Raw genomic sequence first — 57,671 nt, forward strand, 5'->3', positions numbered from 1 at the left:
GGCCTTCACTCGATGTTCAGCATGGCTGCTATTGGCACGCTCTATATGTACCTGAGAAACAGTTCATCCAAGTCCCACAATTTGGCCATGCTGGCTTCGATGATACCGATTTCATTCTTCGCCAATATCATTCGAGTCGGCCTGCTTGTCCTTATTACCTATTACTTGGGTGATGAAGCCGGGCAAGGGATATTGCATGGTGCAGCGGGTATGGCACTGATGCTGTTTTCGTTGGCTTGCCTATTTGGAATAGATTCCTTGTTCGGCCGCCATGTAAAGCCAAAGGCCAGTCCGTCGGTAGATGTCGCCCCAGATCACCTGATACACCGTGTCTGAACAGTTCAGAGCACTGATTTTCATCTTGGCGATGATGTTGCCCATGCTTGCCATGGTGCGGATAGTCTTGGGTGATCGGGTGATCCCGATGGTCGACCTCGACCGGAGACTCAAGGCTTGGGTTGGGATATTGCTGTCGGCCTTCTTGGCACGAAATTTTTGGCTTTACCTTATCGTGTCCGGCGCCCTCATGGCATGGGTGATAAGTAAAGATAAGAATCCCATGGCGGTTTTCCTGAGTTTGTTTTTTGTCGTTCCTCCCACGACAACCTTCATTCCGGGCTTCGGGCCGATCAGCTACATCATTGAAATTAACCACTTGAGACTGGCTTCTCTCATCATTTTGGGTTGGGCGTATCTCAGGATGCGCCGTGATAAATCCATCGAACCTTTCGGTGCTTACGTTCTAGATTGGTTGGCATTCGCATACCTGGCATTGCAGGTGATTTTGTTTCTCCGATCTGACCCTACCGTGACGACCATCCTGCGGACGTCGGTAGAACTTTTTATTGACGGATTTTTGCCTTATTTTGTGGCCAGCAGGGCAGCCCGAAATATTCCGGCCTTGCGCGACATGCTGGCGTCATTTTTGTTCGCCATCGTCATGCTGGCACCCATCACTATTTTCGAGTTCGGCAAAAACTGGCTGCTTTACACCAGCATCAACGAAGCGCTGGGTCTCGGATGGGATGTCATGCCGTACATCATGAGAAACGGCAATGTGAGGCCGTATGCCACGGCGGGCAATAGTTTGATTCTCGGCTTCATCTTGGCGGTCGGTGTGGGTCTCTACCCGGCCGTCAAATCCATGATGACCCCGCGCAATTGGTATCTCTCTTACGCGTTGCTCATCGGAGGTCTCTGCGCGTCCTTGGCTCGAGGCGCCTATGTGGGGGCCACGGTGGCCATCCTTGTTGCGGCCGGAACAGGGCGCGGCGCAGGAACGCGGTTGTCGAAGTTGTCTTTGGGGGCCGCGTTCGCCGTCGTGGCGATCGCACTTTCCCCATTTGCCGATCAGGTCGCCTCGTATCTGCCATTCATCGGCAACGTCGATACAGACAATGTTACCTACCGCACCCGACTGTTCGAGGTGTCAATGCAGGTCATCGCGATGAATCCGCTGTTTGGATCGAGCAACTTCATGCTTGATCCGTTGATGGAGCAGATGCGTCAAGGGCAGGGGATTATTGATATTGTCAACTCATATCTGGGGATTGCATTAGGTACCGGGTATGTGGGGTTGGCTGTCTACATTTCCATATATTTGGTTGCCATGGCCAAGACATGGATGGGAATACGTCGATCGGCCTTGATATCTCCTGAGCTTGAGGGCATCGGGCGAGCGCTGCTGGGAACCACGGTCGGCATCATGATCATCATCGCCACGGCGAGTTGCTTCTTGTCGATGCCATTCATCATCTGGATCATCATGGGCTTGTCTCTCCGATACTCGCAGCTCACGACCAATTTAGGCGCTGTGAGATATGGTCAACCGGCTGCCGCTCACCAGCCTGAGCGACCACGTCAGCGCACTCCAGGGGCGGCATAAAAAAATGAGCGAAGCAAACACAATACAAGCGACAGCCCCCGGGGGGGTATCACTGAGCCGACGCCTGTCGGGCGCTGCTGCATGGGTGGTATTTGGTGCCGGTGCAGCCCATATCATCAGGCTCGGCGGTAATTTGATCGTCACAAGGTTATTGGCACCTGAAATGTTCGGCCTCGTTGCCGTAGCAGGTTTGGTTCCAATGATCCTTTCCATGCTTTCCGATATCGGATTCAGAGAAAACGTCTGCCGCAGTCCGAAGGGCGATGATCAAGAGTTCTTGAACACGCTCTGGGCGGTTCAGATTTCGCGCGGCGCTGCGCTTTGGGGCGGTTGCCTTGTCATCTCCGCAATTCTTTACGGTATCGGCTTGACGGGCTGGCTGTCTCCGCAATCTACCTACGGCGATCCAAAATTGCCGTGGGTCATTGCGGTAAGTTCTATGAGCATCGTGATCTCGAGCTTCCACTCGACAAAAGTGTTCTCAGAGAACCGGCATTTCAGAATCAAGCAACTACTCAGGATTGAGCTGCTGACCCAAGTCATCGGTTTGGTGGTAATGATCGCCATTGCCTGGGTCACTGGATCAATCTGGTCCATCTTGATCAGCGGTCTGGTGACCTCGATTGTCTATGTCCTGTTCAGCCATTTCTGGTTGCCCGGGGAGAACAACCGGTTGGCTTGGTCAAAAGACGACGTCACCGAAATCATGACCTTCGGCAAATGGTTGGTTTGGTCTTCTGCCTTTACCGTATTGGCCAGCAATGGAGATCGGATTCTTTTGGGCGCCTTTGTTTCCGCGCAGATTCTAGGTTTCTACACCATCGCGGCAAATCTGGCCGGTGCCGTGGATCTCTTGGTTGGACAGATATTCAGCCGCGTCGTGATGCCAGGGTTCAGCGAGGTCGCGAGAACCAACCCGGAGCGCTTGGCAGGGGCATATCACAAGATACGTGCTCGATTTGACCCACTCATGCTCGCGTTGTCCGGATTTCTCTTCGCGGCCGGGCATGTAGCGATCAACATCATGTACGACACCCGCTACAAGGCGGCTGGCGCTATTCTCGAGATATTAGCGCTGGGTTTGATCATCTCTCGATATGCACTCGCGCAATCCGTTTATCTGGCAACCAATCGGCCCCAATATCTCGTTTGGCTCAATGTAACGAGATTCATCAGCATTTATGCTTTGGTTCCCGTGGGGTTTTATTTCTTCGGGCTTACCGGGGCATTGTTCGCCATTGCATTCCGAGAAGTGGTCACGGTGCCCATGATTCTTTACTTTAACTCCAAGTATAAAATCAATAATTGGATGCTTGAACTCAAGGTGCTAATGGCTTGGCCAGTTGGCTATGGTGTTGGGTTGGCTGGGGTGTGGGTATACACCATGATTCGATGAAAAATTGCCGATTTTCCAAATTCATGCCTTACCTCGCTGAGATCAATCTGGCGGCCACGCTGCCATGACGAAGGTTTGTGTTGTGGCATCGGATGATCCGAGCAATATCAAATTGTGGTCGGGCACGCCTTATCACATGGTTCAGGCATTGGCAGGCGAGTTTGAAAATCTGGTCGTCATAAAAAAGCCGTACTCAGAGTTTTTCATTGCTGCACGCTCATTGTTTGGGCGGGTTGCTTCAAAGTTGTCCTTGAAGAACATCTGGTTCGAATATATCCCTGGCGTGGCGTGGTGGGGCGCCCGGTCGACGGTCAAGCAAATCCGAGAGATCAATCCCGATGTCGTCGTCGTCATTGCCTATTGCCCACTGAGTGGCGTACTTAGCAAATACTTCCCGACGATTCACATTTCGGACGCGACCTTCTGCCTCATGGACGGTTATTACGAAAGCTTCACCCGACTGCCCGCGGTTTGTAAGGCAAATGGGGAGGCGCTGGAGCGAACGGCCGTCACAGCGTCGAAGTTGTCACTTTTGTCATCCGCATGGGCCGCAGATTCAGCCATTTCGCATTACGGCGGAACCGCAGATCAAGTGCACTTCATTCCTTGGGGCTGCAACTTTCTGACGGACCCGAATGAAGGCGAAGCCATCGACCTTTTCGACTCCAAAACATGCCATCTGTTGTTCATCGGAATGGACTGGGAAAGAAAGGGCGGTTCGTTGGCCGTAGCCACGGTCGAAGTTCTCAGAGCGCGAGGGTTTGACGCGAAGCTCCACGTTGTAGGAACTGCTCCGGCAGACGCTGTTTCGTCAGAGGGTATTGAGTACCACGGCGTGCTCAGCAAAGCCAACGAAGCTCAGCGCACGGAGTTGAGAGAGATCATGCTGCGCTCGGCGTTCCTTTTTCTCCCGACTCGCCAGGATTGCACACCCATGGTTTTCTCGGAGGGCAATGCCTTCGGCATGCCCGGAATCACCACCGACACGGGCGGTGTGTCCAGCGTGGTTGTCGAGGGGGTGAACGGGCATCTCTTGCCGCTGACTGCCGGCCCCAAGGAGTACGCTGACTTGATCGAGGCCGCCTGGGTCGATCAGGGCAAATACATTGCCCTGCGAAAGAGTTCCCGCCGTCAGTACGAACAGGTCCTCAACTGGAAGACCTGGGCTCGTCAAAGCGCGACGTTGATACGCGCGGCGCTGCGCACTTGATGTCAGTAGCCCGCTTGACATGAAATATCTGGCGCAACTGTCCGAGGGACGAGACAACAACTTCAATCTGTTGCGCTTCATCGCCGCCACGATGGTGATCTGGAGCCACAGCTTTCCGTTGGCCTTGGGGCCAGGCGACAACGAACCTCTGAGAAGCAGTCTAGGGGTGACATTCGGCTCGATAGCGGTCGACATCTTCTTCGTCTCGAGCGGCTATCTGATTGCTGCGAGCTTGGTATCGTCGAAGAATATCTTTCGATTTGCTTGGGCGAGGTTCTTGAGGATCTACCCCGGGCTGATCGTCGCGACCGTCGTGACGGTGGTCTTCATTGGCTTGTTCATTTCAACCGAGGACACCTCGCGGTATTTCCTGGATCGATCGACCTGGAAATTCCTGATCAAGAACAGCGCATTGCTGCTTGGCATTGAGTACAGCCTGCCTGGCACTTTCACTCACACCCCTGCGGCTTACGCGGTGAACGGGTCGCTCTGGACTCTGCCCAAAGAGCTCCTGATGTACGCGATCTTTGCGGGGGTTTGGCTGATTGCGGGCCTGTTTTGTGAGCTCGTTGCCTGGAACCGCAAACTTGTCTTCAAGGCGCTTGTTTCAGTCACGTTGGCAGGCGAGCTCCTGCTTTACTTTTTTGGGCTGAAGGAGTTCATCGAAGACTCAAACACTCGCCTGCTGACGGCCTTCTCTTTTGGCGCGTTCATCAGCTTGTTTCGAGACCGGCTGCCAGCCAACCCGGGTTTGGTCATCTTGCTGGCAGCTGCGATCCTCGGCTCTTCCTTAGACAGGACATCGTTCTTCGTCGTCTRCACGCTTCTCTTTCCCTACCTCGTTATTTGCTGTGCTCTGCTGCCGATTTGGCGCCTCAAGCAATTTAATCGCGTCGGTGACTATTCCTACGGCTTGTATGTATACGCATTCCCGGTGCAGCAGATCATCATGTTCTTCATGAAGAGCGTTGGGCCAGAGGCACTGTTTGGTATTGCATTCGTCGTGACCTTGATTCTGGCCGTCATATCCTGGCACGCCATAGAGAAACCAGTGCTGTCTCTGAAGGGCATGAAATTTGGACGTGATGTCGTGCCCGAGAACCCGAAAGACCCTCTTCCTAACCAAACCTGACGGTATGGCAATTTTCGAAAATATTCGAGCAGACTTGAAAGCATATGACGGGAACTGGGGCGCGCAAGGATTCTGGGCGATGGTCGTCTATCGGTTCGGACGTTGGCGCTATACCGTCAGGTTTGCTCCGCTGAGGAAGTTCTTCTCTCTGATTTTCAGAATTCTGTTCAAGCTGACCCATATCTTGACGGGCATCGAACTGCCATGCGAGGTGGTCATCGGAAAGAATTTTGTTATCGACCACTTTGGCGGAATCGTGATCAATGGGCAGGCGAAGTTTGGAGACGACTGCCGGATCCGCAGTGGTGTCGTCGTTGGTTTGAGCCGGGTGTCCGAGCCATGTGCACCGGTCATTGGCAACAATGTCGATATCGGAACTGGGGCGAAAATATTGGGGCCGATCACCATCGGCAACAACGTTCTCATTGGCGCCAACGCAGTAGTTATCCGTGACGTGCCGGACAATTCCGTCGCCGTGGGCGTACCAGCGGTTATCAAGCCTCGGAAGGACATGTGATGCACCCGCTGGACTATTTCGACAAGGTCTACGTCATCAACCTCGCTTCACGGGTGGACCGGCGCGCAGAGATGGCCGAGCAGTTTCAAACCATCGGGCGCGAGTTGAATCAACGGAATATCCAGCTGTTCGAGGCGAGCAGGCCCGAGAACGCGGGAGACTTCCCGTCGATCGGCGCTCGCGGCTGCTTCATGAGCCATCTGCGCATTCTTCAGGATGCGTCCGCCAAGGGCCATGCGCGCATCTTGATCGTGGAGGACGACCTCAACTTCGCGTCCGACTTTGTGGCTGACGCGAGCCGGGTCATCGAGGTGCTCGCCAAGACGGACTGGGCCATGTTCTACGGGGGCTATGAGGCACTGACGGCGTCGTCCCCTGTCGTCAGAAATGGTCTTGCTCGTCTCGATTCTGCAGATTCGCTCAGAACAACCCATTTCGTTGCCTTTCAGCAGCCTGCGATCGAAGAAGCGTCTGCTTACTTGTCTGCAATGCTAGTAAGGCCGGCGGGAGATGCTGCCGGCGGCCCCATGCATGTGGACGGAGCGTACGGGTGGTATCGGCAAGCTCATCCAAGCCGCGAGACCTGGGTTGCCATCCCTGAGTTGGGTCACCAACGCTCGTCGCGGACGGACATTCACGACTTGCGCTGGTTTGACCGGTGGTGGCTCGTCAGAGACGCCGTGGCTGCCGTGAGGCGCCGCCGCAACGCGCATTGAATCGGTTGCCGGGGCAGTTACAGGCGGATGCAAGAGGTGGAAACCCCGCGAATCAAGGCTGTCGGGCGCCGCTCTTAAGCGGGAGGATACGCAGCTATACACGCTCGTCTGGTGCGTCCTGGTTGGGATGCTGTTCGACGCGTCCAACCAGAGAGCAAGTAAATCGACCATGACGCTGCGCGTTGCCTATCTGATCAATCAATACCCAAAGGTGAGTCACAGTTTCATTCGCCGAGAAATCCTCGCACTGGAGCAACTGGGTGTGGAGGTGCAACGCTTTGCCTTGCGTGGGTGGGCGGACGACTTGGTTGACCCTGCCGATGTCGCCGAGCGCGAACGCACGCGCTATGTGCTCCAGCGCGGCGTGAAGTTTCTGATGTGGGCACTGGCTCGGCAACTGTTTACTGCGCCAATTCGTTTCGGGCGTGCGTTGTCCCTGGCAATTCGCATGGCTGCTCGTTCAGAGAAGTCTTTGCCGTACCACCTCATCTACCTGGCGGAAGCCTGCGCCTTGATGGGTTGGCTGAATCGCAAGTCCGCCGAGCACGTGCACGCGCATTTCGGAACCAACCCGGCTGAAGTGGCCACGCTGTTGCATGCGCTGGGTGGCCCACCGTTCAGCTTCACGGTCCATGGCCCGGAAGAGTTCGACAAACCCGAGGCCATTGCCCTGGGCGAAAAAATACGACGGTCGGCATTCGTCGTGGCGATCAGCTCATACGGAAGAAGCCAGCTTTATCGTTGGTCCCGTTCCCAGGACTGGGCCCGCATCAAGATCGTCCACTGCGGTCTCGATGCAGCCTTCCACAGCGGCGCCTTGCCCTCCATCACTCAAGAGCCGCGACTGGTGTGTGTCGGCCGCCTTTGCGAGCAGAAAGGCCAGTTGCTCCTCGTTCATGCGGCGAATCTGCTGGTTCGCGAAGGCATCCCTCTTCAGCTGGTGCTGGCCGGCGACGGCGAGATGCGGGAAGAGATTGAAGCCCTGATCGCGCAGCTGGGGCTGAGTGCTCATGTGCGCATTACCGGTTGGGTCGATGCCGCTTCGGTGCGCAGTGAAATCCTGGCCGCCCGCGCGCTCGTGCTCCCAAGCTTTGCTGAAGGTCTGCCCGTTGTCCTGATGGAGGCGCTGGCATTGGCCCGTCCGGTGCTCAGCACCTACGTCGCCGGCATTCCGGAACTGGTTCGCTCTGGCGAGGCCGGCTGGTTGTTTCCCGCCGGTGACGTGGAATCGTTGGCATCCTCCATGAGGGAATGTCTGGCTGCTCAGCCGGCAGATCTCGACAAAATGGGAGCCGCCGGGCGAAGTCGTGTGCTGGAGCGTCATAGCGTCGACATCGAAGCGGCCAAACTGATGGAGCACTTTCGGGCTGCCCGTCAGAACCACCAAGAGGTGCCTGCGTGATGTCCTTGTTGTATGGTCTTCTGACGATTGCTGCGCTGCTCGTGTCCCTGCCGGCTGCTGTGCTGGTCGTTCAGCTTCTGCTGTCGCTGGTTCGCCCGAAGCTGCCGTCCACGCAGCCCAATTCCTCAACCCGCATCGCTGTGCTCGTGCCGGCGCATGACGAGGCCTCGGGCATTGCGCACACCATCCAGTCCATCAAGAAGCAGTTGCCCGAGGGATCTCGGCTCGTGGTGGTGGCCGACAACTGCAGCGATCACACGGCGATGCTGGCGCGGCAAGCCGGTGCCGAGGTCATTGAACGCTTTGATGCCGTGCTGCGTGGCAAAGGCTACGCGCTCGATTTCGGTCTGCGCTGGCTGTCTGCCGATCCGCCGGATGTTTTGATCGTGCTCGACGCCGACTGCGAAATTCATGCAGACGGCATTCCTCGCCTGGCCGAGCGCTGCATTTCCAGCGGCCGCCCCATCCAGTCGCTTTACCTGATGCGCTCAGCCGGTGCCTCAAGCTTGCGCATGCGCATCGCCGAGTTCGCGTGGCTGGTCAAGAACCACCTGCGCCCCCTGGGTTCGGCGCGCATCGGCGCGCCGTGCCAGCTCACCGGTACCGGCATGGCCTTTCCTTGGCGCCTGATCGCTTCGGTGTCTCTGGCCAACGGGCATCTGGTGGAAGACATGAAGCTGGGGGTGGATCTGGCGATGCAAGGTACGCCACCTCAGTTCGCTCCCGATGTGCTCGTGACCAGCAGCTTCCCGACGACGGCCCAAGGTGTCGCGAGCCAGCGCCAACGCTGGGAGCACGGCCACCTTGCGATGCTTGGGCGTGAACTCCCTCGCCTGATTGGCGCAGCGCTGATCAGGCGCAGTCCGATCGCATTCGCGTTGGCTGCTGATTTGCTGGTGCCACCCCTGGCTTTGCTCGTTCTGTTGCTGGTGCTCGTCTTTGCGCTGGGCCTCGTGGGGCTGCTGGCGGCTGGTTGGACGGTGCCAGTTGCGATTGCTGGAACGAGCCTCGCGCTCTTGTGTGTGGCGACCCTTCTGGCTTGGTCCAAGCACGGCCGGTCGGTGCTGACGCTCTCCGATCTGCTCAGCGTGCCGAGCTACGTGCTGTGGAAGATTCCCCTCTACCTCCGGTTCGTCTTCAACCGCCAGATCGACTGGATCAGGACGCAACGTGATGGTGAATGACTTTCTTGAGGCCGCCGAAGTGCCGCTGCTTGAAGCGCGAGAGCCGGTGCCGGTGCCGGTGCCCGCCAGCCTCCGCCTGACGAAGCCTGGCACGCCGCACGCCGTCGACTTCGGGCGCAACATTCATTGCGTTCTGGGCCTGACCTTCGATGCTCTGTCGCTCGACGAAGCCGTGGCGCAAGTGCACCACGCCGCGCACACCGGCACGCCTTGCTTCGTGTCGACGCCCAATGTCAATTTCTTGATCGCAGCGCAGACCGATGCGCCGTTTCGCGCCTCGGTGCTCCACAGCGATCTGAGCGTCGCCGATGGCATGCCCATCGTCTGGATCGCCCGCCTGCTGGGTGTTCCGATTCGGGAGCGTGTTGCCGGTGCCGATCTGTTCGATCGCTTGCGGGTCGACGCACGTCAGCCGCTGGGCGTCTACTTCTTCGGTGGGCCGGACGGCGTGGCTGAGAGCGCCAGCCGGCAGTTGAACGTCACGCCCGGCGGGCTCCGAGGCGTCGGCGGAGAGTCCCCCGGCGCAGGCACGGTAACGGATCTGTGCAAGCCCGAGAGCCTGGCTCGCATCAACGCATCGGGAGCACAACTCCTGGCCGTGGCCCTGGGCGCGAAGAAGGGCCAGGCCTGGATCGAGCTCAACCGCGCGAGCCTCAGCGTCCCCGTCATCAGCCATCTGGGTGCCGTCGTCAATTTCGTCGAAGGGCGGCTGGCGCGTGCGCCGGTCTGGGCACGGCGCCTCGGCATCGAATGGTGCTGGCGCATTCTGGGAGAGCGCAGCCTCTGGCGTCGCTACTGGAACGACGGACGTTCGCTTGCTGCGCTGGCGTTCACGCGCTTGGTCTCTACGCTGTGGCTCATGCGGGTCGTGATGCCTTTGCGCCGCTTTGGGTCGCCGGGCGACGTGTCGATCTCGGATGCGGCGACGCATTTCAAGGTGACCGTCAAGGGCGCATGGCGCTCAGACGCTGCGTTGCCATTGCGCTTGGCCCTCAGCCGTGCCGCGGACAGCGACAAGGCGGTCGAGGTCATCTTTGAGCCGGAAGCTAGCATTGACCTGGGTGTGGTGGGTCTGTTGCTTCTGCTGGAAGAGTTCTGTTCTCAGCGTGCGATTCAGGTCACCATCGTCCCAGGCGATGCGACCATGCGGCGCCTGTTTGAACTGTGCGATCTGAGATCTCTTGCGCAGCCCGTGCTCGTCGCTCGATGAGCGTGCCTACCTTTTGACAACCGGCAGACCCTGCGCCTGGCATCCGCCACTGAACCCATGAATGAGCAGCCCCTTCGCGTCCTGATCGTCGCCGAACACGCCAGTGCACGTTTTGGCGGCGAGGCTTCACTGCCGCTGCACTACTACCGCGTGCTTCGTGCTCGCGGCGTGCCCGTGTGGCTCATCACCCATGCACGTGTGCGGGACGAGTTGCAGAAGGCCTATCCGGACGACAACGCGCGCATCTTCTACATCGAAGACACCTGGCTTCACCTCACCCTATGGCGCATCAGCCACTGGATTCCGGCCCGGCTCGACTACATCACCACAGGCTACGTGATGCGCATCGTCACGCAGCTTTCGCAGCGGCGAATCGCCAGAGATGCGATCTCGCGCTTCGGGGTCACGGTGGTTCACCAGCCGATGCCGGTCTCTCCGAAGGAGCCATCTCTGCTGCATGGTTTGGGCGTGCCAGTCGTCATCGGCCCGATGAACGGTGGCATGAACTATCCGGCGGCTTTTCGCAGGCAACAGTCTTCCTTGCTGAACGGCGTGGTGCGAGTCGGCCGTGCGGCAGCCAGTGCGATGAACTGGCTGATGCCAGGCAAGCGGCGCGCGGCCGCCTTGCTGGTCGCCAATCAGCGTACGCGCGACGCGTTGCCCCCGGGCACCTGTTCCAACGTGATCACCCTGGTCGAGAACGGCGTTGACCTTTCTCTGTGGAAGCAGGCCGCCGAGCACAAGTCCGAAGACCGAGACGTCGCTCGCTTCGTGTTCCTCGGGAGGCTGGTGGACTGGAAAGCGGTCGATTTGCTGCTGACAGCATTTGCCACTGCCCGCACGCGCGCACGCATGTCACTGTTGGTGATCGGTGATGGCGCGGTGGCTCCATCGCTCAAGAGCCTGTCGAATGAACTGGACCTCACGGCTCAGGCAGAGAGTGACGAGTCGAAGGTCTTCTTCGCCGGTTGGATGCCGCAGGCGGAATGTGCGCGCAAGCTGAGGGATCAGCACTGCCTGGTTCTCCCGAGCTTGATGGAGTGCGGCGGTGCGGTGGTTCTGGAGGCAATGTCTCTGGGCCTGCCGGTCATCGCTACAGCATGGGGCGGGCCCACCGACTATCTGGACGCGAGTTGTGGTGTGCTGGTCGAGCCCCAGTCGCGAGATGCCTTGGTCAACGGCTTGGCCGACGCGATGGTGCGTCTGGCCGAATCGCCTGAGCTGCGCGCAGCCATGGGGCAGGCGGGCCGAGACAAGGTCGTCCGCGAGTTCGACTGGGAGACCAAGGTCGATCGCATGGTCGAGGTCTATCGCAGCGTCATGCCGAGAGAGGTTGGGGCAGCGACGCGCGAAATGGCCAGGTCATGAAGGCAGACCTGCCAGCATCGATGGCACGGGAGGGTGGTGCCTCGGGGTACGCGGCTGTCGACTCGATCTCCGCCGAGACGCCTGATTGGTCGCGAGAGCAGAAGGGCTGGACCGAGTGGGCGCCGTCGCGGGCGTTGCTTGCCAGCATTCGCAGTTACCAGCGCCACGCAGTTGCAGGTCGCCCATGGAGCGGCATCTTTCGCCGGCTCGCGGTGTTGCGACACCGCTGGTGGAGCGTGGTGACCGGTGCCGACATTCCGTTGAACTGCCGCATCGATGGCGGTCTGCTGCTGCCGCATCCCAACGGCATCGTGATTCACCCTGAGGCGCACATCGGTCCCAACTGCCTGCTCTTCCAGCAGGTCACGATCGGGATGGGCAATGGCGGCGTGCCGCGCATCGGCGGGCATGTGGATGTCGGCGCCGGCGCCAAGATCGTGGGGGGTGTGAAGGTCGGCAATCACGCCAAGATCGGCGCCAACGCGGTCGTGGTCTGTGACGTGCCCGAGGGGGCCACGGCAGTCGGCGTACCCGCTCGAATCATCGGCGTGTGACCGTTTTCGCGCTTCGCACAATTTGAATCATTGAAACGAAAAAGCATGTCTGCAACCACTGAAACACCATCGCAGCGCCGGGTTTTTTGCGTGCTCAGCGCGCGTTCGTTGCCCTATGCCGAGAAGGCCATCGAGAGCCTTTTCGCCCGTGTCGCCGAACCGATCTCGTTGGTGCTCATCACCGATGGTGAGCAAGACAAGGTGGAGATCGTCGCTGCGGTGAGCGCGTTGACCGTCCCTTCGCAGCACAGCTGGTCCGTGCACTCACAAGCCGAAGCCGACGAACGGGCCGAACAGCAGTTCGCCGCCTATCCGAACCTGCGGCAATTTCGCATGGGGCACCCGTGCTGGCGCAAGCTCACCGACCCGCTCCTCTTCTGCGACCGCGGCGAAGAGATGATCATTCTCGACCCCGATCTCTACTTCCCGAATGTCTTCACCTTCGAAGCCACGCCCTCGAAAGGCGTGCTGCTGATGTGGCAGCCGCCCAGCTGCTTGTTGCCCGATGACGTCGTGATGAAGGCATATCGCACGCCCATCAAGCTCGCGCACCACGTCGATATCGGCGTTGCCCAGCTGCGAAACAGCCTCGACCTCGCCTGGTTCGACTGGCTGGTCGGTAGCCTCGGCGGCAAGGACATCCCGCGGGCCATGCATGTGGAAGCCATCGTCTGGGCCGCGATTGCCATGCGCGACGGCGGCGGCTACTTCGACCCTGCACACTGGTACTGCTGGCGCTACCGGCAATGGAAGCGTGTCGCCTTGAAGCTGGGCGTACCGGGCCTGAGCCTGCTCAGGGCCGAAGACCTGAGCAAGGTCAAGTGCTTCCACGCCAGCGGAATTGCCAAGTGGTGGGTCAAGGAAGCCTGTGAGCGGAACTTGTTCCCCGCACCGCGCTCAGTCACCGAGAGTTCCGCCGCAAAGCCGTTTGAAGAACTGACCTTGGGCGAGTATGAATCCGACCAGCGTATCAAGCGCATTGCCCGAAAACTCGGTTACTACTCTCTCATGAAGGCCAGTGGTTGAGAGTGGCTGACGGGCGTATGCTGCGAAATTGAGCACTTCGGAGCTCAGTCAAAGCTTAGACCCGTTATGTCCACCATCTCTGACCATTTCGCCCAGACCCCAGCTGTTTTGCGGGGTACCTCCCTGCTTGTCGTACTGCTGATGGCGTCCGCCCTGATGCGGCAAGACATGCCCGGCGACTCGCCGATGGCACACGCAGGCAGCGAGACGACGGCTGACCCGGAACTCCAGCGAGCGGCAGAACGTGGGTCTCTGTGCAGCAATACCAACCCCACGGGTGTTGGACTGCGCGGCGAGTACTTCGCGAAAGAGAAGTTTCAGGGGGCGCCGTTGCTGGTGCGCACGGACCCCGGCATTGACTTCGACTCCAACTTCGACTGGCGCGCTAGCCCGGGCGTCTCACAGGCGCCCAAGTCGGTGAGATGGACCGGCTGGGTACGACCCCCGGTGACGGGGCGCTACCAGTTCCACATCCAGGGCGAAGGCACGACCGTGACGGTCGCGCGCAAAGTGTTCACGGGTTCGAATCCTGGTGATGGCTACGTCGAACTCCATGCCGGGCGTTACGCACCAGTGGTGATCGAGATGAGCCCGGTTCCAGCCGGAGCCGCCGAACGCATTCGCTTCGAATGGACGACGCCCTACGGCGCCCGCTTTGTGGTGCCCCACGCCTTGCTCTTCACGCCGAACGAGAGCGTGGTCGCCGCCCGCCAGTAATGCGCTGACAGCCGCTGGCCCATACGGCTGAACGCGGAACATGTCCGGATAACAGCCAGAGCAGAGATTTTTGAAGCCGTGGTACGCCCCTTGCGGTATACATGCGGCGAGGTTGCGCACGCAACCTTCTGTCCTCAGCTTGGCTTGGGCCACCCAACATGATCGACAAGAAGCGCGCGATTCAAAAGATCTCTCTTTCACTGCTTCTCTTGTTCGCCGTATTTCTGTACGTCCTGGCCTCTTTGAAACCCCCGCCTCCCGAGTACTACGCCGAAGGCACACGCATTGATTTCTTTGGGGCCGATCTCTGGCGCGTCACGGAAAACATCAACGACACCGCCATCAAGCACTACAGAGATCGTGTGCACCCGCTGTTTTCGCTTGCAGCCACAACGCCGACCGTCTTACTGAAGCAGGTGTTCGGCTGCGACAACAACGCTTGTGGCCTGAAGATCTATCAGGCCCTGTTCGGAACCCTGGGGCTGTTCTTCTTCATCCTGATACTCCATGAGGTGAGCCCCCGGCCAGTGGCCGTGGTGCTGCCGACGGTGCTCCTCTTTTGCTCCTCGGCCACCTGGAAGATGTGGAGCCACCTGCCGGAGACTTCGCTCTACGCCTTCTTCTCGATCAACTTGGCGATCTACCTGTTCCTGCGGTTTGAATCGCAGGAAGGGCGCATCGCATCGGGCGTTGCCTCGTTCTCCGGAACGATCACGAACGGCGGCCTGGGTCTGCTGCTGCAGTTCTTTGCGTTGAAAGGCGACCGCAAGAAGCTTGTTGGATGTATGGCTGCCACTCTGGGCGTACTAGCGGTTCTTGCCCTCGTCCAGAGAAACATCTACCCGACGTCGATCCCGTTCTTTGACTTGGCAGAAGCCGGCGAAGAGGCCAGGTACATCAACAGGGACGTCTCCGAGTTGCCGTGGCGAACGTTGGATTTCGCGTTGTCTCCGCTGGCCTTGCCTTGGACCACTCCTTCAGGAGACTCGTTCAGTTCGATCGCGATGTTGAAGACATTTTTCGCAAACTTCGGCGCGCAGACACGTCGCGCGCTGCTCGGGCTTTTCACACTCGTCGTCTTGTTCTGCTTCGTCGTCGTTCAATGCCGAAAGGCGTTTGTCGATGCCTGGAGAAATCTAGACCTCTCTGCTCCGGCAGCGAAGCAGGTCGTCGTGGTGAGATCCCTCGTCATCTTCATCGCAGCTCAGTACGTCTTGCACTTGATCTACGGCGACATGCCGTTCCTGTACGCGATGCATTTCCTCCCGGGAGTCATCATCGTTCTGACGTACTTCGCAGCGAAGCAGCTTCCTCGGCTGTACCCCGTCTTGGTCACACTGGCTGTTGTGGCGACTCAGGAAATGAACGCAGGGCTGTATAGCTTCTTGTTCCCGCGCTAGTCGACTGCTGGCATACGCGAGGACCAGTTGGATCAACTGGTCCTCGCGATCGCCGGGACGCTAACTGAAGACAAGTGTGGAGCGATGGAGTCCAGCGCTCGCACCATTGTGGCCATGCTGCATTGCAGTAGCGATTGAAGGCCCCCCGATTCGAGCGTGACACGCCTATGGCGAACCCCGTGATCACAGGGGTGTGCCTCAAGACGACTTACAGAACAATTCACATCCAGAAACGCTTTTAAAAAATTGGGTTGCTTGGTGCTGGGCGAGGGCAGGGAGGTTTTGCTCCCCATCGATGTCAGCACGCGGTGACACTGCCAAGGGTCCCGTGATGGTTGCTTCGATCAATTCTGCGTGGACGGTTTGGAGTCGCAAGCATGCGATCGCCCCGGCTGTCTTGTTGCTGGCTTTGCTGGCCTCGTGCGGAGGGGGTGATGACACCACCGATGCAGCGAGCCCAAGCGACAGCGGTCGCGAGCATGCCGCTGCGCTACCTAACCCCACGGTTTTCGTTCCCCCTACGCCGATACCTGCGGACGCCTCGTCCAAGGGCATGTGGTCGCCTGTCTACAACTGGCCATTGGTTGCAGTGCATGCGACCTTGCTGCCCGACGGTCGCGTGCTGACCTTCGGCAGCAGTACGACAGGGCAACAAGGCGCCAATGCCATCTACGACGTGTGGGACAGCACGCTGGCGCCTGATGCGGGCCACCTGACGCTTCCCAACGGCACCGGCACCGACATCTTCTGCAGCTCCAACTTGTTGTTTGCGCCCCTGTCTGCGCAGTCGACGCCAAGCGTGTTCATTGCCGGCGGTGATAACTGGAACGGCACGTCGACGACGAATACGGCCAACCCGAACAGCAACATCTTCGACGTCACGACGCGGACGCTGACACGTCAGACCAACATGCAGAGTCCGCGTTGGTATTCGACGTCGACCACGCTGCTAAACGGAGAGATCTACATCCAGGGCGGCAGTGGCGGCAACCAGCGCCCTGAAGTCCGTGGGCTCAACGGCACTTTCCGTTTGCTCTCGGGCGCGAACACCGCGGGCATGGATGCGAACTACCCGCGCAACTACGTGGCGCCCGATGGCCGGATCTTCGGCTACGACTCGAATGGTTGGATGTACTACGTCGATCCGACCGGAACGGGCAGTTTCAGCCTTGCAGGTCAGTTGAATTCGTCATATGCCTCGTGGACGGGCAGTTCGGCGATGTTCCGCCCGGGGCGCATTCTTCACCTCAGTGGCAGCTCGAGCAACGCAGCCGTGATCGACATCACAAGTGGCGCGCCGGTGCTCACGCCGACGCAGTCGTTGTCGTCACAGCGGGCCTGGGTCAATGCCACCATCCTGGCCAATGGCCAGGTGCTCGCCACCAGCGGTAGCCGGGTGGCCAACACGCTGACCGGTGTGAACACGAAAGCGGAAATCTGGGACCCGGTCACCGGCCAATGGATGGTGGGTCCGGCTGCAGTCAAGCCACGCCTGTATCACTCCAACGCCTTGCTGTTGCCGGATGCGAGCGTGCTGGTGAGCGGAGGCGGTGCGACGGTCACGGTCGGTACCGGCCCTGCGGACAACTTGAACGCGGAGATCTACTACCCGCCGTATCTCTTCACCGCCTCGGGCCAACGTGCGCCCAGGCCTGTCGTCACCGCTGTCCCGGACTGGGCCGACATCGGCAAGGTGATCGCGGTAAGCGTGGCAAACGCCACCAGCGTGAGCCGCGTCGCCCTGGTCAAGACAGGTGCGTCGACCCACAGCTACAACATGGATCAACGCTTCGTCGATCTGACCTTTGTTGCCAATGGCCTGCAACTGTCCGTGCAGATGCCGTCGCGCGCAAGCGATGCGACCCCGGGCTACTACCAGCTCTTCGTGTTTGACCAGGCAGGCGTGCCCTCCGTGGCGCGCGTCGTTCGCATCGGCCCGGCGGCGACGGCCAACCCAGCCACCACGCCGACGCTGATCAACCCCGGCGCCCAGACCACCGAGCGCGGATCAGCTGTCAACATGGCGCTGACGGCGACCGATCCCAACGGCGACACCTTGGCCTTCAACGCCAGCGGCCTGCCCACCGGTCTCGCCATCAACAGCGCGACCGGGCAAATCAGCGGCACGCCAACCATTGCCGGCACCTACGACGTGGTGATCACGGTCAGTGACGGTGTCAATGTGGCCAGCGCCACCTTCTCCTGGGTCGTCACGTTCAGCAATGCCGTGGTGCTCGATCCCCTGCCGGCGGTCACGCCTGTGCAGACGGGTTTGTCGAGCAGTTTCACCGCAACCACGCACGGTGGCACCAACGTGGTGTACCGCTGGAACTTTGGTGATGGCACCGGCGATACGGCGTGGTCCAGCTCCGCCACCGTGAGCCACAACTTCTCGGGCCCGGGCACTTACAACGTGACGCTCAGCGTCACGGACGACAGCCAGCTGCTGCAGACCCGCAGCTTCATCCAGACGGTGTATCTGCCGGCCACGGCCAACAAGCCGAACGCGTCTTCCAACATCGCCATTGAAACCCCGGCGACCGGCAACCCTCGGCTCTGGGTCGTCAATCAGGACAACGACAGCGTCAGCGTGTTCGACACCGTCACGCGGGCGAAGCTCGGTGAAGTCGCCGTGGGCGCTGCGCCGCGATCGGTTGCGGTGGCAAGCAACGGGTTGGTGTGGGTCACCAACAAGCGCGGCGACTCCATCAGCGTCGTGAACCCGTCGACCCGCGTGATCGTCAAGACCATCGCCTTGCCACGGGCCTCGCAGCCGTTCGGCGTGGCCATGTCACCAGCATCGGGCCAGGCGTTCGTGGTGCTCGAGGCCACGGGGCAGTTGCTGAAGTTCGACAGCGTGAGCTACAACTTGCTGGGTACCTTGTCGGTGGGAGCCAATCCGCGGCATCTGTCGGTCGCAGCAGACGGCGTCAACGTGTATGTCTCGCGCTTCATCACGCCGACATTGCCGGGCGAGAGCACGGCCACGGTCACGACCAATGCCAGCACAGGCGCCGAGGTGGTAGTTGTCAGCGCGGCGGGCATGAGCTTCGTGCGCAACATCGTGCTGCAGCACAGCGAGAAGCTCGATCTCGAGAACCAGGGGCGCGGCATTCCCAACTATCTGGGTGCTGCCGCCATCTCCCCCGATGGCACGCAGGCGTGGGTGCCTTCCAAGCAAGACAACATCAAACGCGGTGCTCTGCGTGATGGCACCGGGCTCAACTTCCAGAACACCGTTCGCGCGGTGAGCTCGCGCATCGTTCTGTCCACCAGCCAAGAAGACCTGGGCAAGCGGGTGGACCACGACAACTCCAGCGTGGCGAGCGCCGCGGTGTACGACAGCCGGGGTGTCTACCTGTTCGTCGCACTTGAGACCAGCCGTGAAGTGGCGGTGGTCGACGCGCATGGCGGCTTCCAGGTCATGCGCTTCGACGTGGGCCGTGCGCCGCAGGGCTTGGCGATTTCTTCTGACGGCAAGACGCTCTATGTCAGCAATTTCATGGACCGCACCGTTGGGGTCTATGACCTGCAGCAGCTTCTCAGCAACGGCCAACTGAACGTTCCAGTCCTGGCGACGCTCACCTCCGTCGCGACGGAAGCGCTTGCCCCGAACGTGCTGCTCGGCAAGCAGCACTTCTACGATGCGCGCGACACCCGCATCGCACGTGACCGCTACATGAGCTGCGCAAGCTGCCACAACGACGGTGGCGGTGACGGCCGCGTCTGGGACTTTACTGGCCAGGGCGAAGGCCTGCGCAACACGGTACCGCTGAGGGGACGCTCAGGCGCGCAAGGCCCGTTGCACTGGAGTGGCAACTTCGACGAAGTGCAAGATTTCGAAGGCCAGATCAGAACCCTGGCTGGTGGCACGGGCCTGATGGGTGACGCTGCATTCAGCGCCGGCACACGCAGCCAGCCGCTGGGCGACGTGAAGACGGGTGTCAGTGCCGATCTCGACGCCCTGGCGGCTTACGTGAGTTCGCTGTCGGCATCGGAACCCAGCCCCTACCGGAATGCAGACGGATCGCTGTCGGCAGCAGCCACCGCCGGTCGCGCTGTCTTCCTGGCGCAGAACTGTGCTGCGTGCCACGGCGGCGTCGCGTTCAGCAACTCTGGTGCGATGGGTCTGCAGAACATCGGCACGCTCAAGGCATCGAGCGGCCAACGCCTCGGCGGGCCGTTGACGGGCATCGACATCCCGACGCTTCGCGATGTGTGGCGCAGTGCTCCCTACTTGCATGATGGATCGGCGCAGACAATCGACGAAGCGGTCATGGCGCACAACGCTGTGACCATCACCAGTGCAAACCTCACCTCTCTGGTGGCCTATCTGCGCGAGATTGGCGCAGAAGAGGCAGTGGCTCCGGGTACGTTGAGCAATCTCACAGGTTCTGTCGATGCGGCAACCAGCGGCGTCGATCTGACTGCCGTGGGCACAGGGGATTGGGCGCATTGGGGCGACGGCGGCATCCCGGGCCTGGTGCGCAAGGCCAGTGGCGGCTCGCAGATCAGCGACTACACCATGGTGCAAGGCGGCACAGTGGCCCGCTATGACAACGACCTCCGCGCAATGGCCTGGAGCGACGGCGCTCCCACCGCCACCGGCACTGCCAACCGCAACGGGCTTTATGTCTCTGGCCAAGGCAATGGCTTCCGGGTCTCTGTACCTGCAGGCACCGACAGCAGAACGGTGAGGGTGTACGTGGGCGGCTGGGCATCGTCGGGCACGCTGCGCGCGCACCTGTCTGACAGTTCCGCGGCCGACTACGTCAACACCACGGCAGTCGCCGCCGACCAGTACACCCGCGCGTACACCATCACCTACAGCGCCGCATCCGCAGGGCAGCAGCTGGTGTTGACCTGGGCTCAGGTCTCCGCCGCCGGCAACGTGACGCTGAACGGCGTGGCCCTGACCGGTGCCGCTGGTGGTCCGAACCAGGCTCCCGTTCTCGTGACACCGGCCGCTCAGTCCAGCATGCAAGGTCAAGCATTGGTGTTCGGCATCAGTGCCTCCGACCCCGATGGCGACACCCTGAACTACAGCGCCACCGGCCTGCCCACGGGCTTGGCCATCAACGCGGGCACCGGTGTGATCAGCGGAACGCCGACAGCCGCAGGCAGTTTCAGCGTGACTGTCACAGTGCAAGACGGTCGCGGCGGTACGGCGATCGCCAATTTCGTCTGGGCGATTCAGGCGCCGGCGAATCTGCCGCCGACCGTCGTCACGCCCATCACGCAAACCAGCGTGCAAGGCGTTGCGCTCACGCTGGCCATCAGCGCTACTGACCCCAACGGTGACGCGCTGGCCTACAGCGCCGTCGGCCTACCAGCAGGGCTCGCCATCAACACCGCTAGCGGGGTGATCAGCGGTACCCCGACCACGGTCGCCAGCAGCATCGTTGTCGTGACGGTGCAGGATGGCAAGGGAGGCGCTGCCACCGCCAGCTTCACGTGGGTGATCCAGGCGACGGCTCCCCCCAATCAGGCCCCGGTGGTCAGCACGCCGGCCGCACAGACGAGCACGCAGACTCAGCCGGTGAGCTTTGCCATCAGCGCGAGCGATGCTGACGGCGACACGTTGAGCTTCAGCGCCGTCGGTTTGCCTGCAGGCCTGAGTATCAATGCAACGACCGGCGCGATCGGCGGCACACCGACCACCGTCGGCAGCAGCAACGTGGTCGTCACGGTGGTCGATGGCCGCGGCGGTAGCGGGACGGCTTCGTTCGCGTGGACGATCCAGGCGGCGCCTCCGGGTAGCTTGGCCGGCACTGTAAGCACGGCCACCACGGCGGTGAACCTCACGTCTGTTGGCGCAGGGGACTGGGCTCACTGGGGCAACGGCGCGGTGCCGGGCTTGGTGCGCAAAGCCACAGGCGGCAGCCAGATCAGCAACTACACCTTGGCGCTCGCCGGCAACCCTGGCAACTACAACAACGATCTGCGTGCGCTGTCATGGACCGATGGGGCCCCCACGGCTGCCAGCGCCGCTAACACCAACGGCTTGTACGTCTCGGGCCAGGGCAACGGGTTCACGTTCACCGTGCCAGCAAGCACCACGAGCAGAACAGTGTCGGTGTATGTGGGCGGCTGGGCGTCGTCGGGCACATTCAAAGCGCATTTGTCCGACAGCTCGGCGGCCGACTTCACCGACACCACGACCGTGGCAACGGGACAGTACGCCCGCAACTACACCATCACCTATGCCTCAGCCGCTGCGAACAAACAGCTGGTCATCACGTGGACGCAAGCCTCGACGGCGGGCAACGTCGCTCTGAACGGCGTGGCGCTGGGCGCTCTGGTGACGGGCCCGAACAACGCTCCCACCCTGGTGACGCCCGCCGCTCAGACCCGCACCCAAGGTCAAGCGCTGACTTTGGCCATCAGCGCTTCAGATGCTGACGGCGACACCCTGAGCTACGCTGCCACGGGCTTGCCCGCGGGCTTGACGATCAATGGCACTACCGGCGTCATCAGCGGCACGCCCACCACCGTGGGCAACAACAGCTCCTCGGTCACCGTGCAGGACGGTCGTGGCGGCAGCGCCACCGCCAATTTCACGTGGGTCATTCAAGCGCCGGCCAATCTGCCGCCGACGGTCGTTACCCCGGCAGCTCAAACAAGTACCCAAGGCCAGGCGTTGGTTCTGGCTATCAGCGCCAGCGACCCGAACAGTGACCCCTTGAGCTATAGCGCCACAGGCCTGCCTGCAGGCTTGGTCATCAACGCCGGCACGGGGGTGATCAGCGGCACGCCGACCACCTTGGGCAGCAGCAGCACCGTGGTGACTGTGCAAGACGGTCGCGGCGGTGTGGCCACCGCGAGCTTCGGTTGGACGGTACAGGCGCAGGCCAATCGGCTTCCCACCATCACGACTCCGGCAGCGCGAACCAGCACTCAGGGGCAGGCGGCGACCTTGGCCATCAGCGCGACCGATCCCGATGGCGACGCCTTGGCCTACAGCGCGTCCGGCCTGCCGACGGGATTGAACATCAATGCAGCAACGGGCGTCATCAGCGGAACGCCAACGGTCTTGGGCACGAGCGTCGTCGTCGTCACCGTGCAGGACGGGCGGGGCGGCAGCGCCAATGCCACGTTTAACTGGACCGTGCAGGCCGCGACTCCTGGCAGCCTCACGGGCACGATCAGTGCGGCGACGACAGCAGCCAATCTGACCAACGTGGGGACCGGCGACTGGGCACATTGGGGTGACGGGGGTGTCCCCGGCCTGACGCGCAAGTCCACAGGCGGCAACCAGATCAGCGCCTATTCGATGGTGCTAGGCGGCAGCGTGGCCGCCTACGGCGACGACCTCCGGGCCTTGTCGTGGACAGGTGGTACGCCCACAGCGACGGGCACGGGCAACACCAAGGGGGTGTACGTTTCGGGCCTGGGTAATGGTTTCTCGGTGACGGTACCGGCCGGCACCACCAGCCGCACCGTCACTGTGTATGTGGGGGGCTGGGCGTCATCGGGCACTTTCAAGGCCCACTTGTCCGATGGTTCCGCGGCTGATTTTGTCGACACCACCACGACAGCCACAGGCCAGTACGTGCGCAGCTACACACTGACCTATGCGGCAGCGGCCGCATCAAAACAGCTGGTATTGACCTGGATGCAGTCTTCTGCGGCGGGCAACGTCACACTCAACGGCGTGGCGCTCACGCCCTGAGGCGACCCGTGGGCCGGAGTTGAAGCGGTTGTTGTATTGATCGCTCATCTTCCGGCCAGGTCGCTCGCCGCGTGTGGGCAGGCGGCGACAACCGGCGCAGGCCAATACTCTCGTGCGCTATCCAGCAAACATGGGGCTGATTTTGCGAGGCCCCTACGGTTAGACTTTTTGTGTTTTCCTTGAACTGATTGCGTCCATGAACATCGCTGCGAGCACTTTTATCTTGATCCTCGTCAGCGTCGGCATGTCAGCCGTGGCGCAGGTGCTGCTCAAGACTGGCATGAGCAAGGGCGAGATCGGCCTGTCCCTGGCGCAACAGCACTGGACGTCTTCGGTGATGCTGGTGGCGACCAACCCATGGGTCATCGGCGGGCTGGTGATGTACTTCCTGAGTGCCGCCGTGTGGTTGCTGGTTCTTGCGCGGGTTCAGCTCAGTTTTGCCTATCCCTTCGTCGGCATCGGTTTCATTCTCACGATGTTTCTCGGGTGGTGGCTGATGGGCGACAGCATTGGCGTGCAGCGCGTCGCAGGCACTCTTCTGATTGCAGTCGGTGTGGTGTTGATCGCGAGGGGCGGATGATGACGATGACTCGAAGCCTGCCCCTTTGCGTCGACTGCGATGGGACCTTGATACGAACCGATCTACTGCACGAGTCGGTGCTGTTGCTGGCGAAGTCATCGCCGCTGTCACTGCTGAAGCTGCCGTTCTGGTTGTTGAAGGGCAAGGCCCACCTGAAGCAGCAGATCGCGCAACGCGTGTCGCTGAATGCCCAGTCCCTGCCGTACGACCCCGAGGTGCTGGATCTGATCAAGAACGCACGCGCGCAGGGGCGCAGCGTGGTGCTCGCGACGGCTTCGCCACGTGGCCAGGCCGAAGCCATCGCCGCCCATCTTGACCTGTTCGATCGCGTTGAGGCCACGGATGCGCGAACCAACCTTGCCGGCCCGAACAAAGCGGCCCACCTCGAGGGCCTTTTCGGGCGAGGCGGTTTTGACTACGCGGGGAATTCGCGCGCCGACTTGCCGGTGTGGGCCGTGAGCGCAGGCGCGATCGTGGTCAGCTCATCGACGTCGCTGCACAAAGCGGCTGCGGCGAGCGTCTCGGTGTTGCAGGTCATCAAACAGTTGCCGCGGTCGCTCAAGGTCTATGCGAAGGCAATTCGCGTTCACCAGTGGCTGAAGAACCTGCTGGTGTTCGTGCCTGTGTTCGCGGGGCATCAGCTCTCCGCAGAGCCCATCACCGCAGCGTTGCTGGCCTTCGCCGCTTTCAGCCTGTGCGCTTCAGCGGTGTACGTCATCAACGACTTGCTTGATCTGGCGTCTGATCGGGTGCATGCGCGCAAACGCAATCGCCCGTTTGCTTCTGGAGCGCTCCCCATTTCTCATGGCATCGCCATGGCGCCGGCCCTGCTGCTGGCTGCTGCATTGATTGCGGCGCAGTTGCCGATCGCATTTGCGGCCACGCTGGTCGCCTACTTTGCCGTCACCTGCCTGTACTCGTTCTGGCTGAAGAACCAAGTCATCGTCGATGTGCTGATGCTGGCTTCTCTGTACACATCGCGCATCATTGCCGGCTCGGCCGCCACGGAGATCGTGCCGTCGTTCTGGCTGCTGGCGTTTTCGATGTTCATGTTCCTGAGCCTCGCCATCGTCAAACGGTATTCGGAGATGCTGGTGGTCATCCAGCAAAACAAGACCAAGGCCGCGGGGCGGGGCTACGTGGTGTCGGACCTGCCCGTGCTGGTGAGCCTTGGCTCGGCCGCTGGCTACATGGCCATCCTGATCCTCGCGTTGTATGTCAACAGCCCCGATCTGAACGGGCTCTACCCGCGGCGCTGGGCGCTGTGGCTGGTGTTGCCGCCATTGCTCTACTGGATCAGCCGGGTCTGGATGAAGGCCCACCGAGGCGAGATGCACGACGACCCGGTGGTGTTCGCAGCGACCGACAAGCAGAGCTGGGTCATTGCCGTGCTGGTCGGATGCGCTCTGCTGGCGGCGACCCTGTGATGAGCATGAGCACGACTCCCAAGACGGCTGACGAGCGAGGTGTGCTTGGCTCCGGGGCATCGCTCCGGAGTTTGCTGACCTTGCTCGCAGTGGCCACGCTGTTGCGCGCCGTGTGGGCGTTGATGATCCCGGTTATGCCGGTCTCGGACAGCCATGCATACGACACCTTCGCCCGAACGCTGATGTCGAGCGGTGTCTTCGGCTGGAACGCCAACGAGCCATTCTCTTTCTGGCCTCCCGGAACCTCGCTCATCTATGCCGCGCTGTTCCGAGTCTTCGGTGCCGAGTACAACGCAATCGTCTGGCTGAATCTGCTCCTATCCGTGGGCCTGATCGTGTTGACGATGCGTTTGGCCACCCGCTTCTACGGCGCGCGTTGTGCGCTCTACGGCGGCTGGGTGCTGGCGTTGTGGCCGACGCTGATCATGTTCACCACGGTGCTGGCCAGTGAGCTGCCCTTCTTGGTGTTCGTCACCGCAGCGCTCGACGTGTGGACGCTGCCGAAACGCCAGGCGCTTTTGCGTGGGATTGCGGCAGGTGCGCTGCTTGGATGCGCCGCTCTGGTGAGGCCCGTGGCAATGGCATTGCCGGTGATCATCGGCGTGGCGGTTCTGCTCGATCGCGGCTTGTCGAAGTCTGCGGTGCTCGAGCAGTTGCGTCTGGTGGTTCCCGCGCTCATCGCGATGGCCTGCGTCATCGCCCCATGGACCATGCGCAACTACGCGCTCTACCATGAAGTGGTGCTGATATCGACGAACGGTGGGGTGACCTTGTGGATGGGCAACGCGCCGGGCACGACTGGCGAACACATGAACGTGCCGGCCTGGGCAGAGAAGCTGCGCGACGACAAACAAGACAAGGCGCTTGGCGAGCTGGCAAAGACCTACATCGTGAATGACCCAGTGGGCTTCGCCTTGCGGTCACTTCGCAAGTTCATCTGGCTCTACAACCATGAGTCGATCGGCGTGGCCTGGAACGAGGCCGGTCTCTCGGCGCGTTTCGGCGAATCGGTGTTGAGGCCACTGAAGCTGTTTACCCACGCAACGTGGGCGCTGATCCTGCTGACCTCCGTTGCGGGCCTGGGAGTGCTGATCAAGACGCGTGGGTTCTGGCGTGCAGTGTGTGGCCCTGTCGTCGTCACCATCGCCTTCTACAGCGCGATTCACAGCGCCGTCGTGTCTCAGGACAGATACCACTTGGAATTTGCTGTGCAACTGGCACTGTTGGCGGGCGTAGCGCTCAACGCATTGTTTGCCCGGTGGCGTACCAGCGCTGCTAATCGACAGTCTGTGTCGGTGACAGAGCGCGAACCCGGCCTTGAGTTGAGCGGCGCGAAGAAGGGTTGATCGTGAGCATGTTTGCCAGGGCGCTGGTTCTCGGGTTGGCCATGTGCGCCGCGAGTGTGGCGCCAGTGCTGCTTCGCGATGGAGAGTTCGCTGGCGCTCGTGTCGCGCCGATGGATCTGGAGCGCATCGTGCCCAGAGAATTTGGCCTCTGGCGTGAGATGGCTGCGGCCGTGCAAGTGGTGAACCCTCAATCGAAAGAGCTCATCGACAAGCTCTACAGCCAGGTCTTGACGCGCTCTTACGTCAGTTCGGCCGGGCACGTGATCATGCTGACGATTGCGTACGGAAACGACCAGCGCGGCAACCTGGAAGTTCACAAGCCCGAGGTCTGCTATCCAGCGCAAGGCTTCACTGTGTACCAAAACGTTACTGGGAGCTTGGTCACATCCTCGGGTCCAATTGCCGTGCGCCGCCTCGAAACCAGCATGGGCGAGCGGAAGGAGCCGGTGACGTATTGGTCGACGCTGGCCGGCGGTGTTGTCGAGAATCGGTTCCAGAAGCGTGTCTCTGAATTGAAAGCGACCTTGGCGGGGCGCGTGCCGGATGGTCTGCTGGTGCGCGTGTCTTCCATAGACCCTGACACGGCACATGCATGGCAGGTCCATCAGACCTTCGTCGATTCGCTGCTGCAGTCGCTGCCCGACGCTGATCGAGCCCGGCTGGCGGGGCTGAACGCGAATTGACGCCGAAAACGGCTCGCTCCAATGAGCGCCCACATCCGATAACTGGCTCGCAAGGCCTCCCTCCGAGAGGAAGACGCGCATCAAGCCGTTGCTTGACCGCCGGGGACACGCGTCCTTTGCCGGTTATGTATCAACCCAGCCCCCCTCAGTTACGTGATTGACGTCTTGCGGCGCATTTAGGGCTCCCGGGTATCGGCATGGGTATTGCGACGTACTCCGCCATCGGCAATCGCAGCGATCTATGTAAGCAAATTTTTCGGAGCGCACTGCAGTTGCCGAAACACTCGCATACATCTCCATCAGGAGGCCCCACGACAATGGTCTTTGGTGAGTGTGCGTTTGTGCCGACAACAGCATCACAAGAGTCGCATCAGCGATCTGGTTCGAGTCCCTTGCCGCGACACCTGTCGTGAGCTCCGGTCAAGTTATCAAAAAGAAAGATCCGACATGAGTATCAGCGCCGCCACCTACAACAGGTACATGACCTGTTTGGCTTTGATTGCCGCAGTGTCTGTCTCTGCTTGCGGCGGAAGCGATATCGGTTCGAACGATTCGGGATCGAATGGTGGCTCTGGATCCGCTCCGGCGCCGGCCCCTGTACCGGCACCAGCRCCAGCGCCGACYCCTGCACCAGCRCCWGCGCCGACTCCTGCACCAGCRCCAGCGCCGACTCCTGCACCAGCGCCAGCGCCGAMKCCTGCACCAGCRCCAGCACCAGCGCCGGCGCCGGCGCCAGTAGCGATGGTGACGATCAACATGAACCTGGTTCCGAAGCTGAGCCAGAACCCGGTAGGTGGATGGTCCCAAGACATGTTGGTGCCGACCACTGAAGTCGCACCGTCTTCTGACATCGGCGCCTTCCGCACAGGTTGCCAGGCAACGAAGTTCGCATTTGACGACCCGATCGTGTATCCAGGTCAGCCCGGCAAGAGCCACCTGCACACCTTCTTCGGCAACACGGGCATCGATGCTTATTCGACGGCTACGAGCTTGTCGACCACTGGCAACAGCACCTGCCGCGGCGGCACGATCAACCGCAGCTCGTACTGGGTGCCGTCGATGATCGACACCCGCACCGGCGCGCCACTCTCGCCGATGTTCGAGTCCAACTTCTATTACAAGACCGGCTATGCGCTGCCACCGGGCGCCATCACGGAAGTGCCGTTGGGCTTGCGGATGATTGCAGGCGATCCGAAGGGCAACCCCAGCGCGCCGAGCAGCGCGGCCATCTATGCGTGTGTATGGAACGGTGGCAATTCGGACTGGAGCAGCAGCATCCCGACCAATTGCCCGGGCGGCGATGGAAGCTGGCTCATCATGGGTGTCGACTTCCCGCAGTGCTGGGACGGCGTGAATCTTGATTCACCCGATCACAAGAGCCACATGACGAACCCCGTCAACGTGAAGGCGAACAACACTGGCAACTGCCCGGCGTCGCACCCGGTTGCATTGCCACAGATCGCGTACCAGATCCTCTACCAGATCAGAGTCACGGGCGAAACGAAGTATTGGCGTCTGTCGAGTGACAACTACGATCTGACGAAGCCGGCGGGCTTCAGCGGCCACGGAGACTACTTCATGGCCTGGAAGCCTGAGATCGTGAAGGCCTGGACCAAGAACTGCGACAACGCACAGAAGGACTGCCACTCTCACCTGCTGGGTGACGGTCGCATGATGGTCATCCCCTGAGCCCTAGGGCAGGGCGAGGTCGCTGAGAGCTTCTGACTCGATAGTCACGCGCCTGCCTTGCAGCAACTTTGCGAAGGCCGCAGCCGAAAGGTTTGCGGCCTTCTGCTTTGTGGTCGACGAAGGAACGGCGGCGGTACGTCAGTGCCGCTGCCGGCGACGCAGCGCCACCCCTTTACTCGAGACTTCTTGAATCAACGGCTTTTGCATTGCTCAGGTGCGATTCAGCACCAGAGATGCACTAAGCGCGGAAAGCGGCCTAGTTCAGATGGGACATCAAACGATCTCAGACCGTCGCAGCTGTTTGCCTTCGGGCACTGGGAGTTGCGGCGCAGCCAGGCTGGCCACCCAAGTGCTCGTGGCTGCCATCAGTTTCTGCTGAGCAGACAAGGGCGTTGCGATGTGATCGACTTCCGGCCAGTAGTCATCGCGGATGTGCCGCAGGAACGGGGCATTTCTGAATGCGTCTTTCAGTTGGCCCCGATAGTTATGGTGTACCAACAGACTTCCGGAATAGATCAGATAGACGGCGGCGCCCCGCCCCGTCAGTGACTCCATGGCGCGCGCAAATTCCTCGCGCGATGGAATGGCCTGGTCCGAGTTCGCATTGAAGATGCTGGCCGGCGTTGGTGCCGAGCGAGCCATTCCCAGGAGCCCTCTCACCCGGTCACGCACCTTGGCAACAACTGTCTTCCAGTGAAGAGTGCGAAGGCGCACCCAGTCGTGAAGCATCTGGGTCTTGAAGGTTGGGAACGTGAAGCCATCGAACATCAGCAGGCCGACCACACGGGTGTCCGTCTGAGCCAACCAGTAGCCGTTGCTGGCGCCCGAGCAAATGCCCAATACGGCGAAACGCCGAATTCCGGTCTCTTTCTCGACCAGGTCCATGGCGGACTTCAAGTCCTGGATCGACTGGTCTCGAAAGCTTGACCGGCTATGAGCTGCGGCGCTGTCGCCAATGCCCGAAAGATCCAGCCGCAAGCTGTAGACGCCGATGTCCGCAAGCTGGCGTGCCAGCTTGACGTTCAAGCGGCGAGGGCCGACCCGATGCGTGACGCCGACGTTCAGCAGCAGACAAGCCGGTGCCTGCGCGTTGGCTTTGGTCGGTGAGGTCAGGATTCCCAGCAGGTTTCGCTCGGGGCCGAAAAGAATGGGTGACTCGGTCATGTCATCGATCGATGGCAAGCATCAGTTGCTGAACGGCATCTGCCGGGACCAGGGCAGCATTGAGCGAATCGTCTGATGTCCACTCCAGTGTGTGCTTCAACGCGACCGATTGAAGTTTGACCCCCGAAGCTTGCTGCGCGCTCACCCAGGCGGCAACGCCTGGGTCGTCCGGATCGGCGATGACCGTGGTCTGTACCGTCTGGGGAATCGACAGCTGAGCAGCATGCAGTGTCGACAACTGCTTGCGCAACGCCGGCGGTATAGCAAAGCCGATGGCCTCGTCGCTGAATGCCGCGGGATCGCTCGCCAGTTTCACGCGCCAGGCCGGATCGGGGACGCTGTAGCTGGTCTCCAGGGCTTCGACATGCTTCTTGCGAAGCAGCTGGGCATAGGCTGATGCTTCGACGACAGGGTCCCACACCACAAGGCGCTGTGCGCTCCGTGCGGACTGCCCTAACGCCTGAATCGCCGCCACCGCGCCCAGGCGCGATGCCACCCAAGTCGCGTTGGCTGAGCCTGACAAGCGCCCCAGCTCTTCGTGGGCTGTCTGGATATCGGTGCGCCAGCTTTGCAAATCTGCCTGATCGTCGTCCCCAGCGGAGTCGCCCGTACCGAAGTAGTCGAATCGAAGCACATGAATGCCAGCCTTGGCGAGCCGAATCGCCAGCACCCGGAAGAGGCGATGGGTACGAATGGCTTCCTGGCCGAACGGGTTGCACAGCAACACGCCCAGGCTCTGCATGCGGCCGGGACTGGCTTCGTGGAACGCGCCAAACAGTCGACGCGAGGGAGGTCCAAAGAAAAGAGGAAGCATTGCGGCAATGTTAAGCAACTATGGCCAAGGCCGCTTGGGTGGTCGGGCACCCTTCGATGCAGCAACATCGGCTTGCGGTTGCTTCGTTGCAGCCGGCAGGTTGACCGGCGCTACCCCGCATGGATATGCGATGTTCCATCGACCTTGAACCGCCGCGGGCAATTCCAATGGATCTGCGTATCGCCGGAGCCCGCCCTTCGACCCTCATGCCTGGAGCCGAGCCACGACCTTCTGCAGCCATCCTTGTCGCTTGGGCACGATGACCGGGGCCGGCGGCTTGGTCATCGCCTGCTCGAGCGAGGCGGCGATCTGACCCAGGCTTTCGAAGATCAGCTGGCGCAGGTTCAGTTCGACGCCAAGACGGGACTTCACTTCCGCGGCGACGCTCATCGCCAACAGCGAGTGGCCACCGAGGTCGAAGAAGTTGTCGTTCAGGCTCACCGTGTCGATCTTCAGCACGGTCCTCCAGATTTCCGATACGACCCGCTCGGCTTCCGTGTCCGCTCCTTTACTGCTGCTCGGTTGAGTCGCAGAGAGATGGCTCGGACTGGCAGAGGGCAGGGCGTTCAGATTGATTTCGCCGTTGGGCAAGGTCGGAATGGCAGGCAACTCGACGCATTGCAATGGCAGAAGCTCTTCGGGAACGCAACCCTTGAGTTGAGCGGCCATGGCCAGTGCAGTGGGGCCGCCTTCCTTCGGAACGATGTAGGCGGTCAGCTGGGTGTGCCCGGACGGGGCAGCTCGTGCAATCACGAGAGAGCGAGCCACTTGCGGATGCCGGTCGAGCCTGGCTTCGGCCGCACGCAGATCGACCCGATGGCCTTCGACATAGGCCGTGCCGGCCACCTCGCCGAGGTACTGCAGCACGCCATCGCTGCGCCAGCGAACCAGCGAACCCGTGGAGAACCCGGTCTTGCCACTGGCGGGCGACATCGAGAGCAATTCGCCCGCGATGCTGACAGGCAGCCGCTCGCCTTGCGGCCCGGCAACCTTCAGCGAGTTCGCGTGCAGCGGGCTGCCGAACACGGTGGCGTCCTGAACGTCGTCAATCGCACCTGCGGCAAGTGGCAAACCGGTGTCGACGGGGCGGTACAGGGAGACCAGTTTGATGCCTGCTGTCAGCAGCGATTCGACCAGTTCCGACGTGCTCTCGGTCACGTCGATCATCGCGGTCAGCGGTGGCAATGCCGCACCCTTCAACTCTGCAAGGATGCGCAGCCACATGTTGGCCGAGCCATGCAGCGCGCGAATCTTCTCGCCACGCAGCAAGGCGACGATGCCAGCACCCTGGCGTGCCAGGTCTTGCTTCGCAAGAATCACTTCACCGCCCGCGCCCCAGGCCATCAGGGCCTGAGTCCATTGCCATGCGCGTGCGGGCCCATCGATGCAAAGCACGGACTCATGCGGACGCAGTGGCAGCAATGCTTGCAGTCCGCTGCAAAGGCCTGCGAGCGCTGCACGGTCGACTGCGCGCGGAGGCGCAGCACTGTCAGTCACAGTTTCCGCATTGGCACTTCGTGGCAGCGTGCGGCCGCTCGGAACCACCGAGACGTCAAGCCGCGTCATACCGGCGGGCAGTGCGAACTCCAGCCATGCGTCGCAAACCACCAGCGCGACATCGTTCGATTGCAGGGCTGCAGCAACACGTGATGGCGAAGCGCCTGCTTCGAGCGAAATGCTTGCGGCGTTGCATTGCAGCGCTGCCAGGCCAACCACCCATTGGGCAACCGGGTCCGCAGTACTGACGAGAACCGACTTCTTCGCCGTATTCAGATGAGCCCGGAGCAGAGCCGCCGTGCGTTGAACACGCTCGCCCAGTTCGCCCATGCTCACGATGGTGGCGCCCTCTCGAATGGCGCATGAGTCCGGCTGCGCGGCGATTCTTGCCATCAGTGCGTCATAGGCATCGGTCTGGCTCGCCGGCGTGGCGGGCTGTTCCCAGGCGTTCAGGGTTGCCGCCTCGCTGGGCGTGATCTGCAGCAACTGCGCCAGCGGCATTTGTGGATTGCCTAGCATCTGCCCGAGCATCGAGATCAGGCGGTCGCGCAGCGCGACCACGCTGCTGGGCATGAACAGGTCGGCGTCGTATTGCAGGCCACCCGAGATGTGGGTTGCCGATTCGATGACCCACAGGTTGAGGTTCTCGGTCGCGCCCTCTTGCATGATGTTGATGCGCTCGTGCGCCAATGGACCCCAGCGCGTCGGGCGGTCACGCAGATCCTGGAAGTTGAACAGCGCCTGATACAGCGTGCCCGAGCGCAATGCCAGTTCTTGCGCCACTCGTTCGAAAGGCACGTCCTGGTTGGCGATGGCTTCGGTGACTTGTTGGCGTACCGCCTTGATCCAGTCGACACAGGTCAGCGACGTGTTGACCGGCAGGCGCATCGGCAGCAGGTTGTTGAAGAAGCCCATCACGCCTTCAAGCTCAGGCGCCGGGCGGCCGCGCACGGGCAGGCCGATGGCCGGGGAAGGGTCGCCCATCCACTGGGACATCAGGGCCGTGTACACCGCCAGCATCACGATGCTGACCGTGCTGCCGGTCTGCCGCGCCAATTGGCGGATCTGCTCGGAATGTTCAGGCGAGACCGTAAGGAACTCGGTGGCGCCCACACCCGTCGACAGCGGCTTGCGCGGCCGATCGGCGTGCGGGCTCTTCTGCGATGGCGAGACGGCAAACCGCTGCTTCCAGTACTCCGTCTGCTGGCGGATCTCCTCGCTCTCCATCCAGGTGTTGTGCCACTGTGCGAAGTCGCCGTACGAAACCGACAACTCCGGCAGTGGCGAAGGCTTGCCTTCGAGAAACGCCGCGTAGTGCGCCGCCATCTCGTTGTACATCACGTCGAACGACCATCCGTCCCACACGATGTGGTGGGCCATGAAGAAGAGCGCGTGATGTTCTTCACCCAGGCGATACAAGCGGGCGCTGAAAAGCGGCGCGCTGTTCAGTGCGAAGGGCGTGGCGACCAGACCCTTCATGTCCTCCAGCATGGCCTGCTCGCGTTCGCCTTCAGGCAGGCTGCTGAGGTCGGTCAAGGGCAGCAGGCTCAAGGACACGGACTCAGCAACCTGCTGGATGTACCCGTCACCAGAAGGAACGATTGACGTGCGGAACGCAGCCTGCCGCCTCACCATCTCGGCGAACGCGCGGTTGAACACCTCGACGTTCATCGGGCCGCGCAGGCGGTGGCCAGCCGGCGCGTGATACGCCACGCGACCCGGGTGCATGCGCTCGATGAAGTTGATGCGGTCTTGCATCAGCGAGAGCGGTGCGCTGTCTTGCCGCTCCCGGCGGACGATGGGTGGCCGTGTCGGGCCGGCATCGCCTCCGCGCGCTTTCTCGATCGCACGTGCGAGCTTCTCAACGGTTGGGGACTCGAACAAGGTGCGCAGGCTCAGGTGCATCCCGAGTTCGCGATTGATCTGGCCCACCAGGCGCGCGGCCAGCAACGAGTGCCCACCGAGCGAAAAGAAGTCGTCGCTGACACCGATGTCGGCAACCTTGAGCACCGCCTGCATCGCGCTGGCGACGCTGCGCTCCAGGTCATTGCGCGGGGGCTCACCTTTCGGCTTGGACGTGAGCGCAGGGCCGGCCGGCGCAGGCAGCGACTTGCGATCGATCTTGCCGTTGGGCAGCAGCGGCATCGCCTCCAGCACCACCACGTTGTGCGGCAGCATGTAGTCGGGCAGGGTGCCGCGCAAGGCGTCACGCATCTGCGACGGGTCCAGCTGCGCCGCGGCCTGCGGTACCACGTAGGCGATGAGCCGCACGTCTCCGGGCGTGTCTTCGCGCGGAACGACGACGCTGCGCGCCACGCCGGACAGGGCAGCAAGCCCCGCCTCGATCTCACCCAGCTCGATGCGGTAGCCGCGGATCTTCACCTGGAAGTCGAGCCGGCCCAGGTGCTCGAGCCGGCCGTCTTCGCGCCAGCGGCCGAGGTCGCCAGTGCGGTACAGGCGCGCACCCGGGGTGTTGTCGAAGGGGTTCGCCACGAAGCGATCGGCCGTGAGCTCCGGCCGCTTGAAGTAGCCATTGGCCACGCCGGCCCCGCCAATGCAGATCTCGCCTTCGGCACCCACGGCGCAGGGCTTCAGGTCCTCGCTCAGAATCCAGACACTGGTGTTGTCCATCGGCCGGCCGATGACGATGGGCGCGCGTGCATCGGTGATGAGCGAGAGCGTCGACCACACCGTGGTCTCGGTCGGGCCGTACATGTTCCACAGCTCGACGCCGGACTCAAGCATGCGCTGCGCCAGCGAAGGCGGAAGCGCCTCGCCGCCGCACAGCGCCTTGAGGCCCGTGGGGGCACGCCAGTTCGCATCCAGCAGCATGTGCCAGGTGGTTGGTGTGGCCTGCATCACGGTGATGCCCTGGTCATGGACCATGCGGCCCAGCACTTCGCCGTCCATCGCGTCGTCTCGCTGGGCGATGATGACCCGTGCTCCCACCGTCAGCGGCAAGAACAGCTCGAGCACCGCGATGTCGAACGACAAGGTGGTGACGGCCAGCAGGCGGTCACCCGGCTTCATGCCCGGCTCGCGCTTCACGCTGGCCAGGAAGTTGCAAACCGCACGCTGCGGCAGCACCACGCCCTTGGGTTTGCCGGTGGAGCCGGAGGTGTAGATCACATAGGCCGGCGCATCGTCGGCCCAGTCGGGTGATGCGGCAATGGGCGTATCGGACGCGGCTGCGATGGCGGCCGCGTCATCGTCGATGCGAATCTGCTTGTCGCGCTCGACGCCTGAGAGGTCGGCGTTCGCTGCCTCGGTGATGACGAAGCGCACGTCGGCGTCTTCAGCCATGTAGTGCAGGCGGTCGCGTGGGAAGCCCGGGTCCAGCGGCACATAGGCCGCGCCGGTCTTCAACACGCCCAGCAATGCGGGGATCAGGTCCGGCCCGCGGCTCAGGCCGACGCCGATGAGTGTGCCGGCACCTACGCCGCGCGAGCGCAGCAGGTTGCCAAAGCGATTGGCGCGCGCTTCGAGTTCACGGTAGGTGAGGCTCGTGCCCTTGGCGACGATGGCGATCTCGTCCGGAGTTCGCCCGGCCTGTCGCGACACCCATTGTTCGATGCGTGCGTTGGGTTCGAGTGCCACATCGGTGGCGTTCCACGCGAGCAAGCGGGAGTCGATCGCGGCGGTGCTCGCTTTTGCCGACGGCGCCACAGCAACCACGGCGGCTTGCGCGGCCACTGGTGTGGCCAGCGAATGGGCCAGCGACGCGCATTGCGTGAAGAGGTCGTTGATGATGTCTTGCGCACGGCCGGCACTGAGGTGGTCGGTGCTGTAGTGCAGGTCCAGCGTGAGGGCGTCGTCTTTCTCGTAGAAGTTGAAGAACAGCTCGCTCAAGGTGCCGGCCTTGCGGCCTTCGTGCATGCTGGCGGCCAGTGGCGCATAAGCCGACAGGTCCACCTTCGGGTTCAGGTTGAAGTAGACGCCGGTGAGGGGTGGGCGGTCGCCTGCGCTGCGGATGCCGAGCGCGCGCGCCACCGTTCCTTGTGTCATCAGCGGGTATTCGAGCGCATCCATCAAGCGCGTGCGAACCTGCTTCAGCACGGTGATCGCCGAGTCGCCCGCATTGCAGCTGAGGCGCAGTGGCAGGTCGAGCACGCCATCGCCGATCAGCGGGCCATGGCGTTGCAGGCTTTGTGCGGCGTAGGGAATGCTGACGACGAACTCGGGTTGCCCGGTTCGGCGCTGCAGCATGATCGTCACCGCACTGAGCAGCAACTGGAATAGCGTCGCACCTGCTTGCCGTGCCTGCGTGCGCAGTTGCGCCAACAAGGCTCCGTCGAAGTTCACGCGTGCGGTGTCGGCCGCATAGCGACGCGGGCTCGGCGGGGTGAGGTCGCCGAGGTTGAGCGGTGCAGGCGGGTTGCGCAGCACGCCGGCCCAGAACTCTAGCGACTCTTGCCCGGCCTCGCTTTGGAAGCGTGCCTGCTCTTCAGTGCCGAAGCGCAGCGGTGATTCGGCCGCTGGCCAATGCGGCGCCAGGCCGGTGCTGCGAGCGCGGTAGGCAGTGGCCAACTCGGCGTTGAACACGCTGGAGGCCCAGCCGTCGAAGACTAGGTGGCTTGCGACCACGTGGACCACGGTGCGGCCACCAGCGAGTTGCAGCAGGCTCACCGCAGCCAACGGGGCCTGGTCGACTGGGAAGTCGCGGCGGCTGGCCTCGGTGCAGAACGCGTCGAGTGCCGCATCGGCATCGCCCTGTTCGCGCAGGTCGACCTGCGCGACCGGCACCGGCCCGGCAGGCGCCAGGTGTTGCAGCGGTTGATCGAGGTCGAAGTACACACGGAACGCCTCGTGGCGCGTGAGCACATCCTGCAGCGCGGTCTTCAGAGCTGCCTGGTCGACCGGGCCTTGCAGAACCACGCACAGCGACTCGTTCAGCGCGCGCCGAGCCGAAGGGTCGAACGCGCCCGCGAGCCAGCGCTCCGTCTGGCCGGGTGTCAGCGGGCCTTCGCTTAGAGCCTTGCTGCTGCCGTCGCCCGGGTCGCGCGGCGCGGGGCCGCCCTCGCGGGGAGTGATCAGGCCGAGCGCCATCAACTCATCGATGGCTTGCGTGAAGACTTGGAAGATGCGGTCCGTCTCTGCCTCGCCCATCGCTTCGGTGACGAAGTGGCCGAACTGCTCGTACAGATGCAGGCCGTGGTAGCGCACGAGCCAGTAGAAAAGGCTCACGTACTTCTGGCCATCGTCCCAGCTCAGGCGCCACAGCGAGGCGCAGTGCACGGCCTTGACCGGTGCGCCGCGTGCTGCGAACGCGGTGTTCAAGCGCGTGATCAGGGCCTGGGTGCGGTCGTTGAGCGTGCGATAGATCTCGCGCCCGCCGCGCTTCAGGTGCAGCAGCGAAGCGCGGGCCGCGGCCAGCGCCAGCGGGTGGCGCACGAAGGTGCCGGCGAAGTAGGTGACACCGGCTTCGGGATAGGAGTCATCGCCGTATTGCCAGTGCCCGCCGTCGAGCGCGTCCAGCCAATGCGAGCTGCCGCCGATGGCCGCGAACGGCAATCCGCCGCCGATCACCTTGCCGAAGGTGGCGATGTCGGCGCGCACGCCGAGCAGTTCTTGTGCGCCGCCCGGTGCGACGCGGAAGCCGGTGACCACCTCGTCGAAGATCAGCGCGCAGCCCGCGTCGTCGCAGATGCTGCGCAGCGACTTGACGAACTCATGCGGCTGCAGCGTCGGGTACTTGTTCTGGATCGGCTCGATCATCACGGCGGCCAGCTCGTGACCACGCTCCCTGAGCACGCGCAAGGCGTCTTCGCTGCAGTAGTCGAGCACCAGCACGTTCTCGACTGCATTGGCCAGGATGCCTGGCGCCGCCGACAGCGAACGCAGCTGCTTGGTGCCGCGCACGATCACTTCGTCGAAGATGCCGTGGTACGAGTTGGTGAAGATGGCAATGGTCTTGCGGCCGGTCACCGTGCGCGCAATGCGCATCGCGCCCATCACGGCCTCGGAGCCGGTGTTGCAGAAGGCCACGCGCTCCATGCCGGTGAACTCGGAGATGAGTTCGGCGACTTCGGCTGCGAGCGGGTGCTGTGGGCCGACTTCGATGCCGGCGTTGAGCTGCTCGATCATCGCGTCGCGCACGTCATCGGGCTGGTAGCCCAGCAGGTTGGCGCCGAAGGCAGACAGCAGGTCGATGAACTCGTTGCCGTCGACGTCCCACATGCGGGCGCCCTTGGAGCGATTCACGACGATCGGGTAGACGAGGTCTTTCCACAGCGGGTTGAAACCGGTGGCCACGCGCGGGTCGGCCATGACCTTGCGGTGCTTCTGGCTGAACGATTTCGATGTGCCGAAGCGAGCGTTGCAACGCGCGATGAAGTCGTCGAGCCAGTCGCGTTGCTTGGGCGTGAACTCCTGCTTGGCCTTCAGCGTGAGCCGGGGCGAGGCGCCGAAGGGCTTCTCGATCAACGACGTTGCGGCGGTTGGTTGCGAGTCGACGACCGTATGGCTGCTTGCCGTGGCAGGCGCAATGCGTGCGGCGGCTGAGGAGGCAGGCACAGCTGCCGGGGCAGCAACAGTGGGCGCGGTGAAAGCAGGCGCTTGGGGTGCGCCCCCGAGCAGGGCCAGCTGCTGTGACATCAGCTGCATCTGCTGCTGGATCAACTGGTGCAAGGCGCTGCCACCTTCAGCAGCCGCGGGCATGGCGACTTGCCACGACGGTGAGATCGACGCAGCAGGCTGTGACGGTTGAGCAGGCTGCAAGACAGCTGCGGCGGCGGGTGCTGCAATGGGTGCCGACGCGAACTTGTCGGCAGGCATCTCGGCATCAAGGAAGCGAGCGAGTTTCTCGATGTTGTCCAGGTCCTCGAGCAGGCGGCGGAAGCGCAGCTTCATGCCGAACACGCGCTCCAGTTCCAGCGTGGCCTGTGTCAGCGACAGCGAATCGAGGCCTTGGTCGACAAAGCTGTTGTCGCGGGCCATGTCTTCGACGGCGACCCCCGAGACGTCGCTCAGGATGCGCTGAAGCTCGCGCTCGATGTTGGGAATGCGGCTCATGATGACGCGGACCTCGGTAGGCGGATTGGCAAGCGCGGGTGCCGCTGCCGTTGCAGGATGAATCGGTTGGACGGCCATGGCCGTGCCGGGGCGGGTCGCAAACCAGTGGCGATCGCCCTCGAAGGGGTAGGTTGGCAAGGCCACGCGCTGAGCGGTGGCTGCCACCGGCCACGCGATCTCGACGCCGTGGCTCCAAAGGGCACCCAGCGCTTGCAGTCCTTGCATGGCCGGGTCGCCCGCGTTGTTCGCTGGGCCTAGCAAGGCGACGTTGCGCGGCACCACGTTCTGGGCGGTGCGGTGTTGGCGCAGCAGTGCAGTCAGCGCCTGGCCCGGGCCGACCTCGACGAAGACGGTGTCGGCTTGCGCCAGCTCCGCGGCGACAGCGGTGCTGAACTGGACCGGCGCACGAACCTGGCGTGCCCAGTAGTGAGGGTCGGTTGCTTCGCTGGCGAGCAACGGGGCGCCGCTGATGCAGGAATAGACCTTGATCCGTGGTGCATGCAACGAAGCTTGTCGCAGCGCCTGCTCGATGCGGGGCAGGGCGCCTTCCATCGATGCGCTGTGGAAGGCATGCGAAACGCGCAGCGCAGTGGTGCCGATGTCCTGCGCTTCGAGCTGCGTAGCGAATCGGGCGATGGCCTCATGGCTGCCCGACACGACCGTCAGTGCTGGCGCATTGCAACCAGCGATTTCGACGCCTGCGGGAAGTAGGCTTTGCAGAGCTTGCGCTCCTGTACGCACCGCCAGCATCGCGCCACGTTCCTGGTCGAACATCGCCTGGCCACGTGCGATGACGGCCTTCAGCGCGTCGGCCAGCGAGAACACACCGGCATGACAGGCAGCAGCGTATTCGCCGATGCTGTGGCCGATCATCGCGTCGGGCTGAACACTCAGGCTCTCCAGCCACGCGGCCAGCGCGTACGACACCGAAAACAACGCAGGCTGCGCATGGCGCGTTTCGGCCAGCAGTTGCGCAACCGCAGTGTCGGCCGGGTCCGCATCGATTAGCCAGCTGCGCAGATCGATACCCAGCGCCGGCATGGCGATGGCCAGGCAGCGATCGAGGGCGTCGCGGAACGCCGGTGCTTCGTCGTACAGCTGACGCGCCATCCCCGGATGCTGCGAACCTTGGCCGGGGAACAGGAACACGACGCGCGGCTTGGCGAGTGCAGCGGTGCTGCTCTTCACGCCGCGCAGTGCCGTCACGGCATCGGCAACGCTTGCGGCGACAACGCTCAGGCGCTGCGCCATCGGGCGGCGGCCGCGCATCAAGGTGGCCGCGACGTCTGCAAGCGCGAACTCCGGGTGCTGTTCGAGATGATCGGCCAGGTCGCGCGCACGCCGCAGAGCAGCCGAGCCCGTGCGTGCCGACAAGGGCAGGACCAGCAGGCGACCATCGGGTGGGCTGTTGTGCCGCACGACTGCCGGCGCTTCTTCGACGATCACATGCGCATTGGTGCCGCCCACGCCAAACGAACTGACGGCGGCGCGGCGAACCTGCTCTCCGCGTGGCCACGGGGTGTTGTCGGCCAGCACGTGGAACGGCGTGCTGGCGAAATCGATTTGCGGGTTGGGCTGGCGAAAGTGCAGCGTGCGCGGGATCACCTCGCGCTTGAGCGACATCACCGCCTTGATCAGGCCGACGACACCTGCCGCCGCGACCATGTGCCCCAGGTTGCTCTTGACCGACCCGATGCCGCAGAACTGCTTGTCTTCGGTGTCCTCACGCCAGGCGCGCGTGAGGGCGGCCAGTTCGATGGGGTCACCGAGAGACGTGCCCGTGCCGTGGGCTTCGACGTAGCCAATACTGCGTGCGCTGACTTGCGCATGGTCGAGGGCCATGCGGATGGCGCCTGCCTGGCCGCTCACGCTCGGTGCCGTGAAGCTGGCCTTGTCGCCGCCATCGTTGTTGAGCCCGACACCGCGGATGACGGCGTGGATCGTGTCGCCATCGGCCAGCGCGTCATCCAGCCGCTTGAGCACGACGGCTGCTGCACCGTTGGCGAAGACGGTACCGGTGGCTTCGGCGTCGAAAGGCCGGCAGTGGCCGTCGGCCGATTCCATTGCACCCTCGACGTGCAGGTAGCCACCTGCCTGCGGCACCATCAGCGCCGCGCCGCCCGCCAGTGCAACGTCGCACTGACCGCTGGCCAGTGCATGCCACGCTTGTGCCACGGCCACCAGGCCGGTGGAGCAGGCGGTGTGGACGCTGACGGCCGGGCCGTTCAGATTCAGCCGGTGCGCCACACGGGTGGCAACGTAGTCCTTCTCGCTCGCCAGCATCGTGGCGAACTCGCCGTACTGCTGCACCAGCTCGGGCTGGGCCTGCCGCAGCGCGGGGGTGTAGGTGTTGTTGGCGCTGCCTGCGTAGACACCGATGCGCGCCTCGGTGCGCGTCGGGTCGATGGCGGCGTCTTCGAGCGCGTTCCAGCACAGCTCGAGCAGCAGCCGCTGCTGCGGGTCGAGCATGGTGGCTTCGCGAGCCGAGATGCCGAAGAACGCCGCGTCGAATCGGTCAGCGTCTTCGAGCACCCCACGCGCGGCCACAAAGTTGGGGCGGCTGCGTACCGATTCCGGAATCGACGTGTCGAGTTCGTCAGGGGTGAAGTGACGAATGCCCTCTCGACCATCGAGCAGGTTCTGCCAGAACGTTTCGACATTGGCCGCGCCCGGCGTGCGGGAGGCCATGCCGATGATGGCAATGCCTTGCACGTCTCGTGGGCGCGAAGTGCTCGCCTTGCGCACGCTGGCCTTTTGACCTGTGGCTGTCGCGGTGATGCCGGCAAGCGTGGGCCGGTCGTAGACATCGGCCACTGTGATGCCGGTGATGCCCAAGTCCTTCAGGCGTGTCACGAAACGTAGAACCAGCAGCGAGCGGGCGCCGAGGTCGAACAGGTTCTGGTCGGCTGCGATGTCGGACGTGCCCAGCAGTTCCTGCCACAGCGAGCGGATTACCTGCGCGGGGTCGGCGCCTGYGGATGCCGACGATTCGACCTGCGGCAGCGGCAGGCTGCGGCGGTCGATCTTGCCGCTCGGTGTGATGGGCAGGCGCTCCAGCTCCACGAAGCGCACTGGCACCATGTACTCGGGCAGGCGGCCGCGCAAGTGGGCTCGCAGCCCGCTTGCGTCCACGCCTTCACGCAAGACGATGTGGGCCACCAACTGCTTGCCGATGCCGGGCAGATCGGGGGCTGTGACCACCGCGTCCTTGACGGCATCGTGGGCCATCAGGGCCAGTTCGATCTCGCCCGGCTCGATGCGGAAGCCATCGACCTTCAGTTGCTGGTCGGCTCGGCCCAGGTAGGTGTAGTCGCCGTTCGCAGCGCGCTTCACCAGGTCGCCGGTCGCGTACCAGCGGCCCGACAAGCCGTCCACATGTTCGAGAAAGCGCTCGGCGGTCAGCTCGGGGCGGCCCAGGTAGCCGTCGGCCAGCGTGTCGCCACCGAGTAGCAGTTCGCCGGTGTCGGCGGTGGTGACCGTCTGCGTTTGCGGATCACGAAGCGCGAGTTGGACGTGAGGCAGGGCTTTGCCGATGGGCGGAATCTCCGGCCACTGGTCCGCGGTTCCCGGAATTTGGTGCTCGACGACCACGTGCGTCTCGGTCGGCCCGTAGTGGTTGTGAAGTGCCGCATTGGGCAAGCGCGCGAACAGCGAGCGGATGGCCGGCGTGATCTGCAGCTGTTCGCCGGCACTGACGACGTCGAGCAAGGCATGCGGCACGGTCTCGCGCGATGCCTCGGCGATCATCTGCAGCGCCACGTAAGGCATGAACATGCGCTCGATGCCCAGGCTGATGAGCGCAGCCTGCAATTGCGCCGGGTCGCGCCTGACCGGCTCGGCCAGCATCACCAGCGTTCCGGCGCAGGCCAGCGTCGAGAAAATCTCCTGGAAGTGCACATCGAACGACAGCGGCGCGAACTGCAGCGTTCGCGCCGTTTTGCCGAGTCGCGGGTGCTCAGCGTGGAACTGGATCAGGTACGCGAGCGGTGTGGCCGGCATGGCCACGCCCTTGGGTCGGCCGGTGGAGCCGGAGGTGAACAGCACGTAGGCGAGATCGTCGTTCGACGCGTGCAGGCGTTCGCCGCGCGCAGCCGGTTTCTCTAGCGTCGGAAAGTCACCGACCAGATCGCGCAAGGATGCCAGCGCGGCGGTATCGCCTAGCACGGCACGCGGCTGCGCGTCTTGCAGCATGGCCTGCAGGCGGTCGGCCGGGTAGCTCAGGTCGAGCGGCACATAGCCAAGGCCCGCGTCGACGGCCGACAGGATGGCCACGATGGCGTGCGACGAACGGGTCGCCGCGATGCCAAGCCGGTCGCCTTGGGTGAAGCCCGAAGACTTGAGCTTGGCGACCAGCGCATCGACGGCGTTCAGCAGCTCGCTGTAGCTGAGGCGCGTGTCCGGCGTTTCCAATGCGCAGGCGTTGGGATGCTGGCGAGCAGCCTCGCGCAGCCAGTGCGAAAGCGGCGTCAGGGCGCTGCGAGATGAGCTGGAAGCGAGCGGCATCGGTCTCAAGGTCTCAAGTGTTCCGGCTTCTTTTCCCAGTCATCGCTTTCGGACGCCTGGGTGCCTTTTGATTGGACGATCGACATAGCCGCCTGTCACACGAAAGGGCTTTGCATCGCGGTTGGAGCGCGTCGCTCGATGGCGGCTGCATGCGCTCGGGACTTGAAGCATTGCCCCCTTCTCCCTGGGGTGTCGTACGCCTACGGATCATTTCGTAACGTTCGATTCATTATGGGTGTCCCCTGCTATTTTTTTATCCCCCTTGTTTACGTGATGACGCCCGGTGACTTGTCCGCCAAGCTTGGCCGATGCATGTATTTCGAGCAGCCTTCGGGTCTTTACGGATGGCCGTTTTCCTTCTGGGGCTTTGCGCATTGACCTTGAGTCCTTCAGCGAGTGCGGTGAACGCGATCGAAAAGACGGCGGCGGTGGGTGACGCCCTCATTCCATTGGCCGTGATCGGTGACTCGGACAGTCAGGGTTTCCACGATATTCACGACCCGAATGCGCCTGCCGTGCCCCGTGGAGGGCGCTTTGCCGCGAGTACTTTCCAATGGACCGAAGCGCTTGCCAGGATGCGCGGCGACCAGCTCGACCTGGGCGAATGGGGAGTCCACGGCATGCGCGGCCGCGTGGCGGCCGCCATCGAGTGGGTAGGCCTGGCCCCCACCGTCGAGTCATGGGGGTGGGGGGAGGTCCGCGCGCCGAAAAAACGTGATCACCGCTACAACTTTGCCTATTCGGGTGACGGCTGCCGAGATCTCTTCGGCGGCTGGTCTCGCCAGGTGCCACGCCTGGTGAGAGCCATGGATGCCGAGGCGTCGAAATGGCGCAACGGCATCGTCGTGATCAGGATCGGCGGCAACGACTTTGCCAACGACGTCACCAACCTCGACCTGTTGGCAAAGGACCCCCAGTCGCCTGTCGCCCGGGCCAAGATGGACATGTGCCTGTCGGAGATTCGCAAGGCGGTTGCCATGATCCACCATGCGCATCCGCAGACGCGCATCGTGCTCGTAGGCGTCTTCAACAACGTGAACTGGGAGCGGATGCACGATCAGTGGCATTCGCCGACGCCGCTCGCCAACATCTCCAAGGGCCTCGACTACTACGACGATGCCCTGCAGGCCATGGTGAAGCTGGATCCGCGCCTGGCGTTCTTCAATGATCGCCAGTGGTTCGAAGGCGTTTGGGGCTCACGTGGCAGCGATGGCCGTCCCGACTACCGTGTCTACAAGCTGGGGCCAGAGATTCAGGTCACCAACCGCGGGGGCGATGCACCCACCAATGCCAGCCTGGCCGATGGCCATGCCGGCCTCGTCTGGAACGCCAAGTGGGCGCAGGCCCTCGTCGCCCTCATCAACAGTCGCTTCGACCTGAAGCTCACGCCCGTGACGGATGACGACGTGCTTCGGTTCGTGATGAACACGGGCGGCTTTCAGCGCTCGGAATGAGAGAAAACAGAAAAGACGGAGACAGGCCATGAAGTGCTTTATCGGGACGCTCCCCCACGATCAGCTCGACCGCGTGGCATTCACCTTCAAGCACGGGCTCGTCGGGCACCCTGCATTGACGCTCGACAACCTGGAGCGTGTGCTTCCGTCACTGCCTCAGCAGCAAGTTTTTTACTCGAAGGGACTGCTCAAGGAGAGTGACAACTTCGACACCGCCCATGTTGAACACAGCAACGGCCTCTCGCTGCGGCAGACCATCGAGACCATTCGAACCTCCAATTCGTACATCATGGTCCGCTCGCCTGAAGGCGATGCGTCATTTGACCCCCTGTTTCGTGACCTGAAGGCTGACGTGGAAGAGCTGATGCGCGCCCGCGGCGGCGTCGGCACGAAGGCGGTTGACGCGATGCTGTACCTGTTCATTGCATCGCCCAACAGCCTGACACCGTTTCACATCGACCGCTATTCGACCATCCTGATGCAATTCAACGGCAGCAAGCAGGTGTGCGTCTTTCCTCAGTGGGATGAGCGCGTGGTCACTGCCGCTGATTGCGAAGACTACATGTGCCACACCGGCCATCGACCCGAATGGCACGAGTCGGCCGAACCGCTGGCGTCACGCTTCCACTTCAAGCCGGGCGATGCGCTGCACATTCCCTTCATGGCCGGTCATCTGGTGCGCAACGGGGCCGATGAAGTCTCGATCTCGATGTCCATCATCTTCAACACGGCGGAAACGGTGACGCAGATGAAGGCGCTGATGCTGAATCAGCGCCTGCGTGCTCCGATGCGGCGCCTGGGCCTGGCGCTGCGGCCGGTTGGTGCCAATCGACGCCGAGACAAGCTCAAGGCCGGGCTCTGGAACTCCGCAGCACATGTGGCCCACGCCACGCGCTTCGTGTTTCGCAGGGATTCAGCGCACTGACGTCGGCCGTCGCGGTAGTCGCTGGGTTGGTGGATGACGAGGCAGGCCTGAATCGTGCTGACGTCAGGACGGTTCGAAGCGCTGCCGTGGTGATGAATTGCAAATTCGCCCAAGTGAGGGGGCTCGCTTGCTGCCGCCTCATCGACAATGTGGCCCGCCCTTACATGATTGGCGGCAAAAGGTTGGTCCTGGGATACCCGTGAACCGTGAGCAATTTCGCGATGAATGAAGAGGTCGTGACGGTCGTCATCGTCAACTACAACACCGCGCATCTGCTCGACGAGATGTTTGCTGCGCTTCGAGTTGCGGCGCAGGGCATGGCCGTCCAGACCATCGTGATCGACAACGCCTCGAAGGACGGGTCGGTCGAAGTGCTTCGCACTCGCTTCCCCGACGTGGAGCTGATCGCCAATAGCACCAACGTCGGTTTCGGCCGGGCCAACAATCAGGCGCTGCCGTTGATTCGCGGGCGCTACGTGCTTTTGTTGAATACGGATGCTTTCGTGTCGCCCGACACCTTGCAGCGAACCATCGCCTGCATGGAGACCCACCCGGATTGCGGCATCCTGGGCGTGCGCCTGATCGGCCGAGACGGCGTCCTGCAGCCCTCGTGCCGCTACTTCCCAACCCCATGGAACATGTTCCTCGTGAGCACCGGGCTGGGTCGCTTCTTCCCGTCGGTGCGGATGATCGACGACATGGACTGGGACCACCGTAGCCTCCGAGAGTGCGATTGGGTGCCTGGTTGCTACTACCTGATGCGCCGCGAGGTGATTGACCAGGTCGGCCTCTTCGACCCGCGCTACTTTCTCTATTTCGAAGAGGTCGATCACTGCCGCGCCACCAAGCGGGCAGGCTGGAAGGTGCTCTACTACCCTGACACCTCGGTGGTCCACATCGGCGGTGAGAGCGCCAAGTCCGAGGGTGCCATCACCTCATCGGGCCGACAGATTGCGTCCTTGCAGATCGAAAGCGAGTTGATCTACTTCCGCAAGCACCGCGGCGTGATGGGCGTTCTTGGCGCGGTTGCGCTGGCGATGTTGGCCGACGTGATCCTCGCGCTCAAGGGCTTGATCAAACGCCTCGACCTGGCCGGGATCGTTTTTCGCTTCAAGCATTCGCTGGCGATGTTGCGCTTGCTTGCTCGCACGTCGATGGGGCGGCGATCCACCCGATGAAGCAAGTCCTCAGAACTTCTACCCATCCCGATCCAAGCTGCATCCACGTGCCGAAGAGAAACTCAAAGTGACCATGGAACCGAATGTCAGTGACCCGAGCCAGCTTGCGGTCATCGCCATCGGCCGCAACGAGGGCGAGCGCCTGCACCGTTGCGTCGAGTCCGTCATGCCGCATGCGAGCGTCGTGGTGTACGTGGATTCGGGCTCGACCGATAATTCCGTCAATGCGGCGCGTCAGCGTGGCGCTGCCATCGTCAACCTCGACATGAGCCTGCCCTTCACGGCGGCCCGCGCGAGAAACGCTGGCTTTCGCTACGTGCGCCAGGCAGCACCGCAGGCCAAGTACGTGCAGTTCGTGGACGGTGACTGCGAAGTGATGTCAGGGTGGTTGCGCGAGGCAATTGCATTCCTCGACGAACGCACCGACGTGGTCGCCGTCACCGGCTTGCGGCGTGAGCAGTTCCCTGACCGGTCGGTCTACAACTGGCTGTGCGACATGGACTGGTATTCGCCGCCCGGCCAGGTGAGGTCGTTCGGCGGTGACGTGATGATTCGTGTCGATGCACTGGAGCGCTCCGGTGGCTACCGCGACGACCTGATCGCCGGCGAAGAACCCGAGCTGTGCGTGCGTCTGCGTGCGGAAGGCTGGAAGATCTGGCGCTTGCCGACCCACATGACGGCGCACGACGCCAACATGACGCGCTTCAGCCAATGGTGGAAGCGCACCACCCGAACCGGCTTCGCTTATGCGGAAGGAGCGCATCTGCATGGCGCGCCTCCCGAGCGGCACTGGGTGCGCGAGGCACGCAGCGGCTGGGCCTGGGGACTCGGCCTGCCGCTGCTCGTGTTGGCCGGCTGTGTGCTCTTCGGGCCCTGGGCGCTGCTGGGCCTGGTGGTCTACCCGCTGCAGGTGCTCCGCTTGGCCATGCAAGAGCGAGCGAACTTCACGCGCAGCCTGCTGCGTGCTGGGTTCCTGGTGTTGAGTAAGTTCCCACAGGTGCTGGGACAGTTGAAGTTCATCGCCAACCGCTGGCGGGGCCGACAGGCCAAGCTCATCGAATACAAGTGATGGGGCGCGCTACGGCGCACCGCATCCATATCCGTTGCCCGGTCTTGGCCGATGCAACCATGGGTTGCTATCTCGGCCAATCACGCGCTGCCGACCCAGCTACTTTGCTCGGCCGTAGGTGTCCTGAAAACGCACGATGTCGTCTTCGCCGAGGTAGCTGCCCGACTGGACCTCGATGATTTCGAGCGGCACCTTGCCTGGGTTGGCCAACCGATGGACCTGCCCGAGCGGAATGTAGGTGCTCTGGTTTTCGCTGAGCAGGATGACCTGCTCGCCGTTGGTCACTTCGGCTGTGCCACTCACCACGATCCAGTGTTCGGCGCGGTGGTGGTGCATCTGGAGGCTCAGGCTCGCGCCCGGCTTGACGAGGATGCGCTTGACCTGGAAGCGCGGGCCGGCATCGATGCTGTCGTACCAGCCCCAGGGGCGGTGCACCTGGCGGTGCAGTGTGTGCTCGGTGCGCCCCGAGCTTTGCAGCTGACCGACGATGTGCTTCACCTCCTGGCTGCGGCTGCGGTCGGCCACCAGCACGGCATCGGGTGTCTCGATCACCACGACGTTGCTCAGGCCGACGATGCCGACGAGCCGGCTCGTTGCATGCACCAGCGTGTCGTGGCTGTCGCGGACCAGGGTGTCACCGACGCTGGCATTGCCGTCGCCATCCTTGTGGCTGACTTGCCAGACGGCATCCCAGGCGCCGAGATCGGACCAACCGGCGTCCAGCGGCACCATGCGGATGTCGAACTCGGTCGAGGCAGGGCACTTCTCCATCACGGCGTAGTCGACCGACTCGCTCGGAATGGCCGAGAACTCCGCCTTGCCCGGCCGGACGAAGCTGGCGTCGACGGTGTTGGCGGCCCAGGCCAACTGGGTGGCGTCGGCGATGTCCGGGCGAAACTGCTGCAGCGCCTTGAGCCACACCGATGCCCGCAAGACGAAAATGCCGCTGTTCCAGTAATAGTTACCTTCGGCCAGGTAACGCGCGGCAGTGGCCGCGTCAGGCTTCTCGACGAATTGCGCGACCTTCGATGCCCGCTCCGAGCCGACGGGCGCAGCGCCCGCCCGGATATAGCCGAAGCCGGTTTCTGGTCGGTCGGGCGTGATGCCCAGGATCACGATGGCTCCATTTGCCGCGACCTTGACCGCCTGTTGCAGCGCGCTCGTGAAGGCAGCCTCGTCGGTCACCGTCTGGTCGGCCGGCGTGACGACGAGCACCGGGTCGGCGCCTTCAGCGCTTGCGTGTAGCGCGGCCAGCGTCATCGCCGGTGCCGTGTTGCGGCCTGTCGGCTCGAGCAGCACCGTGGGAGCGACCTTGCTGAGTTCCCGCAACTGGTCGAGTACGAGAAAGCGGTGCTCTTCGTTGCCCACCACGCTGGGCGCCGCCACTTTGATGCCGTCTGTTTCCAGTGCCGAGAGGCGCGCAGCCGCCTGCTGGAAAAGGCTCTGGTTGCCTTGCAGGATCAGGAACTGCTTGGGGTACTGAGCACGGGAAAGGGGCCAGAGGCGGGTGCCGCTGCCGCCGGCCATGATGACGGGTTGAACCGCGATGTGGGTCATGTCGTGATGAGCTTTGGATGAGTCAGAATAGTTTGGCGAGGCGCCGCTGCCGGGGCAGCGAGGTTACTTCAGCAAAAGCTGGGCCGTGCAGCCCACGAGGTTCACGCTGTACGACTCGAGGCCGAATCCGTTGGTGCTGCGCGACTCATGTGAGTAGTTGCAACCGAGGTTGAAATTGCGAGTTGCTTCGTAGCTGGCCATCAACCCGTAGGTGTTGACCTTGTCGTCACCCGTCGTACTGCCGCCGGAGCCCTTGCTGTAGCGGGCATTCACGCCGGTCATGATCTTGCTCGTGACCTCGTACTTGATCCCGAGCCGGGCGGTGTTGGTGATGCGGTTGTCGTCCACACGCTTGACGGCTTCACCTTCGGCTGAGGGGATGGAGAAGGTCGTTTCTGTGCCTGTGTCTCGGCTCAGCGTGGTGTTGAAGCTCAACTTGGCGGTCGGCTTGTAGGCCCATTCCAGCGAACCGGTCTGCCCGTCGACATCCGAAGCCGTGGCAATCGTGTGCGTTTCGCGCGTGACGCTGATGCGCGCACGCAGGGTGCTGAAGCCTGTGGGCACCCATTCGGCAGTGAAGTCCAGGTCCTTGCGGGTCAGCTTGTCTTCTTTCGGATCGGTGGGCTGGTAGTCGGGTGTCGTGCCCTTGGTCAGCCGCCCGCCCACGCCGAAGGTCAAGATGCCCGGCTTGCCCCAGCGCAGGCCGGCACCGCCGATGTTCTGCGTGTAGTTGCGATTGGCCGACGCCTCGTCCGAATATTTCAGGCTGCGGTGTTCGGCGCTGACGTCGAAGGCGAGGTCGGACGTGAGACCGTAGCGCGCCGATGCAAGAAACTGCTGGGTCGTCTCGAGGTTGTTGCCGGTGGCTGCGGGCATGCCGACCAAGCCGAAGTTGGCCTGATTGCGTGCGGTCGTGTAGCGCAGCGTGCCCGACAGGAATTCGACCGTCGACCAGTCCAGGCCCGCGTTCAGTGAGTAGCTCGTGTTGTCGAGTTGATCCACGTTCCTGTGGCGATTGACCTGCACCGTGCCGTCGGCATACAGGCGTTGGCGGCTGATCTGCTGATCGATTCCGGCCACGATGCCGGTACCCGAGGTCGTGTCGGCAATCGGGTTGTTGGCCGTGCGGAAGACGTTGGAGTCGTGTGTGAACGACTGCGTCAGGCCGATGTAGTACGGCGTGCGTTCCTCCTCGGCGAATGCCCAGGCAGTGCTGCCCAGTGCAAGTGACGCAACCAGCACGCGGGATGTGGCGAGCCGAGATGGGGTGAGCCTAGATACCCAAACGTGATCAGACATGCTGTGCTCTCATGAAAAACGAAGGCAAGAGGCCATGGGGACGCCCGTGCAGGGGCGCAGTCGGATGCTGGCCTTGGCGGCCGATCAATAAGCGTTGCGGTCGAAAAATACCAGGCGGATGGTACTCACGATGATCTGCAAGTCGAGCCCGAGCGACCAGTTGCGCAGGTATTCGAGGTCGAACTCCACGCGTGCCTGCATCTTCTCGACCGTATCGGTCTCGCCGCGCTGGCCGTTCACCTGGGCCCAGCCGGTGATGCCCGGCTTGACCTTGTGGCGCACCATGTAGGCCTTGACGATGCGCCGATACTCCTCGTTGTGCGCGATGGCGTGCGGCCGTGGCCCGACGATGCTCATGCGGCCCTGCAGCACGTTGAAGAACTGTGGCAGTTCGTCGAGCGACGTGCGGCGGATGAAGGCGCCGAAGCGCGTCACCCGAACGTCGTTCTTGGTGGCTTGCCGCACGACCGTGCCGTTGTCTTGCGTGGTCATCGAGCGGAACTTGTAGACGGTGATGTCTTCGCCGTCCAGGCCGGTACGGCGCTGCCTGAAGATCACCGGGCCCGGCGAACTGAGCTTCACGCCGATGGCCAGGCCCAGCAGGATCGGCGAGATCAGCACCAGGATGATGGATGACAGCACGACGTCGCTCACCCGCTTGATCAGCTCGTTGGTGCCGGTGAAGGGCGTCTCACAGATACCGACAACGGGCAGGCCGTTCATGTCTTGCAGGCGGCCCTGGATGATGCTGATGCCGAAGACATCGGGCACGAAGAACAGCGACGCAGTGGTGTCCTGGATCTGCTCGAGCAGCTCGACGATGCGCGGCTGCGAGCCCAGCGGCAGCGTGATGTAGACCTCGGGGATGGAGTGCGTGCGGATGTAGGAGGCCACATCTTTCAGCCCGCCGAGCACCTGGTCCATCGCCAGGCCATCGACACGCGCGTCGGCGCGGTCATCGAAGTAGCCGACGAAATCGATACCGGTGTCGCCTACGCCCAGCGTGCGGGCCACCTTCACACCCAGTGGGCCGGCGCCCACGACGATGGCATGACGGCGCAGGTGGGGTTGGGCGGCCTGATGCTGCACGATGCGCCGTCCGCCCCACACCGCGAGCCATTGGACGATGGGGGTGGCGATCACCCAGGCGAAGAGGGCGTCTTCGTCGAAGTAACCAATGCTGCGGGTAACGTAGCCGCAGAGCACCAGCACGACCATGAGCACCATCCACGACGAGGCGATGTCGACGGCGGCTACCAGCGGCTTCTGGCGGAAGCGATTGCGCCCAGGGAATGTGATGGCGAAGATCAGCAGGCACAGCACCAGCTCGGCCCGCCCCACCGTCGCACCAGCAAACAGGTTGGCGCAAAGGAAGGTAACGACCGTGAGGGCCGGCTCGAGGAACGCTGCCATCAGCGAGGTCACCGACTGCGGTGCGCTGTAGAACGTTCGCTTGTACGGGCGGTCCTCAAACATCGCTAGGGGTTGATCCAAGTGGCGCCGCCCTTCATGAATGGCCGACTGCTGTCTGGCGATGTTCGTGCACCAAGCGTGCCAGAACTTCATCGCCTTGGTACTGCACTGAACTGCTCGACTGCTGCCTGAGATCGCGTCTACTGGCTCATGCAACGCATGGATTTTCACTCAAGAAGACAGCGGCTTCAGACCCGCAAGTGTGGGGGGATGCTACGTCTTAGGGGGCGTGATTCGCCCAAGCACGCGGTCGCTTTGAACGCGGGACGGCAAGCGCGCCGCCCGGTGCTCAGGTCAGACGTAGCCCTGCGGGTTGCGGCTTTGCCAGCGCCAGGTGTCGGCGCACATCTGCTCCAGACCTCGCGTAGCAGACCAGCCCAGCAGCTCGCGGGCCAGCGATGGGTCGGCGTAGCAGGCCGCCACATCGCCAGGACGACGACTGACGATCTGGTGCGGCACAGCCCGCCCGCTCGCCTGCTCGAACGCCTTTATCACCTCCAGCACGCTGTAGCCTCGGCCGGTGCCGAGGTTGACGGTGAGCGATTTGCCTTGCTGCAGCAGGTAGCGCAGCGCTGCCACGTGGCCATCGGCCAAGTCCATCACGTGGATGTAGTCGCGAACGCCGGTGCCGTCCGGCGTGGCGTAGTCGCCGCCGAAGACCTGCAGGAACGGGCGCTTGCCCACCGCCACCTGGGCGACGTAGGGCATCAGGTTGTTGGGTGTGCCGCGCGGGTCTTCGCCGATGTCTCCGCTTTCGTGCGCGCCCACTGGGTTGAAGTAGCGCAAGCAGGCCACTGCCCAGGCCGGTGTGCAGCGCTCCAGTTCGCGCAGCATCTCTTCGCCCATGAGCTTGGTGGTGCCGTAGGGGCTGGTGGCCGAGAGGGCCGAGTTCTCGGTGATGGGCAAGGTCTCGGGTTGGCCGTACACGGTGGCCGATGAACTGAAGACCAGTCGCTGCACGCCACGCGATTCCATCACCTGGGCCACATTGACCAGGCCGCCCAGGTTGTTGCGGTAGTACTCCAGCGGCTTCTGAGTCGACTCGCCGACGGCCTTGTGCGCGGCGAAGTGCACGACGGCGTCTATGCGGTGGGTGTCGAACACCTTCTCCATCGCCTGCTTGTCGCACACGTCGGCTTCCACGAAGACCGGCGCGCGGCCGCCCAGCCGTTCCAGGCGGGGCAGCACGAGTGGAGAGCTGTTGGCGAAGTTGTCGACGCCGACCACGTCGAAGCCAGCGTTTTGCAGTGAGAGCCAGGTGTGGGAAGCGATGTAGCCGGTGGCGCCGGTCAGCAGGATGCAGGGCATGTATTTGGGCAGCGAAGGCCGATGTCGAATGGCGGGAATGATAGGGTGCGCGATGCGGCCGCCCCATCCCTGTATCGAGGGGCGTGCCGCCTACAATTCTGCGATGCCAAACCCACTCAATCCCGGCCTCAGCGCCGCAGTCGGCCATGCTGCCATGGAGCGCATCACCCTGCTGCTCAACCATGTGATCGCTGCCGAGCCGGTGGCCACCGAAAGACTGCGCCCCCACAGCGGCCGCAGCATTCAACTGCAATGGACGGGCTGGCCGTCACTGCTGCCGGCACCGCCGCTGGTGGCGTTTGCTGTCACGCCGGCTGGCCTGCTGGAGTGGTGCGGCGAGCAGCCGCCGGCCCAGCCCGACCTGCGGGTGACGATCGACGCATCCAACCCGCTGAAGCTGATGGGGCAATGGATGGCGGGCGAGCGCCCCAGCATCGGCATCGAAGGCGACTCGGCGCTCGCGACGGACGTGAGCTGGCTGATCGACAACCTGCGCTGGGACATCGAGGACGACGTCGCCCGCATCATCGGCCAGGCGCCTGCGCACGAACTCGCGCGTGCGGCGTCCGTCATTTCCACCGGACTGCGCGAGGCCGTGCGCACGCTGCAAGGGCTGATGACGCGCGGCCCGAAATGAGGCACCTCGCCCGGCTGATCTTCATCGTCTTCACCGTCCTGCGCTTCGGCCTGGATGAGCTCGCGCTGTCGGGCTTTCGGCAGCGCTGGGTGCGCGCGCTGGTGCGAGTGATGACGCTGGGGCGCAACCTCGATGCCTTGCCCGGTTATCGCCTGCGTGAAGCGCTGGAACGCCTGGGGCCGATCTTCGTCAAGTTCGGCCAGGTGCTGTCCACTCGGCGCGACCTGCTGCCGCCCGAGGTGGCCGATGAACTCGCCCGCCTGCAAGACCGCGTGCCGCCGTTTCCGGCCGCGGTGGCGCGGGCTCTGGTCGAGCGCGCCTACAAGCGTCCGATCGAAGAGGTGTTCGCGAGCTTCGACGCCGAGCCGGTGGCCAGCGCCTCGATCGCGCAGGTGCACTTCGCGATGCTGAAGGACGGGCGCGAGGTCGCCGTGAAGGTGCTGCGCCCCGGCATGCTGTCGGTGATCGACGACGACCTCTCGCTGCTGCGCACCATGGCGCGCTGGGTCGAGCGCTTGTCGGTCGACGGCAAGCGCCTGAAGCCGCGCGAGGTGGTGGCCGAGTTCGACAACTATCTGCACGACGAGCTCGACCTCGTGCGCGAAGCCGCCAACGCCGCCCAGCTCCGGCGCAACATGCAGGGGCTGAACCTCGTCATGGTGCCCGAGATGGTCTGGGAGCTGTGCACGCAGACTGTGCTGGTGATGGAGCGCATGCACGGCGTGCCCATCAGCCAGACACAGCGGCTGCGCGATGCGGGTGTCGACATCCCCAAGCTCGCGCGCGACGGCGTCACCATCTTCTTCACGCAAGTGTTTCGCGACGGCTTCTTTCACGCCGACATGCACCCCGGCAACATCCAGGTGAGCATTGCGCCGGCCACGTTCGGGCGCTACATCGCGCTCGACTTCGGCATCGTCGGTACGCTGACGGAGTTCGACAAGGAATACCTGGCGCAGAACTTCATCGCCTTCTTCCGTCGCGACTACAAGCGTGTGGCCGAGCTGCATGTCGAGTCGGGCTGGGTGCCGCCCACCACGCGCGTCGACGAACTCGAAGGCGCCATCCGCGCCGTGTGCGAGCCGCATTTCGACCGGCCGCTGAAAGACATCTCGCTCGGCCAGGTCCTGCTGCGGCTGTTCCAGACTTCGCGCCGTTTCAACGTCGAAATTCAGCCGCAGCTCGTGCTGCTGCAGAAGACGCTGCTCAACGTGGAAGGGTTGGGCCGCCAGCTAGACCCGGACCTGGATTTGTGGAGCACCGCCAAGCCGTTTCTCGAGCGCTGGATGAACGAGCAGATCGGCTGGCGCGGCCTGATCGCAAGGCTGCAGAAAGAGGCGCCGCACTACGCGCAGCTCATTCCCGAGCTGCCCCGCCTGGTGTACCAGGCCTTGCAGCCTCGTCGAAGCCAGGAGCCGGCGCTGCTGCAGGCCCTGGTCCTCGAGCAACGGCGCACCAACCGCCTGCTGGGCTACGCGCTCGTGTTCGGTCTCGTCTGCGTGTCGGGGCTGGCGACGGCCGCGGCCGCGTTCTGGATCCGCTGACCGGGGCGGGCGTCGTTTGCGACGCCCTTGAAGCTCAGACTACTTCGATGCCTTGAAGTTGGTGAAGGTGCGCGTCTGCACGCGCCGCACGTCCTGCGGCAAGCTGTCAGGCGCAGTCATGGCGGCCAGGTCTTTCGGGCTGAGGAAGATCGACTTGTTCTCGGCCACGTCCTTGGTCACGAACTTCAGCGAAGCCTTGTTCGGGTTGGCATAGAACACCTTGTTCGTCAACGAGGCGTGCACCTCCGGGCGCAGGATGTAGTTGATGAACAGGTGGGCGTTCTTCGGGTGCGCCGCATCCGCCGGGATGGCCATTGAGTCGAAGAACAGCGTGGCGCCTGTGGGTGGCACCAGGGCCTCGATCACGTTGCCGTTCTTCGCCTGGATCGCCCGGGCGCGAGCGATGTTGATGTCGCCCGAATAGCCCATCACCACGCACAGTGCGCCGCCGGCCAGCTCGTCGATGTAGCCTGACGACGAGAAGCGCGTCACGTACGGGCGGATCTTCTTCAGCATGTCGCCCGCCGCAGCGTAGTCGGAAGCAGTCTTGCTGAACGCCGGCTTGCCGACGTAGCCCATGGCCACCGGCAGCACTTCAGAGGCGGAGTCGAGGAAGTTGACGCCGCAGCCCTTGAGCTTGCTTGCATAGGCCGGATCGAAGATCAGCGACCACGGGTTCGCGGGCATCGGCGTGTCGCCGAGTGCTTTCTTGACCTTGTTGACGTTGACGCCGACGGTCACGTAGCCCCACAGCCAGTCGACCAGGTACTGGTTGCCCGGGTCGACCTTGGCCATCTGCTCGAGGATGGCGGGGTCGAGGTTGCCCCAGTTGGTGAGCAGCGAGCGGTCGAGCTTGCGGAAGAGGCCGGCTTCGATCTGCTGCTTGGCAAAGTGGGCGCCCGGCACCACGATGTCGTAGCCCGTCTTGCCCGCCACCAGCTTGGCGTGCAGCACCTCGTTGTTGTCGTAGTTGTCGTAGTTGACCTTGATGCCCGTCTCTTTCTCGAAGTTCTTCAACGTGTCGTCGGCGATGTAGTCCGACCAGTTGTAGATGTTCAAGACCTTGGGCTCCGGCGCCGTGGCGTCGGCCGCTGCGGCGTGGCCGGCGGCTGACAGCCCGAGCA

The 57,671-nt window shown here is 62.9% G+C and carries 36 protein-coding genes (1 of these 36 only partly in view); 27 read left to right on the forward strand and 9 right to left on the reverse strand.

Translation table 11 applies throughout. The annotated features are described in order from the left end of the window. The 9 genes from xrtB to AC1DYS_RS16905 form a co-directional block, all read left to right on the forward strand. Nucleotides 1-336, forward strand: partial view of an exosortase B gene (gene xrtB / locus AC1DYS_RS16865; RefSeq protein ID WP_477901144.1) — the final stretch only. It extends 576 nt beyond the left edge of the window; the window shows 336 of its 912 coding nt (coding positions 577-912); its start codon lies off the left edge, out of view; it ends in the stop codon at nt 334-336. Beyond that, a complete protein-coding gene (locus tag AC1DYS_RS16870; protein WP_477901146.1) occupies nt 329-1,885 on the forward strand; it encodes an O-antigen ligase family protein in 1,557 nt (518 codons plus the stop codon). Before xrtB ends, AC1DYS_RS16870 begins: the two co-directional genes overlap by 8 nt. Continuing rightward, nucleotides 1,821-3,281: an oligosaccharide flippase family protein gene (locus tag AC1DYS_RS16875; RefSeq protein ID WP_477901148.1), complete on the forward strand. Its 1,461-nt coding sequence runs from the start codon at nt 1,821-1,823 to the stop codon at nt 3,279-3,281. Before AC1DYS_RS16870 ends, AC1DYS_RS16875 begins: the two co-directional genes overlap by 65 nt. A gap of 64 nt (nt 3,282-3,345) precedes the next feature. Further along, nucleotides 3,346-4,491: a glycosyltransferase family 4 protein gene (locus tag AC1DYS_RS16880; protein WP_477901150.1), complete on the forward strand. Its 1,146-nt coding sequence runs from the start codon at nt 3,346-3,348 to the stop codon at nt 4,489-4,491. A gap of 19 nt (nt 4,492-4,510) precedes the next feature. Continuing rightward, nucleotides 4,511-5,623 (forward strand): acyltransferase family protein, encoded by a 1,113-nt coding sequence (locus AC1DYS_RS16885; RefSeq protein ID WP_477901152.1) that lies wholly within the window; start codon nt 4,511-4,513, stop codon nt 5,621-5,623. Between the two features lie 4 nt (nt 5,624-5,627). After that, nucleotides 5,628-6,140, forward strand: coding sequence for a serine O-acetyltransferase (locus tag AC1DYS_RS16890; protein ID WP_197068115.1), 513 nt, complete (start codon nt 5,628-5,630; stop codon nt 6,138-6,140). Beyond that, complete coding sequence (locus AC1DYS_RS16895) at nt 6,140-6,856, forward strand: glycosyltransferase family 25 protein (RefSeq protein WP_477901154.1); 717 nt, start codon at nt 6,140-6,142, stop codon at nt 6,854-6,856. Before AC1DYS_RS16890 ends, AC1DYS_RS16895 begins: the two co-directional genes overlap by 1 nt. A gap of 169 nt (nt 6,857-7,025) precedes the next feature. Further along, complete coding sequence (locus tag AC1DYS_RS16900; protein ID WP_477901156.1) at nt 7,026-8,258, forward strand: glycosyltransferase; 1,233 nt, start codon at nt 7,026-7,028, stop codon at nt 8,256-8,258. Continuing rightward, a complete protein-coding gene (locus AC1DYS_RS16905; protein WP_477901158.1) occupies nt 8,258-9,442 on the forward strand; it encodes a glycosyltransferase family 2 protein in 1,185 nt (394 codons plus the stop codon). Before AC1DYS_RS16900 ends, AC1DYS_RS16905 begins: the two co-directional genes overlap by 1 nt. On the opposite strand, the gene AC1DYS_RS16910 is transcribed toward AC1DYS_RS16905, so the two are convergent. Further along, nucleotides 9,417-9,641 (reverse strand): hypothetical protein, encoded by a 225-nt coding sequence (locus tag AC1DYS_RS16910; RefSeq protein WP_477901160.1) that lies wholly within the window; start codon nt 9,639-9,641, stop codon nt 9,417-9,419. The two genes, AC1DYS_RS16905 and AC1DYS_RS16910, sit on opposite strands and share 26 nt — an antisense overlap. Between AC1DYS_RS16910 and AC1DYS_RS16915 the strand changes: the two genes are divergently transcribed. The 12 genes from AC1DYS_RS16915 to AC1DYS_RS16970 all read left to right on the forward strand — a co-directional run bounded on the left by AC1DYS_RS16915 (nt 9,624) and on the right by AC1DYS_RS16970 (nt 29,114). Beyond that, on the forward strand, nt 9,624-10,652 hold the full coding sequence (locus AC1DYS_RS16915; protein ID WP_490363532.1) for a WecB/TagA/CpsF family glycosyltransferase: 1,029 nt from the start codon (nt 9,624-9,626) through the stop codon (nt 10,650-10,652). The two genes, AC1DYS_RS16910 and AC1DYS_RS16915, sit on opposite strands and share 18 nt — an antisense overlap. 57 nt (nt 10,653-10,709) lie before the next feature. Further along, a complete protein-coding gene (locus AC1DYS_RS16920) occupies nt 10,710-12,020 on the forward strand; it encodes a glycosyltransferase family 4 protein (RefSeq protein WP_477901164.1) in 1,311 nt (436 codons plus the stop codon). After that, on the forward strand, nt 12,017-12,574 hold the full coding sequence (locus AC1DYS_RS16925) for a serine O-acetyltransferase (RefSeq protein ID WP_477901166.1): 558 nt from the start codon (nt 12,017-12,019) through the stop codon (nt 12,572-12,574). Before AC1DYS_RS16920 ends, AC1DYS_RS16925 begins: the two co-directional genes overlap by 4 nt. A gap of 45 nt (nt 12,575-12,619) precedes the next feature. Continuing rightward, nucleotides 12,620-13,600, forward strand: coding sequence for a hypothetical protein (locus tag AC1DYS_RS16930; RefSeq protein ID WP_477901168.1), 981 nt, complete (start codon nt 12,620-12,622; stop codon nt 13,598-13,600). Nucleotides 13,601-13,666: 66 nt separating this feature from the next. Further along, nucleotides 13,667-14,317: a PA14 domain-containing protein gene (locus AC1DYS_RS16935; protein ID WP_477901170.1), complete on the forward strand. Its 651-nt coding sequence runs from the start codon at nt 13,667-13,669 to the stop codon at nt 14,315-14,317. A gap of 158 nt (nt 14,318-14,475) precedes the next feature. Beyond that, nucleotides 14,476-15,717: a hypothetical protein gene (locus AC1DYS_RS16940; protein WP_477901171.1), complete on the forward strand. Its 1,242-nt coding sequence runs from the start codon at nt 14,476-14,478 to the stop codon at nt 15,715-15,717. A gap of 553 nt (nt 15,718-16,270) precedes the next feature. Further along, nucleotides 16,271-23,389 carry a putative Ig domain-containing protein gene (locus AC1DYS_RS16945; protein WP_477901173.1) on the forward strand — a complete coding sequence of 2,373 codons (7,119 nt, stop codon included), beginning with the start codon at nt 16,271-16,273 and terminating at the stop codon, nt 23,387-23,389. 196 nt (nt 23,390-23,585) lie between these two features. Continuing rightward, the gene (locus tag AC1DYS_RS16950) at nt 23,586-23,969 is read left to right on the forward strand and encodes a DMT family transporter (RefSeq protein ID WP_047493887.1); all 384 of its coding nucleotides are present in this window, start codon (nt 23,586-23,588) and stop codon (nt 23,967-23,969) included. Next, on the forward strand, nt 23,966-25,396 hold the full coding sequence (locus AC1DYS_RS16955; protein WP_477901175.1) for a UbiA family prenyltransferase: 1,431 nt from the start codon (nt 23,966-23,968) through the stop codon (nt 25,394-25,396). Before AC1DYS_RS16950 ends, AC1DYS_RS16955 begins: the two co-directional genes overlap by 4 nt. A 5-nt stretch (nt 25,397-25,401) precedes the next feature. Continuing rightward, complete coding sequence (locus AC1DYS_RS16960; RefSeq protein WP_477901177.1) at nt 25,402-26,742, forward strand: hypothetical protein; 1,341 nt, start codon at nt 25,402-25,404, stop codon at nt 26,740-26,742. Nucleotides 26,743-26,750: 8 nt separating this feature from the next. Further along, nucleotides 26,751-27,425 (forward strand): exosortase-associated protein EpsI, B-type, encoded by a 675-nt coding sequence (gene epsI, locus AC1DYS_RS16965; protein WP_477901914.1) that lies wholly within the window; start codon nt 26,751-26,753, stop codon nt 27,423-27,425. A gap of 756 nt (nt 27,426-28,181) precedes the next feature. Beyond that, nucleotides 28,182-29,114: a DUF1996 domain-containing protein gene (locus AC1DYS_RS16970; protein WP_197068122.1), complete on the forward strand. Its 933-nt coding sequence runs from the start codon at nt 28,182-28,184 to the stop codon at nt 29,112-29,114. 273 nt (nt 29,115-29,387) lie between these two features. Here AC1DYS_RS16970 and AC1DYS_RS16975 read toward each other — a convergent pair whose 3' ends face one another. The 3 genes from AC1DYS_RS16975 to AC1DYS_RS16985 all read right to left on the reverse strand — a co-directional run bounded on the left by AC1DYS_RS16975 (nt 29,388) and on the right by AC1DYS_RS16985 (nt 44,103). Beyond that, nucleotides 29,388-30,278: an alpha/beta hydrolase family protein gene (locus AC1DYS_RS16975; protein WP_477901180.1), complete on the reverse strand. Its 891-nt coding sequence runs from the start codon at nt 30,276-30,278 to the stop codon at nt 29,388-29,390. Between the two features lies 1 nt (nt 30,279). Continuing rightward, a complete protein-coding gene (locus tag AC1DYS_RS16980) occupies nt 30,280-31,092 on the reverse strand; it encodes a serine aminopeptidase domain-containing protein (RefSeq protein WP_477901182.1) in 813 nt (270 codons plus the stop codon). A gap of 204 nt (nt 31,093-31,296) precedes the next feature. Beyond that, nucleotides 31,297-44,103, reverse strand: coding sequence for an amino acid adenylation domain-containing protein (locus AC1DYS_RS16985; RefSeq protein WP_477901184.1), 12,807 nt, complete (start codon nt 44,101-44,103; stop codon nt 31,297-31,299). A gap of 401 nt (nt 44,104-44,504) precedes the next feature. On the opposite strand from AC1DYS_RS16985, the gene AC1DYS_RS16990 reads away from it, so the two are divergent. The 4 genes from AC1DYS_RS16990 to AC1DYS_RS17005 all read left to right on the forward strand — a co-directional run bounded on the left by AC1DYS_RS16990 (nt 44,505) and on the right by AC1DYS_RS17005 (nt 48,729). Continuing rightward, entirely contained in the window at nt 44,505-45,557 is a 1,053-nt protein-coding gene (locus AC1DYS_RS16990) for an SGNH/GDSL hydrolase family protein (protein WP_477901186.1), read from the forward strand. A 28-nt stretch (nt 45,558-45,585) separates the two neighbouring features. Further along, nucleotides 45,586-46,482, forward strand: coding sequence for a cupin-like domain-containing protein (locus AC1DYS_RS16995; RefSeq protein WP_477901188.1), 897 nt, complete (start codon nt 45,586-45,588; stop codon nt 46,480-46,482). Between the two features lie 206 nt (nt 46,483-46,688). Beyond that, nucleotides 46,689-47,660, forward strand: a complete 972-nt coding sequence (locus AC1DYS_RS17000; RefSeq protein ID WP_477901190.1) for a glycosyltransferase family 2 protein — start codon at nt 46,689-46,691, stop codon at nt 47,658-47,660. Between the two features lie 73 nt (nt 47,661-47,733). After that, on the forward strand, nt 47,734-48,729 hold the full coding sequence (locus AC1DYS_RS17005) for a glycosyltransferase family 2 protein (RefSeq protein ID WP_477901192.1): 996 nt from the start codon (nt 47,734-47,736) through the stop codon (nt 48,727-48,729). 99 nt (nt 48,730-48,828) lie between these two features. On the opposite strand, the gene AC1DYS_RS17010 is transcribed toward AC1DYS_RS17005, so the two are convergent. The 4 genes from AC1DYS_RS17010 to galE all read right to left on the reverse strand — a co-directional run bounded on the left by AC1DYS_RS17010 (nt 48,829) and on the right by galE (nt 54,366). Then, nucleotides 48,829-50,286 carry a mannose-1-phosphate guanylyltransferase/mannose-6-phosphate isomerase gene (locus tag AC1DYS_RS17010; protein ID WP_477901194.1) on the reverse strand — a complete coding sequence of 486 codons (1,458 nt, stop codon included), beginning with the start codon at nt 50,284-50,286 and terminating at the stop codon, nt 48,829-48,831. Nucleotides 50,287-50,349: 63 nt separating this feature from the next. Then, nucleotides 50,350-51,528 (reverse strand): outer membrane beta-barrel protein, encoded by a 1,179-nt coding sequence (locus tag AC1DYS_RS17015; protein ID WP_477901196.1) that lies wholly within the window; start codon nt 51,526-51,528, stop codon nt 50,350-50,352. A gap of 141 nt (nt 51,529-51,669) precedes the next feature. Further along, nucleotides 51,670-53,061 carry an undecaprenyl-phosphate glucose phosphotransferase gene (locus AC1DYS_RS17020; RefSeq protein ID WP_477901198.1) on the reverse strand — a complete coding sequence of 464 codons (1,392 nt, stop codon included), beginning with the start codon at nt 53,059-53,061 and terminating at the stop codon, nt 51,670-51,672. Nucleotides 53,062-53,352: 291 nt separating this feature from the next. After that, nucleotides 53,353-54,366 (reverse strand): UDP-glucose 4-epimerase GalE, encoded by a 1,014-nt coding sequence (gene galE, locus AC1DYS_RS17025; RefSeq protein ID WP_477901200.1) that lies wholly within the window; start codon nt 54,364-54,366, stop codon nt 53,353-53,355. Nucleotides 54,367-54,469: 103 nt separating this feature from the next. On the opposite strand from galE, the gene AC1DYS_RS17030 reads away from it, so the two are divergent. Further along, the gene (locus AC1DYS_RS17030; RefSeq protein WP_477901202.1) at nt 54,470-55,003 is read left to right on the forward strand and encodes a hypothetical protein; all 534 of its coding nucleotides are present in this window, start codon (nt 54,470-54,472) and stop codon (nt 55,001-55,003) included. Continuing rightward, nucleotides 55,000-56,547: a ubiquinone biosynthesis regulatory protein kinase UbiB gene (gene ubiB, locus AC1DYS_RS17035; RefSeq protein WP_477901204.1), complete on the forward strand. Its 1,548-nt coding sequence runs from the start codon at nt 55,000-55,002 to the stop codon at nt 56,545-56,547. Before AC1DYS_RS17030 ends, ubiB begins: the two co-directional genes overlap by 4 nt. A 39-nt stretch (nt 56,548-56,586) precedes the next feature. On the opposite strand, the gene AC1DYS_RS17040 is transcribed toward ubiB, so the two are convergent. After that, nucleotides 56,587-57,663 (reverse strand): polyamine ABC transporter substrate-binding protein, encoded by a 1,077-nt coding sequence (locus AC1DYS_RS17040; RefSeq protein WP_477901916.1) that lies wholly within the window; start codon nt 57,661-57,663, stop codon nt 56,587-56,589. Between the last annotated feature and the right edge of the window lie 8 nt (nt 57,664-57,671).

This window comes from Rhizobacter sp. P2_G4 (assembly GCF_056403575.1).

Coding starts and splice junctions, on each gene's coding strand:
- AC1DYS_RS16900 (WP_477901156.1), top strand. CDS start 7,026: ATGACGCTGCGCGTTGCCTATCTGATCAATCAATACCCAAAGGTGAGT.
- galE (WP_477901200.1), bottom strand. CDS start 54,366: ATGCCCTGCATCCTGCTGACCGGCGCCACCGGCTACATCGCTTCCCAC.
- AC1DYS_RS16880 (WP_477901150.1), top strand. CDS start 3,346: ATGACGAAGGTTTGTGTTGTGGCATCGGATGATCCGAGCAATATCAAA.
- AC1DYS_RS16955 (WP_477901175.1), top strand. CDS start 23,966: ATGATGACGATGACTCGAAGCCTGCCCCTTTGCGTCGACTGCGATGGG.
- ubiB (WP_477901204.1), top strand. CDS start 55,000: ATGAGGCACCTCGCCCGGCTGATCTTCATCGTCTTCACCGTCCTGCGC.
- AC1DYS_RS16950 (WP_047493887.1), top strand. CDS start 23,586: ATGAACATCGCTGCGAGCACTTTTATCTTGATCCTCGTCAGCGTCGGC.
- AC1DYS_RS16930 (WP_477901168.1), top strand. CDS start 12,620: ATGTCTGCAACCACTGAAACACCATCGCAGCGCCGGGTTTTTTGCGTG.
- AC1DYS_RS16970 (WP_197068122.1), top strand. CDS start 28,182: ATGAACCTGGTTCCGAAGCTGAGCCAGAACCCGGTAGGTGGATGGTCC.
- AC1DYS_RS17020 (WP_477901198.1), bottom strand. CDS start 53,061: ATGTTTGAGGACCGCCCGTACAAGCGAACGTTCTACAGCGCACCGCAG.
- AC1DYS_RS16995 (WP_477901188.1), top strand. CDS start 45,586: ATGAAGTGCTTTATCGGGACGCTCCCCCACGATCAGCTCGACCGCGTG.
- AC1DYS_RS16875 (WP_477901148.1), top strand. CDS start 1,821: ATGGTCAACCGGCTGCCGCTCACCAGCCTGAGCGACCACGTCAGCGCA.
- AC1DYS_RS17010 (WP_477901194.1), bottom strand. CDS start 50,286: ATGACCCACATCGCGGTTCAACCCGTCATCATGGCCGGCGGCAGCGGC.
- AC1DYS_RS16980 (WP_477901182.1), bottom strand. CDS start 31,092: ATGCTTCCTCTTTTCTTTGGACCTCCCTCGCGTCGACTGTTTGGCGCG.
- epsI (WP_477901914.1), top strand. CDS start 26,751: ATGTTTGCCAGGGCGCTGGTTCTCGGGTTGGCCATGTGCGCCGCGAGT.
- AC1DYS_RS16925 (WP_477901166.1), top strand. CDS start 12,017: ATGAAGGCAGACCTGCCAGCATCGATGGCACGGGAGGGTGGTGCCTCG.
- AC1DYS_RS16945 (WP_477901173.1), top strand. CDS start 16,271: ATGTGGTCGCCTGTCTACAACTGGCCATTGGTTGCAGTGCATGCGACC.
- AC1DYS_RS16960 (WP_477901177.1), top strand. CDS start 25,402: ATGAGCACGACTCCCAAGACGGCTGACGAGCGAGGTGTGCTTGGCTCC.
- AC1DYS_RS16935 (WP_477901170.1), top strand. CDS start 13,667: ATGTCCACCATCTCTGACCATTTCGCCCAGACCCCAGCTGTTTTGCGG.
- AC1DYS_RS16975 (WP_477901180.1), bottom strand. CDS start 30,278: ATGACCGAGTCACCCATTCTTTTCGGCCCCGAGCGAAACCTGCTGGGA.
- AC1DYS_RS17005 (WP_477901192.1), top strand. CDS start 47,734: ATGGAACCGAATGTCAGTGACCCGAGCCAGCTTGCGGTCATCGCCATC.
- AC1DYS_RS16940 (WP_477901171.1), top strand. CDS start 14,476: ATGATCGACAAGAAGCGCGCGATTCAAAAGATCTCTCTTTCACTGCTT.
- AC1DYS_RS17030 (WP_477901202.1), top strand. CDS start 54,470: ATGCCAAACCCACTCAATCCCGGCCTCAGCGCCGCAGTCGGCCATGCT.
- AC1DYS_RS16895 (WP_477901154.1), top strand. CDS start 6,140: ATGCACCCGCTGGACTATTTCGACAAGGTCTACGTCATCAACCTCGCT.
- AC1DYS_RS16905 (WP_477901158.1), top strand. CDS start 8,258: ATGTCCTTGTTGTATGGTCTTCTGACGATTGCTGCGCTGCTCGTGTCC.
- AC1DYS_RS16890 (WP_197068115.1), top strand. CDS start 5,628: ATGGCAATTTTCGAAAATATTCGAGCAGACTTGAAAGCATATGACGGG.
- AC1DYS_RS16920 (WP_477901164.1), top strand. CDS start 10,710: ATGAATGAGCAGCCCCTTCGCGTCCTGATCGTCGCCGAACACGCCAGT.